The organism is Salinisphaera sp. S4-8 (assembly GCF_040361235.1).
Classification (GTDB): Bacteria; Pseudomonadota; Gammaproteobacteria; order Nevskiales; family Salinisphaeraceae; genus Salinisphaera.
Map to the genome: position 1 here is coordinate 171,696 of NZ_APNF01000004.1, position 57,671 is coordinate 229,366.

At 63.3% G+C, this 57,671-nt stretch carries 50 protein-coding genes (2 of these 50 cut by a window edge); 22 read left to right on the forward strand and 28 right to left on the reverse strand.

Features of this window, described 5'->3' with window-relative positions; genetic code table 11:
* Positions 1-710, forward strand: the 3' portion of a protein-coding gene (locus S4A8_RS07665) for a DUF3413 domain-containing protein (protein WP_353219701.1). The gene continues 1,156 nt to the left of window position 1, outside the view; only the last 710 of its 1,866 coding nucleotides appear in the window; its start codon lies off the left edge, out of view; it ends in the stop codon at positions 708-710.
* 25 nt (positions 711-735) lie between these two features.
* Here the strand turns inward: S4A8_RS07665 and S4A8_RS07670 are convergent, their stop codons facing one another.
* The 6 genes from S4A8_RS07670 to S4A8_RS07695 form a co-directional block, all read right to left on the reverse strand.
* Complete coding sequence (locus S4A8_RS07670) at positions 736-1,611, reverse strand: MBL fold metallo-hydrolase (RefSeq protein WP_353219702.1); 876 nt, start codon at positions 1,609-1,611, stop codon at positions 736-738.
* A 213-nt stretch (positions 1,612-1,824) separates the two neighbouring features.
* Positions 1,825-2,064, reverse strand: coding sequence for a FitA-like ribbon-helix-helix domain-containing protein (locus tag S4A8_RS07675; protein WP_353175616.1), 240 nt, complete (start codon positions 2,062-2,064; stop codon positions 1,825-1,827).
* A gap of 238 nt (positions 2,065-2,302) precedes the next feature.
* On the reverse strand, positions 2,303-5,365 hold the full coding sequence (locus S4A8_RS07680) for a type I restriction endonuclease subunit R (protein ID WP_353219703.1): 3,063 nt from the start codon (positions 5,363-5,365) through the stop codon (positions 2,303-2,305).
* 116 nt (positions 5,366-5,481) lie between these two features.
* Entirely contained in the window at positions 5,482-6,195 is a 714-nt protein-coding gene (locus S4A8_RS07685; protein ID WP_353175612.1) for a DUF3800 domain-containing protein, read from the reverse strand.
* Positions 6,176-7,471 (reverse strand): restriction endonuclease subunit S, encoded by a 1,296-nt coding sequence (locus S4A8_RS07690; RefSeq protein ID WP_353219704.1) that lies wholly within the window; start codon positions 7,469-7,471, stop codon positions 6,176-6,178. The genes S4A8_RS07685 and S4A8_RS07690 overlap by 20 nt, the downstream gene beginning before the upstream one ends.
* Positions 7,468-9,639, reverse strand: coding sequence for a type I restriction-modification system subunit M (locus tag S4A8_RS07695; protein WP_353175609.1), 2,172 nt, complete (start codon positions 9,637-9,639; stop codon positions 7,468-7,470). The genes S4A8_RS07690 and S4A8_RS07695 overlap by 4 nt, the downstream gene beginning before the upstream one ends.
* Positions 9,640-9,824: 185 nt before the next feature.
* Here S4A8_RS07695 and S4A8_RS07700 point away from each other — a divergent pair, with 185 nt between their 5' ends.
* The gene (locus S4A8_RS07700; protein WP_353175607.1) at positions 9,825-10,097 is read left to right on the forward strand and encodes a hypothetical protein; all 273 of its coding nucleotides are present in this window, start codon (positions 9,825-9,827) and stop codon (positions 10,095-10,097) included.
* Positions 10,098-10,149: 52 nt separating this feature from the next.
* Positions 10,150-11,034 carry a GIY-YIG nuclease family protein gene (locus S4A8_RS07705; protein WP_353219705.1) on the forward strand — a complete coding sequence of 295 codons (885 nt, stop codon included), beginning with the start codon at positions 10,150-10,152 and terminating at the stop codon, positions 11,032-11,034.
* Between the two features lie 70 nt (positions 11,035-11,104).
* On the opposite strand, the gene S4A8_RS07710 is transcribed toward S4A8_RS07705, so the two are convergent.
* The 8 genes from S4A8_RS07710 to dsbG all read right to left on the reverse strand — a co-directional run bounded on the left by S4A8_RS07710 (position 11,105) and on the right by dsbG (position 19,096).
* Positions 11,105-11,482 (reverse strand): type II toxin-antitoxin system VapC family toxin, encoded by a 378-nt coding sequence (locus S4A8_RS07710; protein WP_353219706.1) that lies wholly within the window; start codon positions 11,480-11,482, stop codon positions 11,105-11,107.
* Positions 11,479-11,676, reverse strand: a complete 198-nt coding sequence (locus tag S4A8_RS07715) for a type II toxin-antitoxin system VapB family antitoxin (protein WP_353175603.1) — start codon at positions 11,674-11,676, stop codon at positions 11,479-11,481. The genes S4A8_RS07710 and S4A8_RS07715 overlap by 4 nt, the downstream gene beginning before the upstream one ends.
* Before the next feature lie 73 nt (positions 11,677-11,749).
* Complete coding sequence (locus S4A8_RS07720; RefSeq protein ID WP_353219707.1) at positions 11,750-12,379, reverse strand: LutC/YkgG family protein; 630 nt, start codon at positions 12,377-12,379, stop codon at positions 11,750-11,752.
* A gap of 3 nt (positions 12,380-12,382) precedes the next feature.
* Positions 12,383-13,102 (reverse strand): class I SAM-dependent methyltransferase, encoded by a 720-nt coding sequence (locus S4A8_RS07725; protein ID WP_353219708.1) that lies wholly within the window; start codon positions 13,100-13,102, stop codon positions 12,383-12,385.
* A 4-nt stretch (positions 13,103-13,106) separates the two neighbouring features.
* Positions 13,107-14,600: a lactate utilization protein B gene (locus tag S4A8_RS07730; RefSeq protein WP_353219709.1), complete on the reverse strand. Its 1,494-nt coding sequence runs from the start codon at positions 14,598-14,600 to the stop codon at positions 13,107-13,109.
* On the reverse strand, positions 14,597-15,340 hold the full coding sequence (locus tag S4A8_RS07735; protein WP_353219710.1) for a (Fe-S)-binding protein: 744 nt from the start codon (positions 15,338-15,340) through the stop codon (positions 14,597-14,599). The genes S4A8_RS07730 and S4A8_RS07735 overlap by 4 nt, the downstream gene beginning before the upstream one ends.
* A 196-nt stretch (positions 15,341-15,536) precedes the next feature.
* Complete coding sequence (locus tag S4A8_RS07740) at positions 15,537-18,209, reverse strand: M16 family metallopeptidase (RefSeq protein WP_353219711.1); 2,673 nt, start codon at positions 18,207-18,209, stop codon at positions 15,537-15,539.
* 110 nt (positions 18,210-18,319) lie between these two features.
* Entirely contained in the window at positions 18,320-19,096 is a 777-nt protein-coding gene (dsbG, locus tag S4A8_RS07745; protein ID WP_353219712.1) for a thiol:disulfide interchange protein DsbG, read from the reverse strand.
* A gap of 232 nt (positions 19,097-19,328) precedes the next feature.
* Between dsbG and S4A8_RS07750 the strand changes: the two genes are divergently transcribed.
* Entirely contained in the window at positions 19,329-19,727 is a 399-nt protein-coding gene (locus tag S4A8_RS07750; RefSeq protein ID WP_353175591.1) for a DUF4282 domain-containing protein, read from the forward strand.
* 76 nt (positions 19,728-19,803) lie between these two features.
* Here S4A8_RS07750 and S4A8_RS07755 read toward each other — a convergent pair whose 3' ends face one another.
* The 4 genes from S4A8_RS07755 to S4A8_RS07770 all read right to left on the reverse strand — a co-directional run bounded on the left by S4A8_RS07755 (position 19,804) and on the right by S4A8_RS07770 (position 23,300).
* Entirely contained in the window at positions 19,804-20,553 is a 750-nt protein-coding gene (locus tag S4A8_RS07755; protein ID WP_353219713.1) for an SDR family oxidoreductase, read from the reverse strand.
* 79 nt (positions 20,554-20,632) lie between these two features.
* Positions 20,633-21,358, reverse strand: a complete 726-nt coding sequence (locus S4A8_RS07760) for a sulfite exporter TauE/SafE family protein (RefSeq protein ID WP_353219714.1) — start codon at positions 21,356-21,358, stop codon at positions 20,633-20,635.
* Between the two features lie 186 nt (positions 21,359-21,544).
* On the reverse strand, positions 21,545-22,099 hold the full coding sequence (locus S4A8_RS07765; RefSeq protein ID WP_353219715.1) for a cytochrome b: 555 nt from the start codon (positions 22,097-22,099) through the stop codon (positions 21,545-21,547).
* 205 nt (positions 22,100-22,304) lie between these two features.
* Positions 22,305-23,300 carry a helix-turn-helix transcriptional regulator gene (locus S4A8_RS07770; RefSeq protein WP_353219716.1) on the reverse strand — a complete coding sequence of 332 codons (996 nt, stop codon included), beginning with the start codon at positions 23,298-23,300 and terminating at the stop codon, positions 22,305-22,307.
* A gap of 136 nt (positions 23,301-23,436) precedes the next feature.
* Between S4A8_RS07770 and S4A8_RS07775 the strand changes: the two genes are divergently transcribed.
* From S4A8_RS07775 to S4A8_RS07790, 4 genes are all read left to right on the forward strand, one after another.
* Positions 23,437-25,572 carry a TonB-dependent siderophore receptor gene (locus S4A8_RS07775; protein ID WP_353219717.1) on the forward strand — a complete coding sequence of 712 codons (2,136 nt, stop codon included), beginning with the start codon at positions 23,437-23,439 and terminating at the stop codon, positions 25,570-25,572.
* Positions 25,572-26,510, forward strand: a complete 939-nt coding sequence (locus tag S4A8_RS07780) for an alpha/beta hydrolase (RefSeq protein WP_353219718.1) — start codon at positions 25,572-25,574, stop codon at positions 26,508-26,510. The genes S4A8_RS07775 and S4A8_RS07780 overlap by 1 nt, the downstream gene beginning before the upstream one ends.
* Positions 26,511-26,614: 104 nt before the next feature.
* A complete protein-coding gene (locus tag S4A8_RS07785) occupies positions 26,615-27,871 on the forward strand; it encodes a Glu/Leu/Phe/Val family dehydrogenase (protein ID WP_353219719.1) in 1,257 nt (418 codons plus the stop codon).
* Positions 27,872-28,245: 374 nt separating this feature from the next.
* Positions 28,246-29,688 carry an alpha/beta hydrolase family protein gene (locus tag S4A8_RS07790; RefSeq protein WP_353219720.1) on the forward strand — a complete coding sequence of 481 codons (1,443 nt, stop codon included), beginning with the start codon at positions 28,246-28,248 and terminating at the stop codon, positions 29,686-29,688.
* Between the two features lie 72 nt (positions 29,689-29,760).
* Here S4A8_RS07790 and S4A8_RS07795 read toward each other — a convergent pair whose 3' ends face one another.
* Positions 29,761-30,729 (reverse strand): TerC family protein, encoded by a 969-nt coding sequence (locus S4A8_RS07795; RefSeq protein WP_353219721.1) that lies wholly within the window; start codon positions 30,727-30,729, stop codon positions 29,761-29,763.
* Between the two features lie 319 nt (positions 30,730-31,048).
* Here S4A8_RS07795 and S4A8_RS07800 point away from each other — a divergent pair, with 319 nt between their 5' ends.
* The 5 genes from S4A8_RS07800 to S4A8_RS07820 all read left to right on the forward strand — a co-directional run bounded on the left by S4A8_RS07800 (position 31,049) and on the right by S4A8_RS07820 (position 36,287).
* The gene (locus tag S4A8_RS07800; RefSeq protein ID WP_502950717.1) at positions 31,049-32,434 is read left to right on the forward strand and encodes a hypothetical protein; all 1,386 of its coding nucleotides are present in this window, start codon (positions 31,049-31,051) and stop codon (positions 32,432-32,434) included.
* Between the two features lie 119 nt (positions 32,435-32,553).
* On the forward strand, positions 32,554-33,135 hold the full coding sequence (locus S4A8_RS07805; protein WP_353219723.1) for an LOG family protein: 582 nt from the start codon (positions 32,554-32,556) through the stop codon (positions 33,133-33,135).
* A 34-nt stretch (positions 33,136-33,169) separates the two neighbouring features.
* Positions 33,170-34,666 carry an SLC13 family permease gene (locus S4A8_RS07810; RefSeq protein WP_353219724.1) on the forward strand — a complete coding sequence of 499 codons (1,497 nt, stop codon included), beginning with the start codon at positions 33,170-33,172 and terminating at the stop codon, positions 34,664-34,666.
* 6 nt (positions 34,667-34,672) lie between these two features.
* Positions 34,673-35,266: a 3'-5' exonuclease gene (locus tag S4A8_RS07815; protein WP_353219725.1), complete on the forward strand. Its 594-nt coding sequence runs from the start codon at positions 34,673-34,675 to the stop codon at positions 35,264-35,266.
* Between the two features lie 79 nt (positions 35,267-35,345).
* Positions 35,346-36,287, forward strand: a complete 942-nt coding sequence (locus tag S4A8_RS07820) for an oxygenase MpaB family protein (RefSeq protein ID WP_353219726.1) — start codon at positions 35,346-35,348, stop codon at positions 36,285-36,287.
* Between the two features lie 394 nt (positions 36,288-36,681).
* On the opposite strand, the gene S4A8_RS07825 is transcribed toward S4A8_RS07820, so the two are convergent.
* Complete coding sequence (locus tag S4A8_RS07825; protein ID WP_353219727.1) at positions 36,682-37,809, reverse strand: M23 family metallopeptidase; 1,128 nt, start codon at positions 37,807-37,809, stop codon at positions 36,682-36,684.
* A 132-nt stretch (positions 37,810-37,941) separates the two neighbouring features.
* On the opposite strand from S4A8_RS07825, the gene S4A8_RS07830 reads away from it, so the two are divergent.
* The 4 genes from S4A8_RS07830 (at position 37,942) to S4A8_RS07845 (ending at position 42,987) form a co-directional block, all read left to right on the forward strand.
* A complete protein-coding gene (locus tag S4A8_RS07830; RefSeq protein WP_353219728.1) occupies positions 37,942-39,363 on the forward strand; it encodes an amidase in 1,422 nt (473 codons plus the stop codon).
* A 194-nt stretch (positions 39,364-39,557) separates the two neighbouring features.
* Positions 39,558-41,009, forward strand: a complete 1,452-nt coding sequence (locus S4A8_RS07835) for a YncE family protein (RefSeq protein ID WP_353219729.1) — start codon at positions 39,558-39,560, stop codon at positions 41,007-41,009.
* A gap of 140 nt (positions 41,010-41,149) precedes the next feature.
* Positions 41,150-42,547 carry an FAD-binding oxidoreductase gene (locus S4A8_RS07840; RefSeq protein ID WP_353175558.1) on the forward strand — a complete coding sequence of 466 codons (1,398 nt, stop codon included), beginning with the start codon at positions 41,150-41,152 and terminating at the stop codon, positions 42,545-42,547.
* Between the two features lie 44 nt (positions 42,548-42,591).
* Positions 42,592-42,987 carry a PaaI family thioesterase gene (locus tag S4A8_RS07845; RefSeq protein ID WP_353219730.1) on the forward strand — a complete coding sequence of 132 codons (396 nt, stop codon included), beginning with the start codon at positions 42,592-42,594 and terminating at the stop codon, positions 42,985-42,987.
* Positions 42,988-43,016: 29 nt separating this feature from the next.
* Here S4A8_RS07845 and S4A8_RS07850 read toward each other — a convergent pair whose 3' ends face one another.
* The 3 genes from S4A8_RS07850 to S4A8_RS07860 form a co-directional block, all read right to left on the reverse strand.
* Entirely contained in the window at positions 43,017-44,303 is a 1,287-nt protein-coding gene (locus S4A8_RS07850) for an MFS transporter (RefSeq protein ID WP_353219731.1), read from the reverse strand.
* A 96-nt stretch (positions 44,304-44,399) separates the two neighbouring features.
* The gene (locus S4A8_RS07855) at positions 44,400-45,593 is read right to left on the reverse strand and encodes an HD-GYP domain-containing protein (protein ID WP_353219732.1); all 1,194 of its coding nucleotides are present in this window, start codon (positions 45,591-45,593) and stop codon (positions 44,400-44,402) included.
* 255 nt (positions 45,594-45,848) lie between these two features.
* Positions 45,849-46,862, reverse strand: a complete 1,014-nt coding sequence (locus S4A8_RS07860; protein WP_353219733.1) for an NAD(P)/FAD-dependent oxidoreductase — start codon at positions 46,860-46,862, stop codon at positions 45,849-45,851.
* Positions 46,863-46,961: 99 nt separating this feature from the next.
* Between S4A8_RS07860 and S4A8_RS07865 the strand changes: the two genes are divergently transcribed.
* Both S4A8_RS07865 and S4A8_RS07870 read left to right on the forward strand, forming a co-directional pair.
* A complete protein-coding gene (locus S4A8_RS07865; RefSeq protein WP_353219734.1) occupies positions 46,962-48,251 on the forward strand; it encodes an alpha/beta hydrolase in 1,290 nt (429 codons plus the stop codon).
* Positions 48,248-49,015, forward strand: coding sequence for an MlaA family lipoprotein (locus S4A8_RS07870; RefSeq protein WP_353175547.1), 768 nt, complete (start codon positions 48,248-48,250; stop codon positions 49,013-49,015). The genes S4A8_RS07865 and S4A8_RS07870 overlap by 4 nt, the downstream gene beginning before the upstream one ends.
* A 31-nt stretch (positions 49,016-49,046) precedes the next feature.
* On the opposite strand, the gene S4A8_RS07875 is transcribed toward S4A8_RS07870, so the two are convergent.
* Complete coding sequence (locus tag S4A8_RS07875) at positions 49,047-50,186, reverse strand: glycerate kinase (protein WP_353219735.1); 1,140 nt, start codon at positions 50,184-50,186, stop codon at positions 49,047-49,049.
* A gap of 103 nt (positions 50,187-50,289) precedes the next feature.
* On the opposite strand from S4A8_RS07875, the gene S4A8_RS07880 reads away from it, so the two are divergent.
* The 3 genes from S4A8_RS07880 (at position 50,290) to S4A8_RS07890 (ending at position 53,370) form a co-directional block, all read left to right on the forward strand.
* Positions 50,290-51,627, forward strand: coding sequence for a sigma 54-interacting transcriptional regulator (locus S4A8_RS07880; RefSeq protein WP_353175543.1), 1,338 nt, complete (start codon positions 50,290-50,292; stop codon positions 51,625-51,627).
* A 289-nt stretch (positions 51,628-51,916) separates the two neighbouring features.
* Entirely contained in the window at positions 51,917-52,633 is a 717-nt protein-coding gene (gene fliA, locus S4A8_RS07885) for an RNA polymerase sigma factor FliA (RefSeq protein WP_353219736.1), read from the forward strand.
* A gap of 224 nt (positions 52,634-52,857) precedes the next feature.
* Entirely contained in the window at positions 52,858-53,370 is a 513-nt protein-coding gene (locus S4A8_RS07890; protein WP_353219737.1) for a gamma-glutamylcyclotransferase family protein, read from the forward strand.
* A gap of 252 nt (positions 53,371-53,622) precedes the next feature.
* On the opposite strand, the gene S4A8_RS07895 is transcribed toward S4A8_RS07890, so the two are convergent.
* The 4 genes from S4A8_RS07895 to S4A8_RS07910 all read right to left on the reverse strand — a co-directional run.
* The gene (locus S4A8_RS07895; RefSeq protein ID WP_353219738.1) at positions 53,623-54,732 is read right to left on the reverse strand and encodes a glycosyltransferase family protein; all 1,110 of its coding nucleotides are present in this window, start codon (positions 54,730-54,732) and stop codon (positions 53,623-53,625) included.
* Between the two features lie 96 nt (positions 54,733-54,828).
* Positions 54,829-55,803 carry a chorismate transformation FkbO/Hyg5 family protein gene (locus S4A8_RS07900; RefSeq protein WP_353219739.1) on the reverse strand — a complete coding sequence of 325 codons (975 nt, stop codon included), beginning with the start codon at positions 55,801-55,803 and terminating at the stop codon, positions 54,829-54,831.
* 63 nt (positions 55,804-55,866) lie between these two features.
* On the reverse strand, positions 55,867-56,967 hold the full coding sequence (locus S4A8_RS07905; protein ID WP_353219740.1) for a glycosyltransferase family 9 protein: 1,101 nt from the start codon (positions 56,965-56,967) through the stop codon (positions 55,867-55,869).
* Between the two features lie 127 nt (positions 56,968-57,094).
* On the reverse strand, positions 57,095-57,671 hold the 3' portion of the coding sequence (locus S4A8_RS07910) for a sensor histidine kinase (RefSeq protein ID WP_353175532.1). 701 nt of this gene lie beyond the right edge of the window; only the last 577 of its 1,278 coding nucleotides appear in the window; its start codon lies beyond the right edge, outside the window; the stop codon is at positions 57,095-57,097.

The window sequence follows — 57,671 nt, forward strand, 5'->3', positions numbered from 1 at the left end:
ACCTGCAAAAACGCGATCCCGACGCCGACAAGCCCTTCTTCGGCATGGTCTTCTACGATTCGCCGCACGCCTACGATCTGCCGGACGGCGACCCGCGCCCGTTCCAGCCGTCATGGGACAGCGTGAACTACCTCACGCTGGATGAAGACACCGACCCCACTGGCCTGCACAACCTCTATCGCAACTCCGTGCATTTCGTGGACGGGCTCGTCGGCCAAACGCTCGACACGCTCGAAGCCCAGGGCCTGATGGACAACACCATCGTCGTCGTTACGGGCGATCACGGTCAGGAGTTCAACGACCTCGGCCTGAACTACTGGGGCCACAACGGCGACTACAGCCGTTACCAGACCCAGGTGCCCATGATCGTGCACTGGCCGGGCCGCACTGAGGCCGGCAAACAAACCGAATACCTCACCAGCAGCTTCGACGTGGCGCCTACGCTGCTCGAGCACGCGCTGGGGGTGAACAATGCGTTTGACGCCACCAGCGTCGGCCACGACCTGTTCCAACCGGCCGACCGCCTGCCGATGATCATGGCCCAGTACCGTGGCCATGCTGCGATGACGGAGAACGGCTTTATCGACTTCCCCGCCATCGGCAGCCCCGAAGCGCTCGACCGCGACTATCGCCCGCGCAAAGACAGTCCTTCACCGGCCGCTATTCAGGCCACGCTGGAACAGATGACGCGGTTTCGCGAAACCGACTAGCCGCGTCGCTGGTCGTCGGGTCGTTTCAAACGAACGGCGACCACACATGCGGCAGAAAGCGATAGCCCGCACCGTCGGCCACCACATGGCCGATGCCGGGAAAATCGATATGGTGGCCGGCGATCAGTTCGCCGCTCGCCGCGACTTCCGCGAACAGCGCCTGACGTGAACGCACTGCCAGTTGCGGATCGGTATCGAACATCACCTGCGCATCCGGGCGTGGAAACTGGATCTGCGGCAAATGCACGATATCCGCCGCGATCAACAGGCTCTCGCCGTTGGATTCGATGCGATAACCGCTGTGGTCGGGCGTATGGCCGGGCAGCGGATAGCGCGTGATGCCGGGCCGGATGGCGTCGCTTTCGATGGCGCGCAGGTTCGCCGCGCAGGCATCAAACACCCGCTGTGCATTGGCGAAATGGCTACGCAGCATCTCGCCGGCATCCTCCGGCACCGCGCCGCGCCAGAAATCCAGCTCGCCGGCCGGCACGAGCACCTCGGCCTGCGGAAAGGCCGGATTGTCGTCGCTATCGATCAGCCCGCCGAGGTGGTCGGGATGCGCGTGGGTCAGAATCACGCGGTCGATATCCGCACACGTCAGCCCCATTTCGTCGAGCCCCGCGCCCAGCCGCGCGCCTTCATCGCCCACCAGACCACCCAGCCCGGTATCGATCAGAATCCGCTCGTCGCCCGTATCCACCATATAACAGTTCAGCGTAATCTTCGGCGGCGTCGGCCGCCGGCTCGCCGCATGCAAATCCTGCACGGTCGCCGCGTCCAGATTCGAGATCAGCCCGAAACCGCCTTGCAGATAGGCATCCTGAATCGTCGTGACGACGAAATCGCCCACGCGCAGTTGGTGGATATTGGTCGATTGGGTTTGGGGTTGTTCGTGCGGCATGTCGCTTCGCTATGGGCTGGCCAATACGAACGGACTTGGTGACGAGTAGGAGGCTTTAAAGCTTGGTCGGCTGAATCAGCCGTCTTCCCACGGGTTGATTAGCGCAACGCCGAGCGAACGAAAGTCCTTCGTATTGCGGGGGGCGAGCGTCGCATCGAGCAGGGGTGGCCCGCAGCCGCGCTGGCGGTAACACGTTAGTGTCGAGAACTATTATTAGTCGAAGTCGGCGGCGCGCGGTATTTCATCGCGTGAGGTCAGGTCGAGGTCGGCCCCACCCAGGTCGCTGAAGCGTGCCCGAACCCGGCTGCCCAGACCGCCTTTCTTCGCACTCGCAAGCGAGCGACGCAGGATCACACGGACTTCTTCCTCCATTGAATGACCGTGTTCGGCCGCCGCCAGCCGCAGCGCCTGTTCAAGGTCGTCGTCCAGGTCGCGAATCGTGATTGAAGCCATACGCTCGCGGTTGCAGCGAAATCATGCCTATCACAATAGCGGCTTGGTCTTGGTTAAACCTGTTTACTTAGCATTTCGCTAAATAAACGAAAGGCCCGTTTGCTTTATTAACGCGCGGCGACGTAAAGGATAAGGTGCACGGCCGGGCGTCGCGTATAGCGGTGAGGAAACGCTAAATTCAGCTTGAGACTCAGTTATTTACAGGCGAGCTTCTGTGCTGCGCGCCCGCAGGCAGAAACTACTGGCGCTCACCTCGAACATTCTTGAAAATCTCAGCAGCCAAATGCTCGTGCGCCGCCGAGCGAAACGATTGATCGCCCATCACACGCGAAAAGATTTCTTCGTTTCCTTCCATGCGTTCGATGAACAGTTCATCCATGACGCGTTCAAGGTAGGACTTGAAGTTAGGCCATGTATTGGCCTTTGCCGCCTCGCTGATCTTTTCGTCCTGCTCGGCAGAGACACGTATCTGGTCGAAGAAATACTGATCCGCCTCGGTAAAGTTGGTGCCGAACCGCTCGTTTAGCTTTTCGACGAGGGTCGACAACCGTACTTCTTGATCCTTGATGCCAGCGGTGCCGACTTCGGATGGACCTTTGAGCGGGTAGGGCTCGCCCTCGCCAAGCTCGATCGAGCCATCGGTCAGCTGTTGGATGCGGTAGTAACGCAAGGCCACATCGTCTTCGAGCGTAAATGACCGGCCGTCGTCGGGCAGCGGTAGTTTTGTAAGCAGGTTTCGGACGAACGTATAGAGCTTTTCCAGCTCACTATCCTGGTAGGGAATGATCTGCGACAGGAAAGAGTAGAGGTTACGAAACGCGGTCAGCTGACCGCGAAAGCGGGACTGTTCTTCGTCGCTTAGGTCGCTGAAGCGCGCCACTACACGATCGAGAATGCTCGACATCTGCTGGTGTTCGCGCCCGCTATGTTCGCGTTTGCGTAAGTACCAGATCGCGGCGAAGGCCCCGACGTCGTCGGGAGAGAATACGGCCCATTGCAGTAGCTCGTGGTGCAGTTCATTGAGCCGCTGCGGGTCGGCATTCTCTTCAACCGGTGTAGTTTCGTAATAGGGCTTGAATGCTTGGTAGATGTCCGCCTCGTCGTTGACGAAATCGAGCACGAACGTGCGCGCCTTGCCCGGTGCCATGCGGTTGAGACGCGAGAGCGTTTGTACGGCTTGAACCCCGGCCAGCCGTTTGATCACATACATGGTTTGCAGCAGGGGCTGGTCAAAGCCGGTCTGATATTTATCGGCGACAAGCAGCACCCGGTAATCGTCGCGCTCGAACGCTTCGGGCAGTTCGCGTTCCGGCAGCCCATCATTCATCGCCACTTCGGTATACGAAGCGTCCGAATCCGGATCATCGACGGTGCCGGAGAAAGCAACTAGCGAGCGGATCCCTATGTAGCCGTGGTCTTTCACATATTTATCGAACGCCTTCTTGTATTTCACGGCCGCGAGGCGCGATCCCGTTACGACCATCGCGCGGGCCCGGCCGCCGATTTCGTGCATTACGTTCAGCCGGAAATGCTCAACGATGACCGACACCACCTGGTCGATATTCACCGGGTGCAATTCCATGTAGCGCGAAAGCGCTTTTGCTGCTTTCTTGCGCGGGACTTCCGGGTCTGCCTCGGCCTGTTTTACGAGGCCATAGAAACGTTTATAGGTCGTGTAGTTCGCCAGCACGTCCATGATGAAGCGCTCTTCGATTGCCTGGCGCATCGAGTATTCATGGAAGGGCGACGTGCCGTTTGGCCCGGGCTCGTCGAACAGTGCCTTGGTCTTGAACTTGGGCGTCGCCGTGAAGGCAAAGAAGCTAAGGTTGGGCTGCCGCTGGCGACGCGCCGCATCGCGCAGCAGATTGGCTTTCGCGTCATCCGATAGCTCGTCATCTTCCGCGTCGGATAGTTGCGCCGCGATGGTCGATTCGATGCCGTCCTTATTAAGCATGCCGCGCAGCGCGCCAGCCGTTTCCCCGCTTTGGGAGGAGTGTGCTTCATCCACGATCACGGCAAAGCGTTTGTTCGCCGTATCGATCCGAAGGCCTTCGCCTTTCTCGTCCAGTTTTTCGAGCGCCTGGGCGATGAAGGGGAATTTCTGAATCGTGGTAATGACGATCGGCGTGCCTTGTGACAATGCCCGTGCAAGTTGCTGCGTGTCTTCGTCGATCTTTTCGACCACGCCCGTCTTGTGCTCGAACTGATAGATCGTGTCCTGGAGCTGGGTGTCGAGTACGCGACGATCGGTGACCACAACCACCGAATGAAACACCTTGGCATCGGTCACGTCATGCAGGCTGGCCAACCGATGGGCGAGCCAGGCTATAGAGTTTGACTTACCCGAGCCGGCTGAATGCTGCACCAGATAGTTGTGGCCCGAGCCATTGGCCTGGGCGTGGCCGACGAGTTGGCGTACCGCATCAAGCTGGTGGTAACGCGGAAAGATCATCGTTTCCTTGCGTGCCGTGCGTATGCCCCGGCCTGCCGGTGTCTTGCGCTCGGTTACCTCCAGATGAATGAAGCGCTGGAGGATATCCATCAGGCTATCTGCCTGGAGCACCTCATCCCATAGGTAATGCGTTTTCCAGTTGTCCGCGACTGGCGGATTTCCGGCGCCGTGGTTCATGCCGCGATTGAACGGCAGAAAGAATGTGTCGTCGCCTTTCAACCGGGTCGTCATCCACACTTCGTCCGGGTCCACGGCAAAATGCACGAGTGCGCGCTGCTTGAAACTAAACAATAGATCGCGCGGGTCGCGATCCCGTTCGTATTGCTTTATCGCGTCAGCCGCATGTTGCCCGGTTTGCGGGTTCTTCAGCTCGGCGGTGACGACCGGCAGGCCGTTCACGGCTAGCACAACGTCGATAATGCAGCGACGAGGCTTACCGTCCGGCCGTTTTAGCACGGAAGCAAAAGCGACCTGGCGCGTAATCGTCAACCGGTTCTGCTGATAGCGCGCGGCCGCCTCCGGATTCATGCCCGAGTTCGGCTGGAAATACGCCACGCGCAGCAGCTTGCCGTAGCACTTGAAGCCATGTCGCAGAACATGCAGCGTGCCTTTGAGCGCGAGTTCCTTGGTCAGGCTGTCCAGGACCGTCGCCTCTGTCTTGTCGGCGAGCAGTGCTTCGAGCTGTGCCCAACGTTTGGGTTGCGAAGTCTGAATAAACCCGATGGCATCGGTGGGGAACAGCGCCATCGTTTCGTCGTAGGCGCTCGGGTCGCGCTTTTCATAGCCACCGCGGCCGATCAATCCGGCCTCGATCGCGGTTTCGAAATCATGTTCGGTATGTGCCGGCATCGCCGTCCCCTATCGATCGGCTTGATTCTGGCGCGTCTGCACCTTATATTTTTGTTAGCGACTAGAGGGCCGTTCCCAAAAGCGGCCTAACCCACGCGGTCTAGTCGTTCCGAGCATCAAGGCCAGTGCTGGATATGCATATCCGCACTGGCCTTTATCTTTTCCCATATCTCCCAGACCCTGGCATCGTGCCATTTTTCGGGCGCCTCGGCCTGTTGTAGATAACGCCCCGCCATATACACCACCACATCGGCCAGTTGCAGAAACCGGCTATGGTGCGATTGTGTGAAGTACACCGTATCCACGAGTCGCCCCAGCGGGCGGCCGTAGTGCATCGGCGTCTTGCCCGAGGTTTTGTACTCGGAGAAGTCGACCACTGAGCGAGCGACTTCGTCCTGCTCGTAGTCGCCGAAAGCAATACCCAGATCGTCAACCGAATCCAGATAGTCGCAGGCGCGTTCCAGAAACAGCATCAGCCCGAGCCGATATTCTGGCTCCGGATAGGTGTATTTGCTGCGATGACGATTTACGTCGATATGGATCAACTGGATCGGGATCGCGTTATCCACGAGGAATGTGGCCAGATAATCGAATAGCTGCACGCGTTCCGCCAGCTTGCGGCCCTTGAACGGGCCTTTGCCGTGGAACATCTCCTTGCCATGGAACTCGTTCTGGGTTGTCGGATGGCTGCTGCCAAAGAAATTCGACTGAATCTTGGTCAGCGTCTCATCGAGTTCCAGCACCTTCGCTTCGGGCACCAGCACGCCGCCAATCGTGAAAAACGGATTGGCTTCGCTGTATTTGTTTTCGTCAAAGTAAATTAGATGCATCGAATGATTCGGAGTTTCCTGTTACCGCGGTCGTCACGAGCGCGGTTCGATACTCCTGCAGGTTCTTAATAGATTTACCTATCGTTTCGGTAACCGTTTGATGGGTTTGCAATTTGCTATCTAGATATTTGGTTATCTCCAGCTGCTCGCCAATCGGCGGCAATAGACACTTTAGGTCTACGATCTTGCCTGCTTTAATACCCACGGCTGTTGAACCAGTGGCGCGACTAAGTAGATCTCGCTGAAATGGGCAAGAAAGCATCCAGTAGGCTAAATAGCTATTAGAAAGCTCACCTGAAGATGTAGCGAACTTAATTACGCGTTGAGCGAGCGCGATGTCATCGTGATCGACGCACGCTACTTCGCCCAAAGGAGCTTCGGTTGTTAACAAGACTTCGGTTAGTTTGGGCTTTCCTCGCCGCATCGCGTGTTCGTAGTCTTCATCTGAAATGAACTCCTGGGAAATATCGTAGTCTATTTCGCCATTCTTAATGTTTTTGGCCGTTACGAGGAACTTTCCTGACGAAGATTTGGGCGGCGTAGCTCCTCTGTAATCGACTCTCGTCGTACATTTTGTTAGGCCTTTTAATCTCCAATGCGCTGGTATCGAACCTAACCAATCAATGCCAGATGGCTTGAAGGAAGCGTCGGGGTCTAGCCCTTTAGTAACAGACTGCGTAATCAGCGCTTGGCGTCTTTCGGCCAGCCGATCAAGAAGCACGCGCTTCTTTTCGATCAGCGCGTCGATGCGAGACGTTTTTTCGTCGAGGAACTGCGTGATCCGCCGCTGGTCTTGGACAGGCGGAAGAACGGGCGACCAGTTCTTCAAAAATGCTTCAGGCACGCGCTTTTGTCCGCCGGCGCCGAGCATTTCGGATTCGCCGCGCGAGCGGAACTCGTGCGACATGGTGAGGTAAAACAGAAACTTGGCGTCGAGCGCCGGGCCAGGCCGTAATACGTGCAGTTCCGTTGTACCGAAAGCGATGCCGTTGGTCAGGCCGTTTGCAAGTGCGCCTTTGCCATTCTCGAAACATGGAGTGATCTTCGCTACGCAGACATCACCATCGGCAAAATAGGTATATCCGTCGTAAACATCCGCAAGCGGTCTAATTTCGTCAAGGCGCAAGCCGCCCAGTATGCCGACCGCATCCATCGAGACGAAGGACACTTCGGTTTCGGGTGGCAGGTCTAGCTGTGACTTGACAGGGTTGGCCCGCATGTCAAAGCGAAGCCGTCTTTGGGTTGGGATGTCAGAAGGTGGCGCTTCGTCGTTCATGTCACCAAGCCATCGAGCAGACTCGAGATCTCGTCTTCCAGTTTCGTGATGTCGGCTTCGATTTCATCGAGCGGCCGCGGCGGCTTGTACACATAGAAATGCCGGTTGATCGGAATCTCGTAACCAACTTTCGTTTTTCCGTAATCCACCCAGGCGTCCGGTACGTGCGGCAAGACTTCGCGCGCCATGTAGGCGTCGATATCGCCCTTAAAGGCCTCGACTAGTTCGTCATTCGGCTTGTCCGGCCCGAAGCCCATCGGCAGCGGTAGCGTCGTGTCACGCGGCAGCGGAATGTTTTCGGTATCCCGGAGTTCGCTATCCGGCTCCGGACGCCCCTTGCCGTCGTGGCAGATTTCGGCGTCCGGATCGCGTTCGCCGAGCGCGCTGAAGATCGCTTTCTTGATCGGGGCGGCTAGTTTCACGTCGGCTTTTTGCGCTGCCTGTTTCAAGTCGTGCTCGAATACCGCGCGATCCATATATCGACCGTCTGCTTCGAGGCCAGTAAGGAGGGCGCGAATATCGGCCTGCAACGCTTCACCGGCGGCGATCTCCTGGGCTGCGGCGGCTTTATCCTTGCGTTTCTTGGATTGCGCCAGGTTGGCGAAGGCGGTCTGTTCGTCGAGCCGGGCGATGCGCTCGGGTGTGGCCTCGAAGTTCATTCGCAAAGGCCGTTCGACGGTGACCTTCAGAAAGCCGAATTCGTGGTTCTTGAATATCCGCGAGACGACGCGGTTTTCGGTTTCGCCGCCGATTATGACGTCGGCCGTTTCGCCGTCCTGATAGCGCCCATAGATGCGCGTAAGGTCGTCGATCTGGTCGTCGCCGATTTCGTGGCGCTTGTTGTTCAGGCTTTTCTTCATGCGCTGGAAAAAACGCGTGCCGTCGATGAGCTGTACCTCGCCACGGCGTTCTTCCGGCTTGCGGTTCGAGACCAGCCAAATATAGGTATAGATGCCGGTGTTGTAGAACAGCTGATCGGGCAGTGCGACGATCGCATCCAGCCAGTCGTTTTCGATGATCCAGCGGCGGATGTTGGACGGACCCGAGCCGGCATCGCCGGAGAACAACGGCGAGCCGTTGAATACGACCGCGATGCGCGAGCCTTCGCCGCCGTCCTTGGGCGCCGCGTGCATCTTCGAAATCATGTGCTGAAGAAACAGCAGCGAGCCGTCGTTAATCGGCGGCAGGCCCGCACCAAAGCGGCCGTTGAAGCCATGCGTCTTGTGCTCGCGTTCGACGCCGCTTTTCTGGTCTTTCCATTCCACGCCGAACGGCGGGTTGGCGAGCATGTAGTGGAATTGTTCGCCTTCAAAGCCGTCTTTGGTCTTGCCGTCGCCGAGCGTATCGCCGAGGACGATATTGCTTGTTTCCTCATCCTTGATGAGCATGTCGGCACAGCAGATCGCCCAGGATTCCGGGTTGTACTCCTGGCCGAAGAGCGCGAGGTTCGCGTCCTCGTTCTGGGCGTAGATGAATTTCTCGGATTCCGAGAGCATGCCGCCCGTACCGCAGGCAGGATCGTAGATGGTGCGATAGATGCCCGGCGTGTAGACGTCCTGCTCGCCGGTATACACGAGATTCGCCATGAGGCGGATAACTTCGCGCGGCGTAAAATGGTCGCCGGCTTCTTCGTTGGCCTGCTCGTTGAAGCGCATCACCAAGTGCTCGAACAGATAGCCCATTTGCAGGCTGTCGATGCGCTCTGGGTGCAGGTCGAGGGCCGCCATCTCTTTCACGATGGTGAACAGGCGATTGCTGTTGTCGAGCTTTTCGATCTGCTCGGTAAAACCGAACCGTTCGAAAATGTCGCGCGCGATCGGGGAGAAGCCGTTGATATAGGCGACCAGGTTCGACGCGATATTGTCCGGATCGCCGAGGAGCTTTTCGAAGGTATACGGGCTGATGTTGTAAAGCGCTTGTTTGCGCTTGGGGTCCGCCGCGCGCCCGAGCAGTTTAACCAGCGTATCGTGATCGTGATTCTGGCCCTTGAGTCGTTCGTGGGCGGCCAGTACGTGCGCTTTGCGCTCTTCTACAACGCAGTCGAGCCGTCGCAGCACCACCATCGGCAACATGACCAGCCGGTACTGCGGCGGCCGGTACGGGCCGCGTAGACGGTTCGCGATCTCCCAGATCGCGCTCTTGAGTTGATCGTGCGCCTGAATATTCAACCGCGGTGCCCTCGTATTGGGACGCAAATAACCGACCGCGCGTCTGCTACGCGGTTGGTCGCTAAAGAATGGTCGGCTAGTCTAGTAATCTGACGCATCGAGCGCGAGGCGCCAAACGTCTGAGGTCAGGATTATTTCGTGCGATCTGCGAATGAAGCCGCTCTGACGATCGATGTGTCGACTATTTGAGCGGTCTCAAAGCGCTGGCGGATGATGCGCTGTTCGCTGGCTTGAACAAAGCGTGGAGAGTGGAAAGGCTGTTCATGAATTCGACATGGCGAAAGATGAGCGGGTGTTGGAGGCTGGTGAAACACGAAATGGTTCGTCTGCGCGATGGCTTCGTGTCTCTGCTCGCTGAGCCCGTCGAAAAGATGTCGCCGTTCGACGTGCCCGGTGTGAAAACGAAAGCCTCTACGTCCGATATCCTGTCCGCGGTCAGCGATTCGCGCGCGCGTTGATAGGGGTTCGCGCTAGGCTGGGCATCGCCTCGTGCATCGATACCAGGACGCCATGACACAGTCGCGACCAACCTCAATCCGTATCTTTCTGGCCGACGGCACGCCGGACGGCCTGCGCGTGGTGGAAAAATCCAACTGGACCGGCTGGGCCGTCGTGGTGAGCCGCTCGGAGATCGGTCATGCGCTTGCGCGTGATGAGCTGCGACGGCCGGGTGTTTATGTACTCACCGGTCCAGCAGAGGACGGCACGCCACGTTTGTATGTGGGCGAGGCCGATGTGCTGGGCGAGCGGCTCAAGCAGCATGTGGCCGGCAAGGAGTTCTGGACCCGCGTGGTGGCGTTCACCAGCACCAACGAGGGTTTGAACAAGGCGCATGTGCGTTATCTGGAATCCCGTTTGATCGAGTTGGCCAAGCGTGCCAATCAATGGGCGGTGGAAAATGGCACGACGCCGGGCGTGCCGCCGCTCTCCGAAGCCGATCGCGCCGATGCGGAATGGTTTCTGGACGAAATGCTGGTGATCTTTCCGGTGCTGGGTATCGATGCGTTCGAGTCTGCCGCGGGGCAGGCACGGGCCGAACCAACGCCCAGTCAGCCTGAGCCGGTGGCGCTTTACTTGAACGAACGCGGCGCCCAGGCACGTGGTCGCGAAGTGGCCGATGGGTTCGTCGTAATGGAAGGTTCGACTGCGCGTATCGACGAAACCGGCTCGATCCACGAGCACATGCGGGATTTGCGTCAGCAATCGCAGGATCGCGGTGTGCTGGTGCGTGACGGCCAGGGGCTTCGATTCACCCAGGATTTTCGCTTCAATTCGCCGTCGCTGGCGGCCGGGGTGCTGGTCGGGGGCAGTGCGAATGGCCGGATCTGCTGGAAGGATGAGCGCGGGCGCACGCTGAAGGCGTTGCAAGAGGCGCGCGCAGAGGCCTCGATATGAATAGCTGGCCGCGCGTGTCGAACTCCCGGCGATAAGCGCGCTCAGGGCTGCGTTGAGTACGCAGCAGCGCTCACCAACCGCCAGCGGGATCTATCGCAAGGTTCAGTTCGTCTGCCGTTCGCGCGAGGCGTTTGTCTCTCGTCCATAAGCGACCATCGCCCATGAGTGCCGCCGCCGCGAGCAGGTGTACGTCCACGAAGCCGATGCCCCGGCCCATTAGCGCGTGCCGCTCAATGAAGTCGCGCGCTTCGGTGTGCGTGGCGACTGGTGCCGAGGGTAGTGCATCGAGCAGCGCGAATATTTCGCGGCGTGCCTTGAAGTGCCCGCAGGCCAGTTCGCCGAGCACCATCGGGTGGCTACAGACTTCGTTGCTGTTCAGACGCGAGGCCAGGGCCGCGTCGCCATGTCGGAAATGATCGATCCAGATTGAAGTATCGACAAGAATCACGCGGGTTCAGAGCGGCGGCGTGGCGGGTTATTCAATTGCGGTTCGCTGCCGCCGAGACGTGCCAAGCGCTGCGCACTTTCCCGTTGGATCAACGCCGAGAGCGCTTCGCGTACGAGTGCGGTGCGCTCTGAAAGGCCGGTCAGGCGTTGCGCCTCGGCGAGTAATGCATCATCGAGATTGATCGTCGTACGCATGAGCGACATCCATTCGGCAGATGGCTCAATCGTACATCATGCGGTGACGATTCGGATGCCGTGCCGCTCGGGCTCAGGCCGGTTTCGCTGACACTGGAATAATCGTCAAAGACCGCACCCCCTGCGCCCCGCGCACAAGCACGCCTTCGATATCCGCGGTGGCCGAGGGGCCGGTATGGAAGACGGTGTAGTTTGCGTTGACGAAATCGTCGCGTTGGTAGGCGCGGTGCAGGTTGGTGACGATTTCGGCCGGGTCGATCAAAACGACTAGATGCTGGGCGAGGTAGGCGATCGCGTTCACCGTGAGTTCGTCTTCGGTGAAGCACACGCTGCCGGTTTCGGCCACGCCGAAGCGTGCGCGCAGCACGGCGATGTCCACGTCGTGGACGCTGGCGGGGTCGTCGTTTTCGTTGATCGTCCGGTTGCCGGCGACTTCAGCCACGTTGGATACGATCACCGCGTCGGCGAACGGTTTGCCGAGCTTTTCGGCCAGCGCCTGCTGCATCGCGTCGTCAATGCCCTGGCCGTCGCTGAGCGCATGCCAGGTGCCGCCCATCGTGGTGAGGCGTTCGGCGAACAGGTCGGCGAGGCCGGCGCGTTCCTGCGGGTAGTTGTCGTCGTAGTTCGGCACCGTGGGCGCGGGGGCGTCGAGGCCGGGTTTGGCGCTGCGAACGGCGCCGAGGATGTCGTCGCGGCTGCTCATGGGTTAAAGCTCCGGGTCGTCGTCGTCAGGCCGTCGGGTGGCGATGAGTATCAGCGAGGCCGGCAGATAGTGGTTGTCGTCGAGCGGTTCCTCAACGGCGGCCAGATGCCAGTCGCCGCTGTTGACGAGTTCCAGCCAACGCCCGAGGGTTCGGAAATACCAGGGCGCGTCGTCCTGGAAGCCGCTGCCCAGACAGGCCCCGCTGGCACTGCGCCAGCCGTCGATATAGGGCCGGTCGCCGCAGGCGGTGAGCGGGTGTAGCGTCTGGATGACCAGCAGCCCGCCGGGTACCACCGCACGTGCTGCGCCGTCCAGGGCATCGTCCACGCTGTCTTCGCCGAGCAGGGAGAAATTGCAGACGGCCATATCGAAGGGTTCGTCGAACTCGGCGTCGGCCAGGTCTTCGTAGGCACAGACCTTGAGTTCGACGTTGGGGTTGACGCCCTTCTCGCGTGCGGCTTCGATGAGCTCGGGCACGGCATCGATGCCGGTGCAGGCGATGTCTTCGGCGGCCAGTGCGCGCAGCAGCCAGCCTTCGCCGCAGCCGATATCGAGCACGCGCTCGGGCTCGCAGGCGAGCACGGTATCCACGATGGCGCGGTCGGTGGTGCGGCGGCTGGCGATGCCGTGCTGATGAATGGCATGCACCCAGGCGGCGGCGTTGTCGTGCCACGCTTCCAGAATGGCGTTTTCGGCGGGCAATCTCTGGGTGTCGTGGGCCATGGCGTTAGTTCTCCGGGGTGCTGCGGCTTGCGCCATCCCGGTTGAGACGATGGCGCTTGTACCAGTCGTGGAAGGTGCCGTTGTCGGGCGGGCTGGGCATTTCGCGGCCCTCACCCCAGGCGTTCATGCGGTTGTAGATCGCCCAGCGCGGCAAATGCTTTAGCGCGGAGTTGGTGGTCTTGATGGCGGCCCGATAGCCCTTCGGGCTGGCCAGTACCTTGCCGGCCGCGGCGAGCCCGGTTTTCTTGGTCCACGGCAGGTGGCCGTTCTCGGCCAGCACCTGGCGCCAGCCAAAGATCTGTTCGTGGATATTGATCTTGACCGGGCACACATTCGTGCAGCTGCCGTTGAGCGTGGAGGCAAACGGCAGGTTGGAATAGCGGTGGGCGTCGAAGGTGGGGTTGAGGATCAGCCCCAGCGGGCCGGCATAGGTCGCGCCGTAGCTCAGCCCGCCGGAGCGCCGGTACACCGGGCAGGTGTTCATGCAGGCGCCGCAGCGAATGCACTTGAGCGACGACCAGAACTTCTCCATGCCCAACCGCTTGGAGCGGCCGTTGTCGACCAGCACAACATGCATCTCGCCGCCCTGCTTGGGGCCGCGGAAATGCGAGGTGTACTGGGTGATGGGCGAGCCCAGGGCCGAGCGCGACAGCAGGCGGATGAATACGCCCATGTCTTCCACGCGCGGCACGAGTTTTTCGATGCCGATAGAGGCCACATGCAGGTTGGGCACGTTGGCCGACAGATCGGCGTTGCCTTCGTTGGTACAGACCACGAAGCCGCCGGTTTCGGCCACGGCGAAGTTCGCGCCGGTCATGCCGGCATCGGCGTCCAGAATCAGCGGGCGGGTGGCATCGCGCTGGGCGCCGGCCAGATAGTGGGCATCGTCGTTCTCGGGATCGGAACCGAGCTTGTCGGCGAACAGGCGCGCCACGTCCGAACGCATCTTGTGTACGGGCGGCACCACGATATGGCTCGGGTCTTCGCCGTCGAGCTGCTGGATACGCTCGCCCAGATCGGTTTCCACGATCTCGATGCCCACGCCGTCCATGTAATGTCGAAAGCCGCACTCTTCCATGAGCATGGACTTCGCCTTGATCACGCTCTTCACGCCGTGATCGGTGAAGATCTCGTGGATGATGCGGTTGTGCTCGGCGCCGTCTTTCGCCCAGTGCACGTGCACGCCGTTGGCCTTGGCGTTGGCTTCGAACTGCTCGAGATAGGTGTCGAGGTTGGTGAGCGTATGCGTTTTGATGTCGCTGGCCAGCTGGCGCAGCTCTTCCCACTCTTCGATGGTGTGCGCCTGCTTGTCGCGCTTGCTGCGCATGGCCCATACGCGGGTGTCGTGCGATTTGGCGTGTTCCGGCGCGTTCAGAAACTGCTTGGCCGAGCGCGCATGGTCCACACGCTTGCCGTCGGCGGCCTTCGCCGGGCGTGGCTGGGGTTCGGGTGTGGCGCGTGCCATGGTGGCCGCGGGATTGGGTTCGTTGCCGCTCATTGGCTTGCCCCGTTGAGAATTTCGGCGATGTGCTTGAAGCGGATCGGCGCGCCGATGCGGGCGGCACAGCCGGACTGGTGCATCAGACAGGACGAATCGGCGGAGACGATATATTCCGCGCCGTTACGCCCGTGATCGGCGATCTTGTCCTGGCCCATCCGGGTAGAGACTTCCGGCTCGGTCACCGAAAAGGTGCCGCCAAAGCCGCAGCATTCGTCCGGCCGGTCGATGGAGACCAGCTCGATGCCGGCGACCTTTTGCAGCAGCGCCCGCGGCTTGGAGAAATATTCGCCGTGCAGTTCGCTGGGCTTGCCGTGGCCGAGGTTGCGCAGCGTGTTGCAGGAGTCGTGATAGCCCACGCGATGCTCGAAACGCGCCCAGGGAAAGGCCTCCACCTTGAGCACGTCGTGCAGGAATTCCACCAGTTCGAGCGTGTTTTCGCGCACGTGTTTTACCTCGGGCGTCTGTTCGATGGCGGTGAGGTTGTCGCGGATCTGGTGCACGCAGGAGCCGGAGGGCGCGACGATCAGGTCGTATTTCGCGAAGTTCTTCACGAACAGCGCTTCGGTGGCCCGTGCTTCGTCGTGGCAGCCGGAGTTGACCATCGGCTGGCCGCAACAGGTCTGGTCGAACGGGTAATCGACATCGCAATCGAAGCGTTCCAGCAGTTCCAGCGTGGCCACACCCACGCCGGGATAGAAGGCATCGATGAAACAGGGGACGAACAGTCCGATTCGCATGCACTCTCCGAAAGGTCGTGAGCGGGTAAGTCCCGAGGCTGGCGGTACTGACCTCAGTTTAACGTGACCACCGCCGTCCTGCCGGGCGTGGTCGCTGGCGTATACATATGGCAGCACGGATGATACCCAAACCGCGCCGCACAAGCCGGCAACCGCGGTTCGTCTTCGGTTGCCGAGGCTTTAAAAAACGGGCTTGTTACGACTTCGGCGCCGGCCCCTGAATGACGTGTACCAGCGCGTCGGGGCGTATCCAGCGTTTGAAGGCGGCCTGCACGGCTTTCGCATCCAGCGACTGATAGGCCTGGGCGGCGCGATAGGGTTCGTCCAGCGGCACGCCCTGTTCGATACGCGAGAGCAGGCCCATGCCGATGGCATCCGCGCCGGCTTCGCCCAGCGGCACCTGGCGGATAAGCCCGGCGCGCGCGCGGTGCAGTTCGGTGGCGGAGATCGGCGCCTTGGCCATATCGGCCAGCGCATCGGCAATCAGCCGATTGGCTTCGGCGACCTTGTCCGGCTGGCTGCCGTATTCGAACGCCAGCTGGCTGCGTGTGCGGTCGGCGTGCAGGCCGGAATGAATGTAGTACACCAGGCCCCGCTCGGCCCGCAGTTCGCGATAGAGCCGGCTGGCATAAAAGCCGCCGGTAAGTACCTGGTTGCCCAGCTCGAGGGCGTGATAGGCCGTATCGCTGGGATGCAGATCGAGCGTTTCGGCCAGCTGTACCGTGTCCTGCACACGCGCGCTGTCGGGCACGTGGATGGTCGCGGCCTTATTCGCGGGCACCGGCGGCAAATCCACATTCGGTGTGTCGCCCTTGGCCTGCCAGGCGCCGAACCGTTGTTCGACGGCCTTGCGAACCTGGGCCGGGTCCACATCGCCGACCACCACCAGCGTGGTCAGATCGGGCCGAAAGGTCTTTTGGTAGTAATCGGTGACATCGCCATACGAAAGGCTGTTCACCGATTGCGGCGTGGCATGGCGCAGGCTCGGGTCCTTTTTCGGATAGAGCGCGCCCTTGAGCGCCTGGCCGGCAGCGAAATCCGGGCTGGCGATCTGGCCTGCCACCGCGCCGGCGGTCTGAGCCTGGACGACCTTGAACGCATCCTTGGGCAGGGCCGGGGCGAGTTCGTTTTCGGCCAGCAGTTCCAGGCCACGGTCGAAATGCTGCGGCAGTACGGTCAGCGAGAAATTGGTGCCGGCGCTGGCCTGGGCGCCGATATCATCCAGCGCGGCTTCATAGGCCAGGCGATCGTGTTTGTCCGTGCCGTAATCGAGCAGACTGGACAGCACCGCATCCACGCCTTCCTTGCCGGCCGGCGTCTGCAGGGCGGGTTCGTTACGAATCCGGCCGTAGACATGCACGGCATGGGTGGCCGCGGTCGGTACCACGATCAGGCGCATGCCGTTGGCCAGCGTGCTTTGTTGCGGCGCGACGCGGGGCGTCGGCGCTTCGATCGTGGCCAGGGGTTTGGCGGCCCAGTCGGGCAGTTTCACGTCGGCCGCATGGCTGGGCGCGAAGGATTCGCCGCCGCCGAAACCGCCGCCGGACGAGGGCGCGCCCGAGCCTTCGGGGGTGAGTATGGTCAGCACGCTCTGGTCGGGGGGAAGCATCTGCCGGGCGATACGGTTGACCGCCTTGGCATCCACGCCGCGAATCGCGGCCAGTTCGGCATCCGGCGAGGCCAGGCCCTGGATCGCCACGGCCTGCGACCATTGCTGTGCCAGACCGGGAATGGAGTCGCGCGCGGCCGCGTTTTCGGTGGCCAGCCCACGCTTGGCGGCTTCGACCTGTTCGGCGCTTACCCCGTTCCTGGCGATATCGGCAAGAATCTTTTGCATCTGCTTGGCCAGCGCATCGCTGTCGGCGCCCTTGGGGAAGGCCGCAGCGGCATAGCCAATACCGGCGTCGCGCAGACCATCCAGGGCGAACTGGGTGCCCAGGCTCTTGCCGGTGGGCACCAGCTGGCTATACAGCGCGCCGCGCGGATTGTTGAGAATCGCGGCGAGCACGCGCGCGGCGGCGTAGTCCTGCGGCTGGTTCGTGCCCGGCGTGCGAAATGCCAGATAGGCCAGACCATAGCCGGCATCGGTGGCCATCCGGATGGGCTTGGCGTCGACCGGGGATAAATCCACGGGCGCGGTGTCGGGTACGTCGTGCGACGGAATATCGCCGAACAGCCGGCGTACGGTGGCCAGTGTTTGCTTGGCGTCGATATCGCCGGTGATGATCAGCGTGGCATTGGACGGCGTATACCAGCGCTCGTGAAAGGCCTTGAGCATGGCGCCGGTGGTCTTGTCGAACGAGGCCTTGGTGCCGAGTGCGTCGTGGGCGTAGGGCGTGCCCGCGAACAGTTGCTGGCGCAGGCGGGTATAGGCGACATAGTCCGGGCTGGACAGATCGCGGGCGACTTCCTGTTCGATCGCCCCGCGCTCTTTTTCCCAGGCGCTTTGTTCGTCGGCCACCGAGCGCATGCGATCGGCGTGCAGGTGCAGTGCTACGTCGAGATACTGCGCGGGTACGGTGAAGTAGTAGCGGGTGACTTCATCCTGGGTATCGGCATTGAATTGGCCGCCCATGGCCGCGGCGATCGCCGAAATCTGTGCGGCCGACAGATCGTCCGTGCCGCGAAACATCATGTGTTCCTGTGCATGGGCCATGCCCGGAAAGTCGTCTGGCGCGTCGCGCGAGCCCACGTCGTAATTCATCATCGTGGTGACTGTCGGCGCGAGCCGATCGGGCACCACGATCACCTGCAGGCCGTTGTCGAGCGTAGCCCGGCGTACGGCATTGTCCTGCGCGGCGGGCGCGGCCATTGCGGGCGCGACGACCGCAAAAAGACACAGGAGCAGCAGTTGGCGTACATGCGGCATGGGACCCTCGTTCTTTATGCTGGCAGTTGGTTGCAGGCTACAGACAACCGTTTGCCGCGAGAGTGCCGCTCGTGCGTCGGAAACCCGCTGGGTAGCCGCGGGTTTTCAGGCTACTTTTTCGGGCCGAGGATGTCTTCGCGCAGCGCGCCCTGGGGTACGCCCTGCTTGATCCCGATCTTGCCGTCGCTATTGCGATAGACCAGCCCGGGCGTGCCCTGGATGCCCAGTGACGACATCAGCATGTTGTTCGCCGCGACCTGCTGGCGCAGCTCGCCCGGCATGTCGTCCAACGGCTCGATACCGCCGCGGCTGTAGTTGTCTTCGTGGCGCGCCAGGGCGGCGCTGGGATCATCCGCGCCCAGAATCGCGGCGGCCTTGCCGGTGCTGCTGGGCTTGAGAATGCCCACCGGGATATGGCGCAACTGCACCGTGCCGGCTTCTACCCACGGCCGGGCGATTTCGTAGAACTTGTGGCAGTAGGGGCAGTTTGGGTCGGTGAACACGTAGATCACGCGCTTGGCGTCGTCGTCGCCGTCGGCCACCCAGTTGGCATCTTCGAGGGCCGGCCAGGCGCTCTGGATATCGGGCTGGGTAATGGTGGCGTCGAGGATGTCCTGGCTGAGGTTGTGGCCCTCGGCATCCAGCATCGGGCCGATGATCACGTGGTTGCCATCGGGGGTGAGATAGAGCGTGAGCGGGCGATTACCGGCACGGGCGGCATAGCCGGTCATGCCGCCGGGGGCGTCGAAGGCTTCGACGATGGTCACGCCCTTGTCCTGGATATTGCGAATCGGGGCCGGCCATTGCTGGGCAGCCGCGGCAAGCGCCAAAGGCAATGTGGCCAGCAACAGGCCGACGGCGACTACAGGGCGGGCAAGGCGTCGCATGAAAGCTCCTCAACGAATGGGTGGCCAGCTGGCCGCGCGGTCAGTCTAGCTGATCGGTTGCGGGGACGGGGCGAACAGCGACCCGTCAAGTTTGCTGCGATGCAACAAACAGGGCTAGCATCGGTCTCATACGCACGCGTGCGGCCACCGCACGCGGCACGAGGTTTGGGGCCTGTCGTCACGGGCAATGCAATGGCTTATCTCGCGACGACAGGCCCTCACAAGGCAGGTTATGAAACGACTTCACGAAATGCGCAACGATGGGGGCAGCCTGCTATCCGGGCTGTTCGATCGCCAGTTCACCACGGTGATCACCACCCAGATGGTGCCTACCATCTATACGCTCGGCCAGCTTTTGTCGGGGCTGGCGACCGTGTACGTGATCTTCTGGGCTTTTCAACAGTCCTGGGTCAGCGGGCTGGTATGGCTGTGTCTGCTGGGCCCGGCGATGTTCGTGGCGCTGGTGGTGAGTATTCGCGTGCTGCTGGAGTTCGTGCTCACCGTGTTCCGGATTGCCTTCTTTCTGGAAGCGCTTGGCGGGCAGATCGAAAGCATTGCCGGCCAGGCCGAAGATATTCACCAGGATTTGCCGCGCATACGCTTCTGGCGCAAGGCCACGCGCAGTAAATAGGCTGGCAGAACCCGGCGCCACGGGCAGGTACGTGCCCGCGACACCGGGGCCGCTCATGGGCTGCGCAGGCGCGCGCTCAGACGCCGCCGTCCACGTCCAGGAACGCGCCGGTGGTGAACTGGGCTTCGGCGAGATAGAGAATCGCCTCGGCGATATCCTCCGGCTGGCCGACCCGGCCGAGCGGGATCGATGATTTCGCCTGCTCGGGCTTGTCCGGCAGGCCGCCGCTGGCATGAATTTCGGTATCCACCACGCCGGGGCGTACCGCGTTCACGCGAATTTGCTCGGCCGCGACTTCCTTGGCCAGCCCTTCGGTGAGCGTATCGATAGCGCCCTTGGACGCGCCGTAGTCGATATACGTGCCGGCACCGCCGCCACCGGCGGCATGGCTGGCCGCCGACGACACATTGACGATCGCACCACCGGGACCGCCGTAGGACGTGCCCATGCGCCGGATCGCCTCGCGGGCACAAAGAAACGGGCCGACCACGTTCACCGACATCATCCGCGCCACGCGCTCGGCCGACATATCGGCCACCTTCGACGGCTGGTCGACGATACCGGCGTTGTTCACGAGCGCGGTGATCCGGCCCAGTTCGTCGTCGACAGTGGCGAACAGGCGCACCACGTCCTGTTCGTTGGCCACGTCGGCCTGAACGGCGATCGCCTTGCCGCCGTCTTTCTCGATCGCCTTGACGATTGCATCCGCGGCGTCCTGGTTGCTGTGATAGTTCACCGCCACGGCATAGCCGTATTTCGCGGCCATCAGACAGGTGGCCGCACCGATGCCTCGGCTGCCGCCGGTGACGAGCATGACTTTATCCATGATTTTCACGCTGAAAGAGAACGATGGCCACAGGGTAACGCCTGGCCCCAATGCGGTGCGTTACACGCGAAAGAATCAGTCACCCACGCAGGAACATGAGCACGGTCATGATCGAGCCGATGACCACGATGCCGATTCGGTGCCAGCGCGGGGCGATACGATAGCCAAACGCCGCGCCGATCCAGCCGCCGAGCATGGCGCCGCTGGCCATGAGCGCTGCCAGCGGCCAGTCGATGAGGCCGAAAATCGCATACACCGATACCGAGATCGTGGTCAGCGTGGCCGACATCACCGCCTTCATCGCCACCGAGGTCAGCAGCCGTGTCTGGCCCAGCAGCCCAAGCAGGGCGATGACGATGATGCCCACGCCGCCGTTGAAATAACCGCCGTATGTGCAGGCGATATAGAGCGCGACGGCGGCGACCGGCGTGCTGGCTTCGCGCTCGGCCATGTGTTGCTTGAGCCAGGGCGCGGCCGCGAAAATGAGCGTGGCCACGCCCATCAGCCAGGGTACGATCGCCGAAAACGCGCGATCGCCCGTGAGCAACAAAAGCGACGCGCCGGTAACACCGCCGGCCGCGGCAATCGCCACCATCGCCAGCAGCGACAATGTGGCTGGCGGTGCGACATCGCGCCGAAAGCGAAACAGCGTGGTCGCATAGCCGGGCAGCACGGCCGTTGCGCTGGTGGCATTGGCCACGGTGGGGGGCAAGCCGTGAAACAGCAGGGCCGGCAGGGTGATGAAGCTGCCACCGCCAGCCAGCGCATTGATCGCGCCAGCCGCGAGTGCGGCAACGAAAAGCATAGCGATATCCAAGATCGTCTCCACGCCTGGGGACCCGCTGCGGCATTATCGACGCAACCTGCGCTTGGCATCCAGGCAGTGGCGGCGATCGCCCGCGCACATCGCACGCCCGACCGGCGGGCGCTACAAACGCGCGCGGCTTGATCTGCCGGTCAGCGGCCGGCCGATCGGTCCAGCCGGCTGCGCTTACAGCCGGTCGTCGCCCTTGGTCATGCGTGCGATCAGGTTCTGCTGAAAACCCTGGGTATGCACGAAGGCCATGGCGATATGGCCGCCGATCAGGGCGAACAGAATCCAGCCCAGCAAGCCGTGCCACTGGTTACCCAGATTCGACATCCATTCGATCTTGTTTTCCATGCCGGCAAAGATCTCCACGCCGAACGCGGAAAAGCCGTGGGTGCTGCCATAGGCCCGGATGATGGCGACGACTGGCACTGCGATCAGCAAGGCATACATCGCAACATGTCCCAGCGCGGCCACGCGTTCCAGCGCACCCGTGTGCGCAGGCCGCCGGGAGAGGTTGATCAGCCCCCAAAGGCCGCGCAAGACAGCCAGAATCAGAATCAACAAACCGTTGGAGAAATGCAGGCTGAAGAAGAAATCGGTGATCGGTGTATCGTCGAAAAAATAATGCAACGCTGCCGAGATCACCTGCCAGACCAGCAGTAGCGCCATCGCCCAGTGAAAGAACCGGCTGACCAGTCCATAGCCGTGGGCGTGATCCATGACCCGAGTATCCATGCGGAGCCCCCTATTGGCGTACCGATTGTGTTGTCGCAATGTCGGTTGTCGGGCGTCCGATTACGTTCGCAATCAGTCAGATGCTGGCGCGACCGGTACGTCTCAACCTGTAATTTTGGACCAGCCTAGCGCAATCGACAGAGCAAAGCGTTAGTCATACGTTGGAATAATGTTACCGGTCGCCCGCGCTCACCGCGGCAGGGGATTATGGTGTCGGCGCGGCGCCCCGCTGAGAGCGTTCGCTCGGCGCGATGCCATAGACGCGACGATAGGCGGTCGCAAAGTTCGCAGCGCTGCTGTAACCGGCCAGTTCGGCGGCATGGGCCACGCTGGCGCCGTCCTCGCGCAGTGCGCGATCGGCCGCCTGCAGGCGCCGTGCGCGCATGAATTTCTGCACGCTCATGCCATAGCAGATACGAAAATGGCGCTGCAGGCTGCTGCGGCTCATGCCGGCTTCGCGTGCCAGCGCATCCACGCTGAGCAAAGCGGACGCCGGCCGATCCACCAATTCGCGCATGCGTCGCAGCCGGCGGGCGTCGATCGGCTTGGGCAGCGCGTCGGTGGTCGGGTTGTCGAGCAACACCGGCAGCGCGTCGGCGACGATGGCCAGCGCCAGACTTTCACATTGCAGGCGGTGCGCCAGGCCAACGCTTTCCGATACGACCAGCGATCGTGCACTGGCGATCAGCGCGGCCCCCGGTTGCCAGGGCTGCAAGCTCAGATGCGGGGCCTCGATCAGCCGAGCGCCGTTACGGGACGCGTCGTGGTCGACCAGACGCGCGCGCAGCCAGGCGTAGGGCACGGTCAGGGTCAGGCTTTGCTCATGGGTGTTCGCCCGTGCGCGCCGTTCGAAAGCGGTGTTTTCGTGCAGGTGCAGTGCGTAGGCACAGGGGCCATCGGCAGCGACCGGCAGGGCACGCCCGCCGAAACGTATGTCGACTTCGCCATCGAGCACGATGATCAGCTTCAGTCCGGGCCGCAGCTGGGCACGTGCGCACATGTCCTGGCGATTGCGCACGCTGGCATGGCGTAGCACCAGCCCGCCGGTCAGGGTTTCGACGCCAAAACGCCCGTCCAGCGGCGGCGAGGCATCGGTAACCCGGGTTTCGTAGTCGGAGCCGAGATGGGCGGACAGACGGTCCAGCTGCGCGGTGTCGATGAAGCGGGCCGAATCGGGCGCGGCGGTCGAATGCAAAGACATTTGAGCGTTTCGCAAAGGTTTCGGATGCGGGGGTCTGGAATAATGCGCAGCTCTAGTTGCAAATGCAAAAGATTCGCATTTGCAAAGGGGTGTTTTTAGACGCCGGTTGGGCCGCGCGTTGTTTTTGGGGAAATATATGAACCGCTGTATCGATACACGGCCGTCGCTTCGCGCGCGTTGTTTACTGGGCATGGTGACGCTGGCCGCTGCCATGCCCGGCTGGGCGCAGAGTGCTGCGTCTGCCGACGATGCGCCGCTGGCGCTGGAGATGGTCACGGTCGAAGGCAATCAGCTCTACGACATGCAGCCGTCGGAGCAGACCGGCGGTTATGCGGTGGACGCAGCCACGGTGGGGACCAAGACGCCGGCCGCGCTCAAGGATATTCCGCAGTCGATAAGCGTGATTACGCGCGAGTCCATCGACGACCGCAATGTCGATACGCTCGACGAACTGGCGCGGCGTACGCCGGGCCTGCGCGTGCTCACCAACGATGCCGGGCGTTCGTCGATCTTTTCGCGCGGCTACGAATACGACAAGTTCAATATCGATGGTCTGCCCGCGCCCATGGCCAGCATCAACGGCACGTTGCCCAGCCTCGCGGCGTTTGATCGCGTGGAGGTCATGCGCGGGCCCTCGGGGCTGTTCAACAGCACCAGCGAACTCGGCGGCATCGTCAATCTCGTGCGCAAGCGCCCCACGGAGGATTTTCAGGGCCATGTCACCGGCCGTTATGGCAGCTTCAACCAGTATTATCTGGAAGGCGATGTCGGTGGCCCGCTCACCGATGACGGCCGGCTGCGCGGGCGCGCGGTAATCGCCGACAGCGATACCGATGGCTTTGTCGATCACAACGACAATAACGCCCAGACCTTTTACGGCACGCTCGAATACGCGATCGACCCGGACACGATGGTGGCAGTGGCCTATCTGCGCCAGGAACGCGATATCACCGTCAACAACGGCCTGGCCACCGATGCCGATGGCGATCTGCTCGACGTGGCCCGTTCGACCTTCTTCGGCGCCGACTGGAACGATTTCACCTCCACGACCGACGATTTTCTGTTCGAACTGACCCACCGGTTCGCCTCTGGCGGCTTCGGGCGTGTCGCGGCGCGCTATTCCAACCGCAATGCCGACTACAACTATGCCTTCGGCGGCAGTGCGCTGGCCGACGATGGCACCATCGGCGTTGCCGGCACGGGCGGCGATATCGACCAGAACACGCTTTCGATGGACGCCAGCTACAGCCAGCCGTTCGACACCTTCGGCAATGTCAGCGAATTCGTTGCCGGTAGTGATTACAAGCACTACGACACCGACACCATTCGCGGGCGTGCACGCCTGGGCCGTACCAATGCCGACGATTTCGCTGATCTGGCCTATGTAGATGTGCTCGAAAGCGGCTCGGTGTCGGATACCACGCAAAAGCTCGAGGAAATCGGGCTGTATTCGAAGCTGACGTTTCGTCCGATCAAGCGCCTGGCCCTGATCGGCGGCGCACGCGTGAGCGATTACAAGGTAGAACTCACCGATAACGACAGCGGCACCACCGGCACCCGCGACGACAACGGCAAGCTCACCCCCTATGCCGGGCTGGTGCTCGACGTGGATCGCCACCACGCGCTCTATGCCAGCTATTCCAAGGTGTTCAAGCCGCAGACCGCCTACGACGCGAATAACGAGCTCATCGAACCGCGCGAGGGCACGCAATACGAAACGGGCGTGAAAGGCGTCTATTTCAACGGCGACCTCAACGCCCGGGCCAGCCTGTTTCGGATGTACGATCGCAACTACGCGGCCGGCGTGCCCGGTGAGAACTACAACGCCGCGATCGGCGAGCGGCGTATCCAGGGGGTGGAATTCGAAATCGATGGTTCGCCGATCGAGCAGCTGGATATCATCGCCGGCTATACCTATCTCGATACCGAAGTCGAGCGTGGCGACCCGGAGGCGACCTTCGTGCTCATGCCCGATCACATGTTCAATCTGTGGACGAAATACGCCTTCGATTCCGGCGTGCTCGACCGCGTGAGTATCGGCGCCGGGGTGACCGCACTCAGCGACTTCAGCTCGACCCAGGGTGTCGAAGCGCCGGGTTATGCGGTGGTCGATGCCATGGTCGGCTATCGTTTTACCGACAGACTTTCCGGTGCGCTCAATGTGAACAACATCCTCGACAAGAAGTACTACAACCGGGTCGGCAGTACCGGCACCTTCAACTTCTATGGCGAGCCTACGAGCGTGGTCGGTTCGCTGCGCTACGACTTCTAGTGCCCACGAATGCCGCCATCGGATCGCGCAGGCGGCGCCTGGCCGCCGCTTGTGTGCTCTGGGCGGTGAGCGGGCTGAGCGCAGTCACGGCCCAGCCCGCTCGCCACGACGAGCCCCATCCACAGGCGGCGGCTGCGTTGCAGCATGTGCAGGTCGCGGATCCCGCCAGCGGCCGGGTCTACGAACTGCTGTTGTCGCAGCCGGACAAGCCGGCCCCGGCTGCGGGTTATGCGGTCGTTTATCTGTTTGATGGCAATCGCAGCGCGCCCAAGGCATTGGCCTGGCTGCGTGCCCACGATCTGGCCGATCGCGTGCTCGTGGTGGGGTTGGGCTATCCGGATACCGCGGATTTCGATGTAGCGCGCCGCTACCAGGATCTCACCCCCACGGCGGCGCCCGACCATCCGGGCAGTGGCCAGGCGGGCGCGTTTCTGGATTTCATCGAAACGCAGGTCAAACCGCGTATCGCACGCCGCTATCGTATCGACCCGGCCCGCACCGCGCTGTTCGGCCATTCGCTGGGCGGGCTGACCGTGCTCTATGCGCTAACCCGCAATCCGGCGCGTTATTCGGCCTACTTCGCCGCCAGCCCGTCGCTGTGGTGGCACGACGGCGATCTGATCGCACCGCTACGACAGCGAGCCCAGCGTGACGATTGCGGAGCCGGCCAGCGCCGGGATGTGGTGATCACGGTCGGGCGTGAAGAACAGCCGCTGGATCAAACGCCGACCGACCCGCCCGAGCGGCGCGCCAAGCTCGCGCGCCGCCGAATGGTGGATAACGCCGCCGCCGCGGCCGACATTCTGGGCGGCTGCGTGGCCTTCGATATCGACTACCAGATATTGCCCGGTGCCGATCATGGCGCGGCCCTGCCGGCCGGGCTGTATCACGCATTGGCACACTGGTTGGACAAGGACAGCGCTGCGCCCATGCCCTGAGCGCGCGCATGCCGGCCTGTGGCGGTGGCCGGGTAAAGCCGCCGCTTGTATTCGGCCGTTGTCGTACGCAGCTACTGGGTATTGTTCGCAATCTCTTGTGTCTTATGCCCAGTCTTTTCGACGGTGCGAGCGCGCGCATCGAAGCCGCGCTCGAACATATCGATATCTCCGACGACATCGCCCAGCAGCTGGCCCAGCCGGATACCGCGCTGAAAGTCTCGGTACCGCTGCGCCACGACGATGGCCAGATGAAGCTCTATCCCGGCTATCGGGTGCGCTACGACAACACCCTTGGCCCGGCCAAGGGCGGGATTCGTTTTCACCCGGATGTGAATGCCGACGAAGTCTCCACGCTGTCGTTCTGGATGACGATGAAATGCGCCGTGCTCGGCCTGCCGTTTGGTGGCGGCAAGGGCGGCATTGCCGTGGACCCGAAACAGCTCTCGCCGGCGGAAACCGAACGGCTGGCGCGTGCTTATATCGACAAGATCGCCGATTTCATCGGTCCGGATACCGATATCCCCGCGCCGGACGTGAACACCAACCCGCGCGTAATGGGCTGGATGATGGACCAGTACCGCATCATCAATCGCGCCGAGGAGCGTGCCGTGATTACCGGCAAACCCGTGGAAATGGGTGGCTCCGAAGGCCGCACCACGGCCACCGGCGACGGTGCCTTTCATACGCTCGAAACGATGATGAAGCGCTGGGATCGCGACGCCGATGGCACCACGGTCGCCGTGCAGGGTTTTGGCAATGCCGGCCAGCAGTTCGCGCGGCTGTGTGCGGATGCCGGCTATACGGTGGTCGCGGTCAGCGACTCCGGCGGCGGTATTTACGACGAAAACGGGCTGGATATCGATGCCGTGGCCAAGGCCAAGCAATCAAACGGCTCGGTCACCGATGCCGACGGCGAGCAGATTTCGAACGAGGATCTGATCGCGCTCGAAGTCGACGTGTTGGCCCCGGCGGCACTGGAAAACGTGATCACCGAGGACAATGCGGCCGATGTGCAGGCTGGCGTGATTGTCGAAATCGCCAACGGGCCGGTGGCCAGTGAAGCCGATGCCACGCTCATCGACAACGGTGTGCAGGTCCTGCCCGATATTCTCGCCAACGCCGGTGGCGTGACGGTGAGCTATTTCGAGTGGGTCCAGAACCGCCAGGCCTGGTACTGGGACGCCGATACCGTGGCCGAGCGGCTGGAAAAACGCATGGTCGATGCCACCGAACGCGTGGCCGAGCGCGCCGAATCGCTGGAGATCGACTACCGCACCGCGGCCTATGTGATTGCGCTGGAAAAACTCGAAAACGCGGCCCAGGCCCGCGGTACCAGCAGCTTCTTTCGCGACGGCGGCTAACCGTCGCCGGGCGCGTATCTGGCGCCCCGGCGACGAGCGATTCGCGCTGAACATGCGGATGGCCATGCCGTATCGCGGTCGGCGTTCGTGACGGTTTCGGTTCTGCGCTTTTCTTCGACTGCTTTCGGGGCACGACGCAAGCGATTGATAAGTCGAGCGTGTTCGCTTTGCTGAACGTCTAGCCGTGGCGACAGACGGGTGGTTTGGGCCGCCCGCCAGCCGCGGCGGGCTTGACGCTGCACGCGGTACGATGAATTACTAAGCGTTCCAGTGAAATGACGTTTCGTTTTAGTTCGCTGGTCGCAATAGAAGCAAAAATAAATAAGGCCCGCTCGCCCTGTACGGGTACCCGGCGAGGCCGCTCAGGAGGAGACATGAAAGACTTACGCTGGACGCAAGTCCTGGCGCTCGCGTGCGCGAGTGCCTTGGTGGTGGGCTGTTCCGATAGTGGAAGCAGCGACAACGATTCCGTCGATACGGACGGCGGCGAAACGGCGACCCGAATTCAGGATTCGCGCCAGTTCACGGCGATCACCCGGAACGACGATGGCTATACCCTGAGCTTCGGTGCCTCGAGCGGTGCAACCGTGGATACCGATCGCTGGTCGGGCGTCATGCCCAACGGCGCGGCCTATCGTGTCGAAGTGCCGCAGGATAACTGGAACGGCATGCTCATCATGTATGCGCACGGTTATCGTGGCGAAGGTAACGAACTGACGGTCAGCAACCCGGCGCTGCGCAACTACTACGTCAACAACGGCTATGCCTGGGCGGCCTCGAGCTATAGCAAGAACTATTACGACGTGCGTGCCGGCGTGGAAGACACCAACGCCCTGGCGAATGCCTTCGTCAATATCGCCGCGCAGAACGGCCGCACGCTCATGACGCCGACCAAGATCTATATCACCGGCGATTCCATGGGTGGCCATGTCACCGCTGCTGCCATCGAACAGGAAACCCAGCTCGAAGCGGCCAACAAGGTGAGCTACGCCGGCGCGGTTGCACGCTGTGGTGTGGTCGGCGGCACCTACGAGTTCGACTATCTGCTCAACTTCACCTTCGCGGCGCAGCATGCCGCCGATATGGGGCCGACGCGCTATCCGGCCACCGATTTCAACCAGACGGAAATCGACGCCGTGCTCTGGTCGACCGAACCCGGCTTTGGCCAGCAGGGTGTGCCGACCGCAGCCGGCGAGAAGCTCGAAAATATCGTACGTACGCTCAGCGGCGGTGACCGGCCCGTGTTCCAGCAGGGCTTCCGGGGCGGCTATTACGATGTGGTCATGGGCACCGGGGGCCGCGACGGCACGGTCAACGGTATTCTCGCTCGCAATCTGAGCGGCAATATCGGCTATGAATACGACTACGACGGTGATCCGGCGTCGAGCACGGTCGAGGAAACCCAGTTCAACGCGTCGATATTGCGTGTGGCGGCCGATCCGAACGCCAATCCGGCGCGTAGCGATGGCGTACGCTGGATTCCGCGGGTCAACGGCCAGTTCAGCGTGCCCATGGTGACCCTCCATGGCCTGGGCGATCTCTACGTACCGTTCGTGCACGAACAGATCTATCGCGAGCGTGCGCGTGAAAACGGCAATGACGATCTGCTCGTACAGCGGGCCGTACGTGCCCCAGGCCACTGTGACTTCACCCAGGAAGAACGCCAGGCGGCCTTCGAGGACATGATCAACTGGGAACAGAACAGCGTGAAACCGGCCGGCGACGATGTCTCGCGTACCGCGGTTGCGGATGCAGACTATGGCTGTCAGTTCACCACGGCCGATCGTCAGGGAATCGCTGCCTGCCCGGCGCCCTGAACGCAAGCAGCTAACCAAAAAAAGCCGGGCGTGCTGACGCGCCCGGCTTTTTTCGTGTCAGCGTTGGTGTGCCTACTTGCTTTTGCTGCTCATCAGGCTGGCCACGGTGGTCACCACGAGAATCCCCACGATGACCGATAGCGACAGCCAGATCGGGATTTCCGGTACCAGATGCACTTCCTGGCCGCCGTTGATGAAGGGCAGTTCGTTGGTGTGCAGGGCGTGGATCATCAGCTTGATACCGATGAAGCCGAGAATCACCGCCAGGCCCAGCGACAGATATACCAGCCGATCGAGCAGCCCGCCGAGCAGGAAGTAGAGCTGGATCAGCCCGAGCAGGGCAAAGGCATTGGCAGTGAATACGATATAGGGCTCCTTGGTGAGCCCGTAGATCGCCGGGATCGAGTCCAGCGCGAACAGGATATCGGTGGCGCCGATGGCGATCATCACGATCAGCATGGGCGTGATTAGGCGCTTGCCGTTCTTGATCGTGGTCAACCGGGTGCCATCGTATTCCTCGGTCGCAGGCAGATACTTCTGCGCCAGGCGCACCATGATATTGGGCTCGTATTCCTCATCCTCGTCATGCTTCGTACGTGCCAGACTCCAGGCGGTATACAGCAGGAAGAGGCCGAAGATGTAGAACACCCAGGAGAAGTTCTCGATCGCGGCCGCGCCGAGGGCGATGAAGACGGTGCGCAGAATGAGCGCAATGACCACGCCCACCAGCAGCACCTTTTGCTGATATTCGGCTGGCACGTTGAACGAGGCCATGATGATCACGAACACGAACAGATTGTCGACCGACAGACTCTTTTCGGTGATATAGCCGGCGAAGTATTCGATGCCGTGATCGTGGCCCCAGACCATCCACAGACCGATGCCGAAAATGATGGCCAGCACCACGTAGAAGATCGACCAGCCGCCGGCCTCCTTGAAAGACGGCGCGTGCGGCGTGCGTACGTGGGCAAAGAAATCGAATATCAGAAGCGCCAGAATACCGGCGATCGTCGCGCCCCAGACCCAGACAGGTACATCCATCGCTTGATTCTCTCTTGCGTAATTATTCGTGCGGCAGGCAAACGGCCGCCCGCGCACTGTTCGAGGCGGTGGTCGTTATGTGCCGGCCCAGCTCGGCCAATGTGACTGTCCTCGCGCCGGCTGGGTATCGCGGTTCGGCCAGCGTGCCGTGGCCGCTGCCGAGGGTAATCATGATATGCGCTGCGCCATCAAATGCTTGTTAAGACTGCGATTCATCGCAGGGTCGCAAGGCAGGCGAGCCTGAAACGCCATTTCGCAAATTCCCGAGGTGGCGCTGCCGGGTGGTATGTTACGCGCATCCAAACCGGGGGACTTGATGATGTCGCACTACCGAACGCATGACGGCGGCGAAGCGTCGTACTGGGGCGCGGGGCCGTTCAAGATACGGTTGCCGTTTTTGCACTACCGTTTCGAATGGCCGGATTATCTGCAGGGCCTTCTGATGTGCGCGGTCGATCTGGCCGCGATCCCGTTGATGACCGATCTGCTGGGCATGCCGTTCGAGGCCGCACTGGCCGTGGTCATGCTCAACGGCCTGTTCTATCTCACCCATCATCTGCTCGGCGATCCGGTCGTGCCCGGCTGGATCACGCCCGCCATTCCGTTGCTGATCGCCTACTGCGAAGGCTTTCCGGAGGGCGTGGATCGCGTGCATGCGCTGATTGCCTTTCAGTTCATGCTTGGCACGCTCTCGATCGGGCTGGGCGTGACCGGCATGGCCAAACATGTGGTGCGTTTCGTGCCGCCCGCGCTCAAGGCGGGCATCATCATGGGCGCGGGCCTGGCCGCGGTGAACAGCGTATTTGCCGATGACGGGCGCTTCTGGACCTTCCCGTACACGATTTCGATCGCGGTGGGTCTGGCGTTTCTGTTGATCTTTTCGCGCGGTTTCAACGTGCTCAAGCAGCGCAATGCGGTGTTCGGGCTGATCGGCAAACTCGGCATTTTCCCGATCATTGCGCTGGCCATCATCATCGCGCCGTTGTTCGGCGAGGCGCCCTGGCCGAATGTGGAGTGGGGCTTTTCCAAGCCGGATTTCGTCACCCTCTGGACCGAGTACACCGTCTTTGGCGTGGGCCTGCCGCCGGCGTGGTTCTTTGTCCAGGCGCTGCCGATGGTCGCGGCGACCTATATCGTGCTCTTCGGTGACGTGCTGCAGTCCAAGGCATTGCTCGACGAGGCCGATGGTTCGCGCCCGGATGAACATATCGACTACAGCCCGGACCGTGCGCACATGATCTTTGGCGCGCGTAATGCGGGCATGAGTATTCTCGGGCCGGATGTCGCCATGTGCGGGCCGCTGTGGGCGGCCATGCATGTGGTGATCGTCGAGCGCTACAAGGAAGGGCGCAAGGCGATGGATTCGATCTTCGGCGGCGCCGGGTCGTTTCGCTGGGGCACGAACACCGGCCTGCTGTTGTTGCCGATCGTGTCCATCATCCAGCCGATTCTCGCCGTGGCCCTGGCGCTGACGCTGCTCATTCAGGGCTATGTGTCGGTACGTATCGGCATCATGGAGGCCCGCAGCCAGCGCGATCTGGGCATTGCCGGTATCACCGCCGGCGTGCTGGTGACGCAGAGCGCGGCCTGGGCGTTCGGTGTGGGCATCGGGCTGTGCCTGCTCATTTATGGCAAGCGCTTCTTCACGGGCGAGAACGACGAAACCTTCGTCAAGGATGTGCACGATAACGAGCGCGACGGCTAGCCACTGGCCCGGCACCGGCGTCGCGGCGGGTGGCCGCGACGCGCCGGTTGGCACGCTCGGGCTGCGCGCATTCACGGCCACTGGTTAGAATGCGCGCCCGCCCGTCGTATTCGTTTGCCATGTCCGAAAACACCGTGCCCGCCCGCCAGCCGATTCGCAGTATTTGTGTGTATTGCGGTTCCCGCGACGGGGCGCGTCCCGTCTATCGCGACGGCGCCGCCGCGCTCGGCGATGCCCTCGCCCGTGCCGGCGTGCGCCTGGTCTATGGCGGCGCGCGGGTCGGCCTGATGGGCACGATTGCCGATGCCGCGCTGGCCGCCGGCGGCGAGGTGTATGGCGTGATTCCGCGCTCAATGATCGATCGCGAACTCGCGCATACCGGTCTGACCGAACTCAACGTGGTCGAAACCATGCACCAGCGCAAGCTGGCCATGATCGAGGCCGCGGACGGCTTCATCGCCATGCCGGGCGGCTTCGGCACGCTCGAGGAACTGTTCGAAGTGCTCACCTGGCATCAGCTGGGCTGGCACGACAAACCGTGTGGGTTGCTCGATATCGATGGCTTCTATCAGCCGCTGGCCGACTGTCTGACCCACATGCAGACCGAGGCATTCTTATCCGACGCGCAGGTTGCCCGTATCCAGCGTGCGCCCGATGCCGGTACATTGCTCGCAAGAATGGGTGTGACCCGCGACGCCTGACACGCGCCGCGTATTGAAATCAGGGAGAGCCGCCATGAGCCACAGTCAGGACAGCGTGTCCTCAAGCCAGCAAGAAGCGCATGCAACCAGCCGTGCCGGACGGATCGGCCTGGTCCTCGGCCCGCTGTTCATGCTCGCAGCACTCATACTGCCGGCGCCGGCCGGTATGGACGCCGCCGCCTGGCATTGTGCCGGTCTGGCCTTGTTCATGGCGACCTGGTGGGCGACCGAGGCGATACCGATTCCAGCGACGTCGTTGTTGCCGTTGGCCATCGGCCCGGCGATCGGCGTCGGCGGGATCGAGGATCTTGCCGCCTCCTATGCCGATGACATCATCTTTCTGTTTCTTGGCGGCTTTTTGCTGGGCCTGGCGATGCAGCGCTGGAATCTGCATCGGCGTATCGCGCTGGCCACGTTGCTGGCGGTGGGGGCGAGCCCGGCACGCCAGATCGCCGGCTTCATGATCGCTACCGGCTTCATCAGCATGTGGGTGTCCAATACCGCCACCTCGATCATGATGCTGCCGATCGGCATGTCGGTGATCAGCCTCATGGCCGAAGAGGATTCGCCCGCGGTGGATCGCTATGCCACCCGCTTGCTGCTGGGCATTGCTTATGCGGCGTCCATCGGCGGCGTGGCCACGCTCATCGGCACACCACCGAATGCCTTGCTCGCCGGCTATCTGTCCTCGGATCAGAACATCGATATCGGCTTTGCGCAGTGGATGGTCGTGGGCATTCCGGTGTCGATCGCGATGATGGCCGCGGCCTGGGCGTGGCTGACCTGGGGCGGTTTCGAGCTGGATAACAGCCAGGCCGGGCGCGACATGCTCAAGGACGAGATGAAGCAGCTGGGCGCGCTGACTCCGGCCGAAAAACGCGTCGGCGGCATGTTCCTGCTCGCCGCCGGGCTGTGGATTTTCCGGCCGTTGCTCAACAATGCCGGCATCGACTGGCTCTCCGATGCCATGATCGCCATCTTCATCGGCGTGGCGCTGTTCGTGATCCCGGCCGGTAGTGGCCGGCTCGGCCCGGATCGCGAACCGGCCAGCACCGGGCGTCTGATGAACTGGGAGAACGAGGCCAACGTGCCCTGGGGCGTATTGCTGCTGTTCGGTGGCGGTCTGGCCCTGGCCGGCGCGATCAAGAAAACCGGTCTCGCGGAATGGATCGCCACCCAGATGGAAATCTTCGGCGTTTTGCCGGCGGTACTGCTGGTCGGCGCGGTCGTGCTGGTGATCATCTCGCTGACCGAGGTCAGTTCGAATACCGCCACCGCCGCGGTATTCATGCCGTTGCTGGGCGCGCTGGCCGGCTCGGTGGGCGTCGATGTGCTGCTGTTGACCGTGCCGGCGGCGATCGCGGCCAGCTGTGCCTTCATGATGCCGGTGGCCACGCCGCCCAACGCCATCGTGTTCGCCACGGGACGGATGAAGATTCAGTCGATGATGCGCGCGGGGCTGGCGCTTAACGTTGTCTGCGTCGTGCTGGCCACGCTGATCCCGTATCTGATCATCAGCACGTTCTGGTAGCCACGCGTGGCAAGGGCGATTCGTGCGCCGGCCGGTCTGGCCGGCGCGACCGACTTCATTGCCATCGATGTCGAAACTGCCAACAATGATCCCGGCAGCATCTGCCAGATCGGCTTTGCGCGTTTCGCCGGCGGGGCACTGGTGGACAACTGGGCCTGGCTGATCCATCCGCAGACCTGGTTTTCATCCCACAACACCGCCATTCACGGCATTCGCGCCGCAGATGTGGCCGGGGCGCCGAGCTGGGATGACGTCTACGACGAAATCGCGGTCCTGCTGGCCGGGCGGATCGTGGTTTCGCATACCGCATTCGATGTCACCGCCACCGCCCGCGCCTGTGCCCGCTATGACCGGCCGCTGCTGGGCGCGCAGTGGCTGGATTCCGCGCGTGTGGCCCGGCGTGCCTTCGCCCAGTTCGCAAGGCGCGGCTGGGGGCTGGCCAGTCTGAGCGAATATCTGGCCATCGAATTCGACCACCACGATGCCGGTGAAGACGCGCGCGCGGCCGGCCTGGTAGTACTGGCTGCGGTCGAGGCCAGCGGTCGTTCGGTCGCCGACTGGCTGACCGATGCACATCGCCCGCTGCGGGAATTCGCCTAGGCGGCTCGCACCGACGCGGCGCATCCGCAGGCACCGCGTGCGCGGTATAGTGGATTAGCCCTCGGACTTGAGTTTTTTGGTGATCAATCGTTTCGCTCAGCGCCTGCCAGCGCCCAGTCAATTGCTTACGCCGCTGCACAAGCGTCTGCGCGACTGGATCGTGGGCGTGGTGTCGACCACAGAGGATTTCGGCATCGACTACGACGCCCCGGTGGGCGATGCTGGTCTGTTCGGCCCGGATAGCGTAACCTGGAAGATCCACGGCGATTTTCCGGGCATGATGTCGGGCGGTATCGCCGCACTCATGCTGCAGACATTGCACCCGCGCGCGCTCGCCGGCGTAGTCAATCATTCCCGCTTTCGTGAAGACCCGCTCGGCCGCCTGCGCCGGACAACCATGTTCGTGGCAGCGACCAGCTATGCTCCGACGGCTGATGCCGAGCGCATCATCGATATCGTCGATCGCATGCATGCCCGCGTGGTCGGGACCACCGACGAAGGCGAGCCGTATTCGGCCCGCGATCCCGAGTTGCTGACCTGGGTGCACTGCACCGAAATGGCCAGTTTTCTGGCCGGCTATATGCGCTACCGCCGGCCCGATTTGAGCATTGCGGTGCAGGACCAGTATTTCGACGAAACCCGGCGTGTTGCCGAAGCGCTGGGGGCGACCAACGTACCGGCCTCGCGTGCCGAGATGGATGATTATTTCGCCGCCATGCAGCCGCAGCTGCGCTTCGATCATCGCTCGCGCGATACCCTGGCCGTGCTCGAGGCCATGGAATTGCCGATTCCCGTCGCCGGGGTATCGCGGCGCATGTTCCTTGGCGCCGGGGCTGCGCTGCTGCCGCCCTGGGCCCGGGCGCTGATCCACCGCAGCTCGGCCCAGCGCCTGATCGACCGTGCCTCGGCTGAAAGCCTTAACCGGATCGCGCCGCTCATTCGCGCGTCCATGACGGAGGGCGTTGCCATGCGCTCGGCACGGCGCGTTGGCGCACCGCGGGAATGCCTGCACTTCGATTGATGGGGCGAAGTGCCCGCGGCGCGAATTGTTTGCCTGTTCCGAAGTGGCAAAGTCCGCAAATAAACGCGAAAAGCGCAAATGATGGCGGGCGAGGGTTATTTACGCCCCATAGCGAACGTGGGCCGTAGGTGGATTAGCGAAGCGTAATCCCACAGGAAACGCAGCCCGTGGGCCGGTTCTGCCGCGTCTTTCAACCGTGTCACGGCGCCCATCCAGCCCTGGTTTTACGCCTTGGCTCAAAGGGCAGCTGCGCCAGTGCAAAACCGCCGAGGTATGACCCGTGTCCAGAGCCAACGGCGACCTATATACCTGTGACCTGGCGGGGTTACTAATCCGGCATCAAAGCAGCTGACCAAGCCAGCTGTTCTGGTGCTCGACAGAATGGGCGCGGTGTTCAGCTCTCCGGCAAATCCGGCGCCGGCCGCAGAAACGGCGCCGGGTCAATCGGTCCGAAGCGGGTGTAGATGCCGAAATGCAGATGCGGCGGGGTGGTACGGGCATTGCCGGTATTGCCGACATAGCCCAGCACGTCGCCGGTCGAAACCGAATCCCCGGATTCGACGTTGAACGAATCGAGATGGGCATAGTAGTAACGCGCCCCGCCGATGCCGAGCATGCCCGACGACAGCCAGACATGTTTGCCGCCGATACCGCCCGTGCCGGTACGCACGCGCCCGTCGGCCACGGCGATCACCGGGGTGCCGCGTGCGGCAAAGATATCCACGCCGTGATGTTTGCGCGCGCCGCCGTCGCGCGGCGCGCCGAAACCGCTGCCGATATCGCGCGCGGCTGCGCCGGTGACGGGAAACGACAGCGATCCACCACGAGCCATGGCCAGCTTATAGCCCACCGCGGCCGCGAGTTCCGGCTGGAGCACGACCCGATAGTCGCCGTCGCGCTCGGCGACGAAGTCTTCCGCCTCGCCATCGGTTCGCAGCATGCGCACGGTGGCCCAGGCGTTCGGATCGTCGCTGTCGGCGTCGCGGCGCTGGATATCCGCATAAAGCGCGCTGCGACAGTCCGTACAGGCCGGCGCGTCGCGCAGCAGCCGCACCTTGAAACGTTCGCCGCGTTCGAGCGCGGTCTGAAATACATGCGCCTCGATGGTGTCGGGTTCGAACGTGCCGCGCGTGGCGTAGCGGGTAGAGAATCGGCCCGGATCCTCGCCGGCCCGCGCCACCGCACTGCGCCAGCGCTCGCCCAGGGCGCTGTCCGCGAGCCCGGCAATACGCAGCCTTGCGCCGTACACATCGCGCGGCGAGATGTGGAAGGTTTCCATGGCCCTGGTGCGTGCCCAGGCAGCGGCGTCTGCGCGCCAGGCCGGTCGATAGACGAGCAGGGCGATCAATGCCACCAGCAGCAATGCCAACAACCAGGGCCGGGCACGTCGATGGGGCGCGGCTGGGGTCGAGGGCGTTGTATTCGTATCGGTGTCGGGGGGCGCGTCGTCGGGCTGAGTACGGGCCGGGTTCTTGCCGTCGTCTGTCGTATTGGCCGCCGGCCCGGTTTGATCTGATTGCATAGGGTCGATACGTTACCCATCGCACGGCGGATGTTGCAGTCGTGGCCTTTCGATGGGTAGTTGTACCCATGTTCACGAGTGCGGATCGTCGGTACGCTCCGCGCCCCTTTTTTGAGGCAGGCCGAGGACAGGATGAGCGGTAGAGACGACGATCTGGGCACGATGGATGCCGGCAAGCTGATCGATTTATTCGAGTCCGGCGATGCGTCGCCGCTGGAAGCCACGCGCGCGGCGCTGGATCGGATCGATCGCTTCAATGACGACGTCAACGCCTACGTCTATATCGATCGCGAAGGCGCCGAAGACGCTGCCCGTGCTTCGGCGCGGCGCTGGGGCCAGGGCAAGCCGCTGTCGCCGATCGACGGCGTGCCCACCTCGCTCAAGGATCTCACCGAGGTCAAGGGCATGCCGGCCCGCGAGGGCTCGCTGACCACGGGCACCGGCAAGTGCGATACCGATGCGCCGCCGGCGCGCATGCTGCGCGAAGCGGGCGCTGTGCTGATGGGCAAGACCAACACGCCCGAATTCGGCTGGAAAGCGGTGACCGACAACCGCGTATTCGGTGCGACCTGCAACCCCTGGGACACACGACTCACGCCGGGCGGCTCGTCGGGCGGTGCCGCGGCGGCGGCCGCCTTGAACATGGGCGTGCTGCATCAGGGCGGCGACTCGGGCGGCTCGATTCGTATTCCGGCGGCGTTTACCGGCGTATTCGGTTTCAAGCCGACCTTTGGCTGGACGCCGCAGTGGCCGCCGGCGAAGATGCCCACGCTGTCGCATCTCGGTCCGCTCACCCGGCATCCGCGCGATGCGGCGCGCATGCTCAACGTGATGGGGCGCTACGACTATCGCGACCCCTATGCCACCCGTGGCCAGCCCGAAGACTGGGGTGTGGATCTCGAATGCGACCTGCGCGGACTGCGCATCGCCTATTCCCCCGATCTGGGTTATGCCGACGTTGATGATCAGATCGCAGCCCGGGTCAAGGAAGCGGCGCTGAAGCTCGAAGAACTCGGGGCCGAAGTCGTCGAAGTGGACCCGGCCTTCGAATCGCCGATCGATATCTTTCGCAAGCTGTGGTTCACCGCCTCGCTGCAGGTCTGGGACCGCTGTGATGAAAAGGGCCGCGAGCTGCTGGACCCGGGCCTGGTAGCCAACGCCAAGCATGCCCAGAACTGGAACGCGCTCGAATTGTTCGACGCGTTTTCCGAACGTGCGGAACTCACGCTGGCGCTGGAAAAGTTCAACCAGGACTACCACCTGCTGATGACGCCCACGGTTCCGTTGCAGCCGTTCGAAGTGAACCACGAAGTCCCGCCCGGTAGCGGCATGCGTGACTGGGAGGAATGGGCGCCGTTCTCCTATCCGTTCAACCTCAGCCAGCAGCCGGCGGCGTCCGTGCCCTGTGGTTTCACCGACTGCGGTTTGCCGGTCGGCTTTCAGCTGGCGGGCGGCAAGTTCGACGATGTGCGTGTGCTGCGTGCGGCCAACGCCTATATGGCCGCCTATCCGGCGCGCTTCCCGGCGGTGCCCAACCCCGCCGAATACGGCTGATCCGCCAGATCGCGCCGGTGTTTGCCGGCGCGCTGGCCCGCGGGGTCACCGCCACCTCGGTACGTTTTTACCCACCTTCGACGTCTCGGTCGCCGCTGTGCCGGTGCTAGCATCGATGCAGCGGTTTGTATCGCTCGCACGGTGATATCCGTGCGCGCGATCCCGGCAGAAAAAAGAAGAAGGGGGAGCGCGTAATGGGCACAGCAGTCGGGCGTACGGTGGTGTGGATGGTGGCGGCCGGGCTGTTGCTCAGTGCCTGTAACGAGCACGACGCCGAGGTCGAACTCGGCGGCGATACGGTGACCGACGCCGCGTCAGCCCCGGATGTGGTCGACCCGGGCGACGTCGCGCCGGCGCTGCGCGCGGTGATGTGGGTGGGCAACAACTGGGATGGCACGGCCACTGTGGTCGATGCCCAGACGCTCGCAGTACTGAAAACCGGCATCGACCTGATTCCGGACAAGGATCAGGAGATTGCCGATATCTTCGCCAACCCGGTCGATCTGGCCTATTACTATCTCATCCGGTTTGGCCCAGGCGAGGGCAACGACCAGTATGTGGACGATATGTTCACCACGCGGGATGGTCGTTATCTGGTGGTGTCGCGCCCGAGCTTCGCCGATGTGGTGTGGATCGATATCGCCCAGGTGACCCAGGGCGCGGGCGTCGAGGCGATCGTGCGCGAGCAGCCCATGGACGGCCAGCGTACCGATCATATGGCGTTGTCGCCCGACGGTCGGCGATTGCTCGTCTCCGATTCCACCCAGCGCCAGGTGATCGAGTTTTCGATGGTGGATGAAACCGCCCCCGACGGCACGCCGATCAGGATGGGCGATCGGCTACGGACGTTTGCCTCCGGCGAGACCCCGCACGAGAGCAACTACAACAGCGCGGGCGAGACGATCTACCATGCCTCGATCGGGCGGGTGTATACCCCCGGCGACTATCCCGACGTATTGCCGGAACTGCTCGGCCCGGCGCAGGAAGCGATCAAGGGCGATCGCTGGTTCCAGATTGTGCGCAACGATGATTTCGAGATCCTCGCGCGCTGGAACATGGGGCTGGAACTCGAGGAGGCCGGCTATGCGGGCATGAGTCCGGCGGTGCGGCCGATGGCGATCTCGCACGACGAGCGCTATATCTATTACCAGGTGTCCTATTTTCATGGTCTGGTCGAGTTCGACACCCAGGCGCCGGACGTGAACGGCCAGCAGGACTATGTCAATGAAGGTCTGGCCGAACCGGATTTCGGCGCCGTATCGCGGGTGGTGCCGCTGCCCAATTTCGTGCCCGACGTGCCGCGCGAGCAATACGTGAACGACTCGGCCCACCACGGCCTGTCGCTCAACGAGACAGGCGATACGCTGTGCGTGGCCGGCACCATGGACGATTATGCGGCCCTGGTGGACCGGCAGACCATGGCCTACAGCCTGTTCAACACGACCACGACCGGCCACGACTATCTCAAGCCCTATTGGACGACCGAGGGGCCGAACGATACCTGTTGGATTTCGCTGAGCGGCTCCGATGCCGTAGCCGTGCTCGATACCCGCCGCCATGAAGAACTGGCATATCTGGCGGTCGGCAATCATCCGCAACGGGTGCGCCTGGGCCAGATTCCCGAGGCGGTCATCGCCAACTGGTGAGCGCGATGGTCGCCGCGCAGGCGATGGCTTGATATTCCCTGGGCGGGCGCGATATCCGCTGTAGAATGCAGCGCTCGACATGAGCCACTGCCTTGTCATGCAGGCTTCGTGTCGTGTGTTTGTCTGCACCGGATACGCCCATGACGACCAATGCCGCCCTTGCCTGTTCCCCCGATGCACTGGCCGCCGTACTCGCGCGTATCGGCACGCTGCTCGGTGATCGGCTGAGCACGAACGCCAGCGTTCGCGAACAGCACGGTCACGATGAATCCTGGCATCATCCGGCCGCGCCCGATGCGGTGTGTTTCGTGCACACCACCGCCGAGGTCGCGGCGATCGTCAAGGCGTGTAACGCGCATCGTGTGCCGGTGCTGGCCTATGGTGTGGGGACCTCGATCGAAGGCCAGGTGATCGCCGAACGTGGCGGGATCTGTATCGATCTGTCGCAGATGAACGCGATCCACGCAGTGCGTGCCGAAGATATGGACGCCACCGTCGAAGCCGGCATCACCCGCAGCCAGCTCAATGCACATCTACGCGATACCGGGCTGTTCTTTTCGGTGGACCCCGGGGCCGATGCCACCCTCGGCGGCATGGCCTCCACGCGCGCCAGCGGAACCAATACCGTGCGCTACGGCACCATCCGCGAGAATGTGCTGTCGATGACCGTGGTCATGCCCGACGGCGAGATCGTGCGTACCGGCGCACGGGCGCGCAAGTCAGCGGCGGGCTACGATCTCACCCATCTGCTCATCGGTGCCGAAGGTACGCTCGGCATCATCACCGAGCTGACCGTGCGTCTGCATGGCCTGCCGGAGGCGGTGAGTGCGGCCACGGTCTGTTTCGAGGATGTGGCCGGCGCGGTCGATGCGGTAATCGCATCCATTCAGTACGGCATTCCCATGGCGCGTATCGAGCTGCTCGATAGCCTGTCGATGCGGGCGGTCAATCGTTATAGCGGGCTCGATCATCCCGAGCGGCCGACCCTGTTTCTGGAGTTTCACGGCAGCGCCGCCGCCGTGGCCGAACAGGCCGAGCAGATGGGTGCGCTGTGTCGGGAGTTCGGTGGCAGCGGTTTCGCCTGGGCCACGCGTGAGGAAGATCGCAGCGCGCTGTGGGCGGCGCGCCACAACGCCGCCTATGCCGCCAAACAGTTGCGCCCTGGTATGGAATTTCATGCCACCGATGTCTGTGTGCCGATCTCGCGGCTGGCCGGTGCCATCGAGGCGGCCCAGGCCGACGTCGCCGAGCTGGGGCTCACCGCGCCGCTGTTTGGCCATGTCGGCGACGGCAATTTTCATCTGGTCGTGGTCATCGATCGCGACAATCCCCAGGAATTGGCCGCGCTCGACACGCTCAACGAACGCCTGATTACCCGCGCCCAGGCCGCCGAGGGCACCTGTACCGGCGAACACGGGGTGGGGCTGGGCAAACGTAGCTACCTACAGGCCGAACATGGCGCCGGGTTGAATGTGATGCGCGCGATCAAGGCCGCGCTCGATCCCAATGACATCATGAACCCGGGCAAGCTGCTGTAACGCGGGCGGCCCGTCAGCGCGCTTGCCAATGGATGACACCGCGTATGGATCAACGTCTACAACAGGTTATTGACCACCCGCTGCACCGGCATCTGGGCATCGAACGCGTCGATTCGGCCGAGGGTAGAGCACGGCTGTCGATCACGGTCGGCGACAACACCGTCAACCCGGCCGGTGTCTTGCATGGCGGAGTGCTCTATCTGCTGTGCGATGTCTGTGCCTATGCCGGGTTGTTGAGCCAGCTGGCGACCACCACCCAGGCGGTCACCCACGATATCCATGTCTCGATCATGCGTGCCGCGCGCGCCGGCGAGTTGGTGGTGTTCGAATCGAACCCGCTGCGCGTGGGTCGGCGTGTGGCCTTTATCGATGTCAGTGCGCACGTGCGCGAGCGCCTTGTTGCCCAGGCCCGGGTCACCAAGACGCTGTTCGAAGCCTGAGCCTGGCCTGAAGCCCGGCCTGGGCCCGGCTAGCGCGCGTCATCTCCCAGGGCCGCACGCCGCGGGCTGCCTGGAAACAACACCACAGTAGCCAGCGACAGCCCGGCGTTGACGACGAACGTGGTTGCCAGCCCCAGCGGCGCGGCGGCATAGCCGCCCAGCGCCGGCCCGAGGATATTGCCCAGCGCGAACAGGGTGAGCGTGGCGGTAAAGCCCAGGGTCGGCAGATTCGGATGCAGGTGACTGCTCCAGAACGAAAAGATCGCGCTCAAGACCATGATACAGGCGCCCTGCAGGGCGGCCGAGGCCAGCAAGGCGCTCCAGTGGGTGGGCCACAGGCCGACCAGCAGCAGCGACAGCAGCGAACACAGGAAAATGCCGCGCACCAGCGCGGTCAGGCCGATACGTGCTTTGACATCGGCGGTGAGCACGCCTGCGACACCGCCCGCACCCAGGGCCATATAGAGCACGGGTCCGGACAGGTGGGTGGCTACGCCTGCCAGCCCGCCGGACTGCACGACATGATCGACCGCAAACGATAGATAGAAGCCGTTGGTCAGCCCGAACGACAGGGCGATACCCAGCAACGGCCAGGTGGGGCGCGAAAACAGCGCGCTCAGCGCGCCCGGGCCCACGCCCTGGGCGCCGCGGCGTGGCAGGCGTGCCAGCGCGTACAGATTGACCGCTGCGGATAGCAGCGCGGCGAGCGCAAACGCCACCCACACCGTACGCCAGCCGTGCTCGAGCCCGGCGACCGCCAGCGCGAGAATGCCCGCGCCGACGATGCCGCCGGCGGTGCCGGTGCTGATCACGGACAGCGCGCGTTCGCGTTCGCCCAGCGGCACGCCGCGTTCGGCGGCATCGTTGAACGGCGACCAGCAAAAGCCGGCGCTGGTGGCGGCCAGTACCGTGCCCAACGCCAGCATGGTGGTGTTCTGGGCAATGGCCACGATCGCCATGCCGGCAAGCGCGGCAAAGCAGCCCGCTGCCACCGCGGGTCTGGGGCCCAGACGCACTACCAGCCAGGCGGTCAGCAGCAGGGCCAGGAAAAAGCCGGCGAACGCGGCGCTGGCGATCAGGCCGGCCGCAGAAGTGGACATCGCGAACTCGTCGCGAAACACGGGCAGGAACAAGCCGAATCCCACGCGTGCGGGTCCGAACGCGACCGCCGTAGCGAGTGCGCCGCCGGCGGCAAGTGGCCATTTTCGTGACACATGATCCCCGGTGCCGATAGCGTGGCCGCGCAGCCTAGGCGTTGTTGCCGAGCACGAACATCCGCAAAAGCACGGGTCTTGGCGCCTGTCGTCGAAAGACATATCGTCGCCCCGGCGGCCCGCGCCTTGCCTGACACGCCCGGCCCGGGCAATGCACGGCCTCGTTCGCGACGACAGGCCCCGGCGGGCGGCGTCTAGCTAGACTTCCCAGCTTTCGGCGAAATCCTCGACGTCCACCCCGTGGGTGCCGGGCGCGAGCATGCGGTTGACGAAGAATTTGGGAAAACGCATGAGATCGCGTACGCGCTGTGGAAAATAACGGCGTTTCTTGAAGTCGAGGACCAGCAGCACCGTGGGCTTTTCCTGGCGCTCGGGGCTGGGAATCACGAAGCCGACTTCGCCGGTGTTGAGTTCGACGAGCGTGCCGATCGGATATTCGCCGTGATAATCGGTGAACTGGCGCAGCAGTTCGTCATTGAAATCGCCCTCGAAGCTGGCCATGAGTTTGAGCGCTTCGGCGGGCGTGCGGCCCTTCTGGTAGACGCGATCGCTGGTCATGGCATCGTAGACATCGGCGATCGCCACGATCTGGGTGTAATACGAAATCTCGGAGCCGCGCAGTCCGGCCGGGTAGCCACGCCCGTTGAGTCGTTCGTGGTGGTCACGCACGATATCGAGACTGGCGGGCGTCAGGCCCGAGGCTTTCTCGAGAATTTCCACCCCGTATTGCGGGTGTTTCTTGATTTCGTCGTATTCGGCATCCGTAAGCTTGCCGGGCTTGTTGAGGATCGCCAGCGGTATCTTGATCTTGCCGACATCGTGCAATAGCGCGCCAATGCCCATTTCCTTGATCGCGCGCTCGTCGTTGCCCACGAACGTCGCCAGCGATACCGCCTGCATGCATACGTTCAGGCTATGGATGGCGGTGTACTCGTCGCGGCTTTTGAGGTTGCTGAACCAGACCAGTGCATCCGGATGACGGGCGACGCTATCCATCATCTGTTCGACCACTTCCGACACCGCGGCCGTGTCCGGGCGCCGGTTCTCGCTGATTTCTTCGTGGATGGTGCGAATCAGACCGCGGGCGTTGTCGTGGATCTTGCGGGCGACCGGCAGTTCCTGACGAAACGAGCGCGGCGTGCGATCGCCCAACGGCGGGATTACGTCATGAGCGGTATGCGCATGGCCGTCGTGGGGCTCGGCGTCCCACGGTTCGTCGCTGCGGATATAGACATGCGAACACAGCGCGCGGAGTTCGTCGATATCGGCGTCGGTCTTGATATCCACGCCTTCCAGCAGATACGGCGTTTCCAGCCACGGACGATCCAGGGCCTCGACATACATGCCAATACGTAGATCGCGGGTATCGATTTTTTTCAGGTGTACAGCCATCGACGGCTACCGGAGGCAAAACGCGAGATCGCAGGTTCAGGAAAGGTTATCGCGCGTACCCAATATAACTTGAACGCTTGTCGCACGGGCTGATTGGGTGGTGCATGAAATAAAGTTTCACGCCCCACCATGCAAGCGTATGTGCATAAACACAAAAGCGCTAAGCTGCCCTGATGAACATAAAAGGCCATGTACGCACTGTTTACGCCGACAGGCGCTGAAATCGCCCGGCCAAGGCGAGTGCGCGATACGCAGTCAATCAGTCAGCTGCGCGGCCGCGGCCGCCCCCGATCGCCAGGCCCCCTCTACGCGCCCGCCGGCCAGCCAGTCGCCGGCGAGCACGATACCCTCGTCAGGCACCGCCTGGCAGGGCGGATCGAGTGCTTCGGCCACGGGCCCGGGGCGGGCATAGCGCCAGCGATGGGTGCGTACCAGACGCATCTGGCGCGTGCTCAAGGCGGTGATATTGGCGAATTCCCGGGTCAGCGTGGTCGCAATCGATTCGGGCGTATCTTCCAGGTGTTCGGCACTGAATTGCGGGCCGGCATGTAGCGTCCACAGGCGTGCGTCACTGTGGGTCTGGCCTGCCTTGTGACTGTTATCGGCACACCAGGACAGTGGCCCCTGATGTACGAACAACGCCTGACAGTCAGGGACGGCCGGCGCGGCAACGACCAGCGAATGGCAGGGCGAGAGCCGATGCCGTGCCTCGCCGAGCACGGGGAATGCCTGGGTGCGCTCGCCAAGCAGGGCGGCCGCCTGTACCGCCGGCGCGGTGAGTACGACTGCGTCGGCATGTAAACGGCCGTGTTCGCCCAGATCGGCCCGCCAGCCCTTGGCGGTGCGATACAGCCCGCGTACGCCCTGGCCGCAGCGCACGTCGATATCGGCCTGCTCGAACAGATACCGCACCCAGTGATTGAGCCCGTTCGGGCTGATCAGACGTTCGCGATCATCCGGCGACGAGTTCAGTTGCCAGCCGTGCTCGCCACGCTCGGCAACACAGACCTGGGGTGTCCAGCGCGCCAGTATGCCCGCCTCGAGATCGTGCGCCACGCGGTCACGAAACGGCGCGGTACGGGCGGTGAAATACTGGGCGCCGTAATCGAACCAGGGGCTGGCCGGGTCGGCCGACAGCCGGCGCGTGGCGCAGCGGCCGCCCGGCCGGCGGGCCTTGTCGACCACGACCACGTCCCAGCCCGCCTGTTCGAGCGCAAGCGCGGCGCTTGCGCCGGCCACGCCGGCACCGATGATGAGCACTTTAGCCATGGCACTATTGTCTTTGGCCGATAGATAGCGCGCAAACGATGATGAAATCGGTATGATCTGCGCTTTGTGATCGATGCCTACCGAGCGCGGGTCTTGTCCATGCGTAGTTTGTTGCAGGCGTGTCTTGCGCTGGGGTTGCCACTCGTTGCGCTGGTTGCCAGCGCCCAGCCCAACACGGGCCCCTATCCGATCGATAACGGTCTGGCCGCGACGGTGGTCGGCACGCCCGCCGAATACAAGGCCGAGCTGCCCGAGAATCTGGATTTCGAGGTCCGCAGCCTCGAGCCGCTGGTCGAACGGCCAACCCCGACGACGTTGCGCTATGCGCGGCCATTGCAGTATCTGCGCGTGATCCGCGACGAGCCGGCGCCGTTGGCGTTCGTGATCGCCGGGACCGGCGCCAGTGCCCTGTCGAGCAAGTGCGTGATGCTCTCGAGCGCGTTGTATCAGGCCGGCTACAGCGTGGCCTGCCTGCCGTCGCCGACGAGCGTGACGTTCATGCTCGGCGCCGCGCAATACCCGGTGCCGGGGCGCATGCGCACCGATGTCGACGATTTGTATCGGCTCATGCAGGCGGTGCGCGACGATCTCGACGCAAAAACCCGGGTCACCGGTTATGCGCTGACGGGCTGGAGTCTGGGCGCGACCGAGGCGGCCTTTATCGCCCGCCACGATGCCGACGCCGGCGTGTTCGACTTTTCGCGCGTACTGCTGCTCAACCCGGCAGTAGATGTGTGGGCCTCGGTGCAGCGCATGGATCGGCTGCTCGCCGACAATCTCGAAGGCGGTATCGACGGCATACCGGCCTTCGTGGCCCGCGGGCTCGGCGGGCTCAAGCAGTTGTATTCCTCGGGCGATCCGATCCGCTTCAACGAGGATTTTCTCTACCGTGCCTATCGCACCCAGTCGCCGCACCGGGGCGATATCGCGGCCATCGTCGGGCTGGCGTTTCGGCTGTCGCTGGCCAATATGGCCTTTGCGGCGGACGTAATCACCCATGCCGATGTGATCGTGCCCGAAAACGTCGACCTCGGGCCCTATGATTCGCTCGATCCCTATATCAAGCGCTCTTTCGAGATGTCGTTCGACGACTATTTCGAGCGCCTGCTGGTGCCCTACTGGAATCGCGACGGACGCGACGTGTCGCGCGAGCAGATCATCGCCGAGGCGGATTTGCGCGGTATCGCCGATTATCTGGCCGGTAATACCGATATCGGCGTGTTCACCAGCGAAGACGATCCGATCCTCAACGCCGACGAAATCGCCTTCCTGCGTGAAACCTTCGGCAAGCGCGCGCGGATTCGCCCGCACGGTGGGCATATGGGCAATCTGGCATCGGCCAATACCGTGGCCGCGCTGCAGCAATTCTTTTCACGGGGCGCGCCATGAACAACGGGGTCGCACGCATGTACGCACGTTCGCAGTGTGCCTTCATTCTGCTTGTCTGCCTGTGGCTGGCCGGCTGTGCCAGTACGCCGGTGCCGCAAACCATAAGCAACGACACCCCGGCGGACGTGCCGGTGGTTGAAACCACGGCCAATGCGCTGGCGATTCACGACCCCTGGGAAGGCTTCAATCGGCGGGTCTATCGGTTCAACGCGTTGGCCGATCGCTATGTGCTGCTGCCCGTGGTCAACGTCTACCGCACCGTCACCCCGGGCTTTGCGCGTACCGGTGTTCGCAATTTCTTTTCCAATCTGGGCGAGATCAACACCTTCGCCAACAGTGTCCTGCAGGCCAAGCCGACCAGCTCGGCGGTCACGCTGTCGCGCTTCGCACTCAATACCACGGTCGGGCTGGCCGGGCTGTTCGATCCGGCCAGCGCCATCGGTCTGGAAAAACGCAACGAGGATTTCGGCCAGACACTCGGCTATTACGGCGTCGGCGCCGGGCCCTATCTGGTCCTTCCGTTTTTCGGACCGTCGTCGCTGCGCGACAGCATCGGACTGGCCGGCGATCAGGGCCTGATCTTCGTGCTCGATCCGCTCCAGTTCGACGAGAATCCCTGGGCGCGCGTGCCGTACTGGTCGCTGTATGCAATCAACAGCCGCGATAGCGTGAACTTTCGCTATTACCAGACCGGTTCGCCGTTCGAATACACACTCGTGCGGCTGGTTTACATGAACTACCGCGCATTGCTGGTCGAAGAATAGCGCGCCAGACGCCGATCGAACGACTCGGCAGCTAGGCGCGCCCGATCAGCCCGGGCAGATCGGCGCCGATATCGGCGGCGACCTGACGCACCCAGTGCAAGGGCTGGGCCAGCGCCGCTTCCAGCGAGCCGGCCCGCTCGACCAGGGTGTAGCAGCCGGCGAAATGGCGGGCCAGTTCGGCCCGGGCCTCTTGCGCGATGGCGCCGGAAATCAGGGCCGTGGGGGCGGGTTTGGCAGTATCGGCAATGGCCAGTGGCAGTTTGCCTGCCAGGGTCTGGGTATCCGAGCGGCCTTCGCCGGTGATCACCAGATCCGCGCCTGCCAGCGTTTCGCGCAGGCCGGTCATGTCCATGAGGCTATTCGCCCCCGGTGTGAGTTCGCCGCCGATCAGCGCCAGCGCGAAGCCGAGCCCGCCCGCGGCCCCACTGCCGACTGTATGCGCCAGACCGGACGGGGCCGCGCTTTCGGCCAGGCGAGTGAAGGCCGCTTCCACGGCTTCGATGTCGGCCGCGCTCAAGCCTTTCTGCGGGCCGTAGACACGACTGGCGCCGCGCTCGCCCAGCAGTGGGTTGTCGACATCGCAGAGCACGCGAATACGGGTGTGTTGCAAGCGCGGGTCGAGATCGGTGAGATCGATCCGATCGAGCGCGAGCAGCCCCGCCATCGTCGGCTCCACCGCGCTGCCATCGACCGCGCTGGCGCGCGCGCCGAGCGCGCTTAGCAGACCCAGGCCGGCATCGTTACAGGCGCTGCCACCCAGGCCGATAACGAGATCGTGAATATCGCGATCCAGCGCTGCTGTAATGAGTTCGCCCAGGGCGTAGCTGCCGCGCGCCTGCAAAGCCGGTGCGTCGGGCTGGGCTTCGATCAGGGGCAGGCCCAGCACCTGTGCAGACTCGAGTACCGCGGTGGCGTCGTCGCAGAACCAGCGTGCGTCGATGCGCTCGCCGTGGATGGCCACCAGCGACGTGTGCTGCCAGTGCACCGCGCGGCCCGCGGCCAGACAGTCGAGCGTACCTTCGCCGCCGTCGGCCATGGGCGCCAGGGTCAGACGGGCGTGGGGCAGCACGGTTTGCAGGCCTTCGGCCAGGGCATGGGCGATTTCGAGCGCCGTGGCGCTGCCCTTGTAGCTGTCGGGCGCGATCACGATATGCGGCGTGCGCGTGTTCATGAGCGTGCGTCGGCCGAATAGCGCGAACGGAAAACGTTTTTTTGAATCATGCGCAGGAACGGGTTTTCAATGATGTCGATACCGGGTAACGGGATAAAGGGCGATGGCACTCGCATTCGTCGATCATAACGCGTCGGTGCTGGTGGTTGCCGCCAATCGCGAAGTCGCGGCGCCGGTGCTCGACCACCTGTTCGATCAGGGCGTGGCTTTCGTGTTCAGTCGGCCCGCGGATCTGAGTCTGGCCGCGGTCGCGCTCAAGGCCTGTTATCGCATGGCCGTGGTGCTCGATCTGGAGATCGATACACGGATACGCGATTCGGCCCAGTTGCTTGCGCGCCAGTTGCCCTGCGTGCTGGTCAGCGACGGGCCGTTGACGCGGCGCGACGATTTTCGCGCGGTGCTGCATACCGATACCTCGCCGAATGAATTGTTCGCCACCATGCAAAGCCTGTTGGGTGAGCGCGGTGCCGGCAAGGCGCTGACCGGCGATACGCCGGCGATACGCCAGGCGCGCTGGCTGATCGAACGGGTCGCGCCCAAGGCCACACCGGTATTGCTGTCCGGCGAGGTCGGCGTGGGCAAGGCCGTCGCGGCGCGCGAGATTCACCGTGGTTCGGGCCGGCGCGGCCCACTGGTGACTGTTCAGTGTGCCGCGATTGCCGAAGCCGATGTGGATACGGCGCTGTTCGGCAGCCCCGAGACCCAGGGCGGCTACCTGTCGGCCGTTGCCGGGGGTACGCTGGTTTTGGATGAAGTCACCGATATGACGCCGACATTTCAGGCACGGTTGCTGGAATTGCTCAAGACCGGGCACTACACGCCAGCCGGGCAAGCGCAGTCGCAACCAGTCAATGCACGCATCATCGCCACGACCCGCCAGCCATTGCACACAATGGTGGACAGCGCGCTGCGCCCGGATCTGTATTACGAACTGGCCGTGTTTCCGATCCGGCTGCCGCCGCTACGCGAGCGTCGCGACGATATCGAAGCGCTGGTGGATACGCTGGGGGCCGGTCTGCCGGGCGGTACGCCGCGTTTCGATGCCCAGGCGATGATCGAACTCCGGCGCCATGCCTGGCCGGGCAATGTCCAGGAACTATCCAATCTGATCGAGCGGCTGGCGATTCTCTTCCCGCGCACATCCATCGACCGCGCCACGCTGGAAGCCCATCTCGACATCGACACGGCGCCACCGCAGCACGCAGCATCGTCGCCGGCCAGCGTTGCCGGCGCTGGCCGGCCAACGGATCAGATCGCGGCCATGGCCCTGCCCGAGGCCGGGGTCGATTTGCGCGCGTTGTCGGAGCTTTTGGAAAAACATTTTATCGAACAGGCGCTTGCGCGCCACGATCGCGTGGTTGCCCATGCGGCGCGTACCCTGGGTCTGCGCCGGACTACGCTCACCGAAAAGCTGCGCCGCTACGCGATTCGTACCGACTGAACGCCATCGTGACGTGACGCTGACGCTGCCCGGTTTTTCTAGGTCAAAAAGTGACGCCTAGCGTCATAATATTGTCGCTCGGGCGCAGCTGTTTGGGCGGAAGTGGCCGATTTATGTCACCTTTGGTTCTAAGTATCTGAAAATAAAAGTCTCCTGAATTGGGCATGGCGATTGCAAGAAAGCAGCCGTGAACTGATTCAATCGCGTCTGCGCTCGGCTTTTGCCGCCAGACGCGCTAATGGCACGTCGTATCGCCTTAGGCGGTGCGCTGACATGAGGGGATGACAGCATGCACGCGGCACTACACACCCATAACCCGGTCCAGGAAATCGGACTCGTCGTCGACGAAAACCTGGAACTGGTCAAGCGTATCGCCTGGCGGTTGCACCAGCGCCTGCCCGATTGCGTTCAGATCGAAGACCTCATCCAGGCCGGCACGATCGGGCTGCTCGAAGCCTGGGAGCGCTACCAGCCGGGCGAAGACGCCAGCTTCTCGACCTTTGCCGGCATTCGTATCCGCGGCGCGATGCTCGACGAGATTCGTCGCGGCGATTGGGCGCCCCGGTCGCTGCACCGGGCCGCGCGGGCGGTCAAGCAGGCCCGTTCCGAGGTGGAGCGCCGCTGCGGCCGGGCCGTGCCCAGTACCGATGTGGCCGCGGAAATGGGCATGCCGCTCAATGAGTATCGTCGTCTGTGCGACGACGTCGCACTGGCGCATGTAGCCAGCCTCGATGCCACGCTCTCGGACCAGCCGTCGCTGGAAGTCTCGGCGGGTATCGAATTCGCCCCGGAGGCAACCGTCGAATACCAGGATATGTGCGAAGCCATCCAGCGCGCGGCTACCCAGCTGCCCGAGCGCGAGCAGCTGCTCATGCGCTTGTATTACGAACGCGGCCACAACCTGCGCCAGATCGCCGAACACCTGGGCGTGTCCGAATCGCGGGTATGCCAGCTGCACGGGCGTGCGATCCGTCAGATTCGTACGCTGCTTGGCGAAGCGGCCTGAAACACGGACAACCTCGTAACTGACCGCCTTCGGGCGGTCTTTTTTATGGCGCCGGCCATCGCGCGCCCCGCTGTTGCCGTATTCGCATGTTTTCGCGTGGCGGACCACTGCTCGCTTGAGAACAGCCAGCTGGGTTTATGCATGAGCACATCGGCTCATGGGTGCTGGATTGATCATGCAGGGCGTGTAAGCTCTGCGTCTTTGCCGCAACCCACGCGTTTTCGATGTTCTATTTCGCCTACGGCTCGAACATGCTGATTGCCCGTCTGGCCGAGCGCGTACCCAGCGTGCGACCGGTCGGTCGGGTCTGGCTGACCGGTCATCAGCTGCATTTTCATCTCAACGGCAGCGACGAGTCGGGTAAGTGCAATGTGCTGCATACCGGCGACGCGGACGACGTGGTGCACGGCGCGTTGTACGAACTGGATGCGGCACGCCTCGATCGGCTGCACGCGGCCGAAGGCGCGCCCTATGCCTTTGTCGAGCTGGAGGTCGGTACACCCACCGGCAGCGTACACGCGGCCACCTATCGCGGCCGGCCGGAATATCTCGACGACGCGCTCGTGCCGTTCGACTGGTACCGCGATTTCGTCACCTTCGGCGCGCGCGAGCATGGTCTGCCCGCTGACTATGTCGCACGCCTGGAAGCCGTGCCCACCTGGCACGACCCGGATACCGATCGCGCCGCACACAATCGTCGTATTCTGCGCCACCAGGCCACGAACGTCATCGTGTAAACCCGCGCCGAGTCCACAGGCGAGCCGCGCCGCTATTACAAGCGTCGAGCGCGTCGATGGATGAGTGCAACGTAATCCGACACAGCATGCAGCCAGCGGTGTCGCATCGAACCGTGGCGTTCTTATCGGGGCCGGGTCCCGTTCCTCGGCAAGACGTCCGCCAATGCACGCGAACACATGCGAATAAGGCCCTAAGTGATCGTGCTGGTCGTCAGCTGTTCGGGCCGCCTGATTAGACGCGCAGCCCGCGGCTCAATAGGCGCCAGTCAGCCAGGCGAGTGGCCCGGGCGTGCTGCGCGCGCCGGTGGCCAGCGTCGCGATATCGTCCTGGAGCAGATCGATCGCCTCGCGCACGCCATCCCGCCGATGGGCCTGCGTGGCGGCGGCGTATGTCTGGTCGTGTGCCAGAAAGGCCCGAAGTACGCCCGGCGTGAGTCGATGCAATGCGCCGCGCGTGCCCACGCCCATACGACGTACGGCTTCGGCATTGAGGCGTTGTTCGACCGCATCCTCGGGCAGGGCGAGTACCGGCTTGCCCAGATGGATGGCTTCCGAAAGCAGCTGGTTGCCCGCGGTAGACACCACGGCGCGTGCGGCGGCCAGATCGGCAATGAAGCCGGCCTGCGAGGGCGCCTTGAATAGCAGATTGTCACGCCGACCGCGTTCGCGCGTGCCGTAGACGATCACCGGCGCGCCGCAGGCGCGTAGCGCGGCGTCCATGGCGGCGTTGTACTGATGCGCGCCCTTGTTGAGATAGACCAGGACGGTGTCGCCGCGCACCGGGCGGGCCTGGCGTACCGGTTCGCGCAGAATCGCGCCCACGGTGCGAACGCGATCGTTGCGCGGCGTGGCCGGGTAGAAGCTGGACACGATCACCCGGTCCGGATCGCCCGTGAAGGCGCGATAACCCAGCCCGTCGCGGCGCCCGGCCAGGGCATCGCCGGGCGCGAAATCGCAATGGCAATAGGCCATGATGCCGACATGGTCGAAGCCGATTCGGGGAATACCGTGATGGCGGGCAAAACGGTGGCCATAGGTTTCCGAGTCCGAGATCACGATATCCGGCTCGAAGTCGGCCATCTGCTGCCAGACCGCGCGGGTATGCGGGCCGGCCACCAGCAGGTCGGCCACCCGGGGCGCGTTGTGCTGAAGCGTACGCCGCGTACAGATGCGCCCATGCGGGCCGTACTGATAACCGATCACCGGAATTTCGACGCTATCGTGTTCGGCACGCAGCATTTCATGGGCATCGCGGCCGGCAAATACGCGCACTTGATGGCGGCGTTCGAGTGCCGGCAGTACGGCCGCGGTGCGCATGGCATGGCCACGCCCGTAACCCATTACCGCGTAAGCGATTCGCATGACATCATCCGATTCACATGACGTCGCAAGTATCGGTCCTGGGCATGACGAACGTATGACGAGGCGCCTGTGCGCAGGCGCTTCGTCGCACAGACGTTATGGCAACGGCATCTGCGCTTCGAATTCCACCAGCAGTTCGGGTCGGCACAAGGGCGCGTGCAACAGCGCCAGCGGTACGCCCGGCGCTTCGGCTGCGGCGATTTCGGCGACCACGCCGGCGTGATCGGGATCGCGAATATAGGCTTTCAGGCATTCCAGCGCGCCCAGGTCGCGATCGGCTTGCCAGCAATCGGCGTTGCGCATCACCGCGCGCACGTTATCGAGCGCTTCCCGGGCCTGGGCTGAGACATCGCCGACGTGCCGGCTTTCGTGGCCGACGATGCTGGCGGTACCGGAAATAAGCAGATACGAGGTGGCGCCGAGCTGTACCCGTCCGCCGCGGGCAAAGGCTGGCGGGCGTTCACCGTAGTCGCGCGGGTAGGCATAGGCGCTGACCTGGCGCGGGTTTTCGATCGGCACGACGGCGGTGTCGGCCAGTAGCGCGTGCATGCGCAGCCCGCGGCGGTGGCTGCTGACCAGCGTGGCCGGCGGCAACACCGGCATGCCGTGATCGTGGCCGTCCAGGGCCTCGGCCCGGCCGCGGCAGAAACGCCGATAGCGCTCGTCGTCGCCTTCGCCGGCAGTCACGTTGGACAGCCAGTGCCAGATACGCTGCACCTGACCCAGGCCGAGGCTGCGTTGCAGACGAAACAGCTGGTTGTAGGTATCGAACGCGGCCTGCTGGATCTGCTCGGGCCGGTCGATGTGCTCGCCGTCGTCGATATGCAGTGCGGCAAACGCCATGCCGCGCCCGGCGACATAACCCCAGCCTTCGGCATGGCCCTGTTCGAGCGGGCCGGTGATCCGCCAGCTTTCGCGGTCGAAGTCACCGCCCAGCGAGGGCAGCGGGCAGGCAAAGACATTGGCCTCGGCCGCATGGCGGACATGGATCAGGCCGGGTTCGCGGGGCGCGTCACTGCCGAGGTGGGCGCGCCAGCGTACCGTGGCCACCGGAGTGGGCGCGTCGGGCATAGAGATCGCAGGGCGGTCGAACGAGCCGGCAGTTTAGCCCGGCGAGGCAGCCGCCCACAAAACTCAGGCCACGCGTGTTTCTGTGTTACAGGCGCGCTCGGCGACCGCGGCGAGCACCCGTTCGGCGGCCAGTTCGGATGCTTCGAGGGCAGTGCAGCCGGGCCCGAGCGGCGCATACGAAGCCGGGGCCGTGGCCTTGAACAGCCCCACCACGGGCACGCCCGCGGCGGCGGCCAGATGCATCGGCCCGCTGTCGGCGGCGACGAAGCCGTCGAGCCGGCTCAAAAGGGCGGCGAGCACGTCGAGTTCCGCGATCGCGACGCTGGCGATATCGGCGGCGATCGGCTCGGGCTGATCCGGGGCGCGCACCTGCAGCAGCCGGGCATTGGGCAGGCGTTGCTTGAACAATTCAACAAAGGCCTGCCACCAGGCGTGATCGAGTTGCTTGCGTCCGGTTGCGCGGGTGAAAAAGCCGACGATCGGCGTATTTGCGCGCACCGGCGCAGTAAACGCGGCCTGCCAGTGGCGTTGCGCGGCTGCATGCGAGGCCTCGCCCGGAAACACGGCCAGCGACTCGAAGGTGGTCCAGTGGAAATCGTCGACGCTCGTGGTCAGCAGCTCGACGCCCTGGATCGCCTGATGGCGACTGTTCGGACGTGGGGCGGCATGGGTGAGCGCGAGCCACTGATCGCGCGCGGCAAACCCCATGCGCTGCTTGGCCCGGGCGAAGGCCAGTGCCAGCCGGTTGCTGGTGGAGTTGCCGCTGGGATCGATCGCCAGGTCGTAACGCATCGCCCGCAGTCGGCGTAGCAGGCGCAGGCTCGCGCGGATCGATTTTTCCTGTACCCAGACCTGGCCAATGCCGGGCAGGCCTTCGAGCAGCGGCTTCTGGCGAGGGTCCTGGATGACGACATCGATGGTTGCCGCCGGCAGCGACGCGGCCAGGCTGCGCAGCATGGGCGTAAGAAACAGGATATTGCCCAGGCGTTTGTTCAGGCGCACCACGAGAATACGGCGGGTATCGGCCGTCAGCGCGCGCCGGCGCGGCTCGGCGGTACCGAACAGCCGGGTCAGCAAACGATTGAAGCGCTGGCGGTTGCCGCGCCGCAGGCGTTTGATCCAGGCCTTGAAGCCCGTCGCGTTGACTTGCTTGCTTCGGGCCACGGAGGCTCCTGCATTGCAAAAAAACCGGACTCATCATGCCGATATCGGGCTGCGTAATCCGTCAACTCGATATCAAGATGACGTTAAGAGCGGACCCGCGAATCGCGCCGGGGCAGGTCGTGCCGAGCTAGTCGGCAAATGCCTGCAACGGCGCGAACCGGACTTCCACACGCGTACCTTCGCCCGGCCGGCTGGTGAGCCGCAGTTGCCAGTCGTAACGCTGGGCCACGCGTTGGACCAGATACAGGCCGAGTCCGAGCCCGGCGCCGCGGCCGTGCCGGTAACCGCGCTCGAATGCCCGACGGCGCTGTTTGGCGGTCATGCCGGGGCCGTCGTCGGCAACGCTGAGTACGCCATCGGCCAGGGTTACCCGGATATTCGGCCCGCCGTGGCGCAGGGCATTGCGCAGCAGGTTACCAAAGACAATGACCAGCGCGATCCGCGGCGCGGCGACTGGCGATACATCCAGAGCGGGCACCTGAACGCGACTGGCACCGAGCATTGGTTTGTAGGCATCGAGCAGTTCGCCGACCACGATATCGGCTCGGCAGTGCTGTTCGCTGGAGATATTGCGATGTTCGTCGCGGGCCAGAAACAGCAGCGATTCGATCAGATCCGCCATCTGGCGCGAGGCCCGCTCGACACGGGTGAGTGGTGCGCTGTCGGCAAAGCGCGGGTCCTGGCGCAGGACTTCAAGCGCGCCC

What these genes read in the sequence shown, in the direction of transcription:
- S4A8_RS07670 (WP_353219702.1), bottom strand. Translation starts at nt 1,611, where the DNA reads ATGCCGCACGAACAACCCCAAACCCAATCGACCAATATCCACCAACTG.
- S4A8_RS07675 (WP_353175616.1), bottom strand. Translation starts at nt 2,064, where the DNA reads ATGGCTTCAATCACGATTCGCGACCTGGACGACGACCTTGAACAGGCG.
- S4A8_RS07680 (WP_353219703.1), bottom strand. Translation starts at nt 5,365, where the DNA reads ATGCCGGCACATACCGAACATGATTTCGAAACCGCGATCGAGGCCGGA.
- S4A8_RS07685 (WP_353175612.1), bottom strand. Translation starts at nt 6,195, where the DNA reads ATGCATCTAATTTACTTTGACGAAAACAAATACAGCGAAGCCAATCCG.
- S4A8_RS07690 (WP_353219704.1), bottom strand. Translation starts at nt 7,471, where the DNA reads ATGAACGACGAAGCGCCACCTTCTGACATCCCAACCCAAAGACGGCTT.
- S4A8_RS07705 (WP_353219705.1), top strand. Translation starts at nt 10,150, where the DNA reads ATGACACAGTCGCGACCAACCTCAATCCGTATCTTTCTGGCCGACGGC.
- S4A8_RS07715 (WP_353175603.1), bottom strand. Translation starts at nt 11,676, where the DNA reads ATGCGTACGACGATCAATCTCGATGATGCATTACTCGCCGAGGCGCAA.
- S4A8_RS07720 (WP_353219707.1), bottom strand. Translation starts at nt 12,379, where the DNA reads ATGAGCAGCCGCGACGACATCCTCGGCGCCGTTCGCAGCGCCAAACCC.
- S4A8_RS07725 (WP_353219708.1), bottom strand. Translation starts at nt 13,102, where the DNA reads ATGGCCCACGACACCCAGAGATTGCCCGCCGAAAACGCCATTCTGGAA.
- S4A8_RS07730 (WP_353219709.1), bottom strand. Translation starts at nt 14,600, where the DNA reads ATGAGCGGCAACGAACCCAATCCCGCGGCCACCATGGCACGCGCCACA.
- S4A8_RS07735 (WP_353219710.1), bottom strand. Translation starts at nt 15,340, where the DNA reads ATGCGAATCGGACTGTTCGTCCCCTGTTTCATCGATGCCTTCTATCCC.
- S4A8_RS07740 (WP_353219711.1), bottom strand. Translation starts at nt 18,209, where the DNA reads ATGCCGCATGTACGCCAACTGCTGCTCCTGTGTCTTTTTGCGGTCGTC.
- dsbG (WP_353219712.1), bottom strand. Translation starts at nt 19,096, where the DNA reads ATGCGACGCCTTGCCCGCCCTGTAGTCGCCGTCGGCCTGTTGCTGGCC.
- S4A8_RS07750 (WP_353175591.1), top strand. Translation starts at nt 19,329, where the DNA reads ATGAAACGACTTCACGAAATGCGCAACGATGGGGGCAGCCTGCTATCC.
- S4A8_RS07755 (WP_353219713.1), bottom strand. Translation starts at nt 20,553, where the DNA reads ATGGATAAAGTCATGCTCGTCACCGGCGGCAGCCGAGGCATCGGTGCG.
- S4A8_RS07760 (WP_353219714.1), bottom strand. Translation starts at nt 21,358, where the DNA reads ATGCTTTTCGTTGCCGCACTCGCGGCTGGCGCGATCAATGCGCTGGCT.
- S4A8_RS07765 (WP_353219715.1), bottom strand. Translation starts at nt 22,099, where the DNA reads ATGGATACTCGGGTCATGGATCACGCCCACGGCTATGGACTGGTCAGC.
- S4A8_RS07770 (WP_353219716.1), bottom strand. Translation starts at nt 23,300, where the DNA reads ATGTCTTTGCATTCGACCGCCGCGCCCGATTCGGCCCGCTTCATCGAC.
- S4A8_RS07775 (WP_353219717.1), top strand. Translation starts at nt 23,437, where the DNA reads ATGAACCGCTGTATCGATACACGGCCGTCGCTTCGCGCGCGTTGTTTA.
- S4A8_RS07785 (WP_353219719.1), top strand. Translation starts at nt 26,615, where the DNA reads ATGCCCAGTCTTTTCGACGGTGCGAGCGCGCGCATCGAAGCCGCGCTC.
- S4A8_RS07790 (WP_353219720.1), top strand. Translation starts at nt 28,246, where the DNA reads ATGAAAGACTTACGCTGGACGCAAGTCCTGGCGCTCGCGTGCGCGAGT.
- S4A8_RS07795 (WP_353219721.1), bottom strand. Translation starts at nt 30,729, where the DNA reads ATGGATGTACCTGTCTGGGTCTGGGGCGCGACGATCGCCGGTATTCTG.
- S4A8_RS07800 (WP_502950717.1), top strand. Translation starts at nt 31,049, where the DNA reads ATGTCGCACTACCGAACGCATGACGGCGGCGAAGCGTCGTACTGGGGC.
- S4A8_RS07805 (WP_353219723.1), top strand. Translation starts at nt 32,554, where the DNA reads ATGTCCGAAAACACCGTGCCCGCCCGCCAGCCGATTCGCAGTATTTGT.
- S4A8_RS07810 (WP_353219724.1), top strand. Translation starts at nt 33,170, where the DNA reads ATGAGCCACAGTCAGGACAGCGTGTCCTCAAGCCAGCAAGAAGCGCAT.
- S4A8_RS07825 (WP_353219727.1), bottom strand. Translation starts at nt 37,809, where the DNA reads ATGCAATCAGATCAAACCGGGCCGGCGGCCAATACGACAGACGACGGC.
- S4A8_RS07830 (WP_353219728.1), top strand. Translation starts at nt 37,942, where the DNA reads ATGAGCGGTAGAGACGACGATCTGGGCACGATGGATGCCGGCAAGCTG.
- S4A8_RS07835 (WP_353219729.1), top strand. Translation starts at nt 39,558, where the DNA reads ATGGGCACAGCAGTCGGGCGTACGGTGGTGTGGATGGTGGCGGCCGGG.
- S4A8_RS07840 (WP_353175558.1), top strand. Translation starts at nt 41,150, where the DNA reads ATGACGACCAATGCCGCCCTTGCCTGTTCCCCCGATGCACTGGCCGCC.
- S4A8_RS07845 (WP_353219730.1), top strand. Translation starts at nt 42,592, where the DNA reads ATGGATCAACGTCTACAACAGGTTATTGACCACCCGCTGCACCGGCAT.
- S4A8_RS07850 (WP_353219731.1), bottom strand. Translation starts at nt 44,303, where the DNA reads ATGTCTTTCGACGACAGGCGCCAAGACCCGTGCTTTTGCGGATGTTCG.
- S4A8_RS07855 (WP_353219732.1), bottom strand. Translation starts at nt 45,593, where the DNA reads ATGGCTGTACACCTGAAAAAAATCGATACCCGCGATCTACGTATTGGC.
- S4A8_RS07860 (WP_353219733.1), bottom strand. Translation starts at nt 46,862, where the DNA reads ATGGCTAAAGTGCTCATCATCGGTGCCGGCGTGGCCGGCGCAAGCGCC.
- S4A8_RS07865 (WP_353219734.1), top strand. Translation starts at nt 46,962, where the DNA reads ATGCGTAGTTTGTTGCAGGCGTGTCTTGCGCTGGGGTTGCCACTCGTT.
- S4A8_RS07870 (WP_353175547.1), top strand. Translation starts at nt 48,248, where the DNA reads ATGAACAACGGGGTCGCACGCATGTACGCACGTTCGCAGTGTGCCTTC.
- S4A8_RS07875 (WP_353219735.1), bottom strand. Translation starts at nt 50,186, where the DNA reads ATGAACACGCGCACGCCGCATATCGTGATCGCGCCCGACAGCTACAAG.
- S4A8_RS07880 (WP_353175543.1), top strand. Translation starts at nt 50,290, where the DNA reads ATGGCACTCGCATTCGTCGATCATAACGCGTCGGTGCTGGTGGTTGCC.
- fliA (WP_353219736.1), top strand. Translation starts at nt 51,917, where the DNA reads ATGCACGCGGCACTACACACCCATAACCCGGTCCAGGAAATCGGACTC.
- S4A8_RS07890 (WP_353219737.1), top strand. Translation starts at nt 52,858, where the DNA reads ATGTTCTATTTCGCCTACGGCTCGAACATGCTGATTGCCCGTCTGGCC.
- S4A8_RS07895 (WP_353219738.1), bottom strand. Translation starts at nt 54,732, where the DNA reads ATGCGAATCGCTTACGCGGTAATGGGTTACGGGCGTGGCCATGCCATG.
- S4A8_RS07900 (WP_353219739.1), bottom strand. Translation starts at nt 55,803, where the DNA reads ATGCCCGACGCGCCCACTCCGGTGGCCACGGTACGCTGGCGCGCCCAC.